At 69.9% G+C, this 56,637-nt stretch carries 52 protein-coding genes and 6 pseudogenes (1 of these 58 only partly in view); 23 read left to right on the top strand and 35 right to left on the bottom strand.

All coding sequences use genetic code 11. The annotated features are described in order from the left end of the window. A pseudogene (locus tag AC067U_RS35275) lies at positions 1-138 on the bottom strand (oxygenase MpaB family protein) (its annotated part extends 60 nt beyond the left edge of the window); the annotation flags it as partial. 291 nt (positions 139-429) lie between these two features. On the opposite strand from AC067U_RS35275, the gene AC067U_RS35270 reads away from it, so the two are divergent. Both AC067U_RS35270 and AC067U_RS35265 read left to right on the top strand, forming a co-directional pair. Beyond that, entirely contained in the window at positions 430-993 is a 564-nt protein-coding gene (locus AC067U_RS35270) for an Imm21 family immunity protein (RefSeq protein WP_478833936.1), read from the top strand. A gap of 352 nt (positions 994-1,345) precedes the next feature. Further along, positions 1,346-1,672: a hypothetical protein gene (locus AC067U_RS35265; protein WP_478833935.1), complete on the top strand. Its 327-nt coding sequence runs from the start codon at positions 1,346-1,348 to the stop codon at positions 1,670-1,672. A gap of 510 nt (positions 1,673-2,182) precedes the next feature. On the opposite strand, the gene AC067U_RS35260 is transcribed toward AC067U_RS35265, so the two are convergent. Further along, complete coding sequence (locus AC067U_RS35260) at positions 2,183-2,737, bottom strand: TetR/AcrR family transcriptional regulator (protein WP_478833934.1); 555 nt, start codon at positions 2,735-2,737, stop codon at positions 2,183-2,185. Between the two features lie 76 nt (positions 2,738-2,813). Here AC067U_RS35260 and AC067U_RS35255 point away from each other — a divergent pair, with 76 nt between their 5' ends. After that, the gene (locus AC067U_RS35255) at positions 2,814-3,716 is read left to right on the top strand and encodes an SCO6745 family protein (protein WP_478833933.1); all 903 of its coding nucleotides are present in this window, start codon (positions 2,814-2,816) and stop codon (positions 3,714-3,716) included. Positions 3,717-4,447: 731 nt separating this feature from the next. Here the strand turns inward: AC067U_RS35255 and AC067U_RS35250 are convergent. Next, positions 4,448-5,185: a dienelactone hydrolase family protein gene (locus AC067U_RS35250; protein ID WP_478833932.1), complete on the bottom strand. Its 738-nt coding sequence runs from the start codon at positions 5,183-5,185 to the stop codon at positions 4,448-4,450. A gap of 157 nt (positions 5,186-5,342) precedes the next feature. Continuing rightward, positions 5,343-5,621, bottom strand: a complete 279-nt coding sequence (locus tag AC067U_RS35245) for a DUF6959 family protein (protein ID WP_478833931.1) — start codon at positions 5,619-5,621, stop codon at positions 5,343-5,345. A 487-nt stretch (positions 5,622-6,108) separates the two neighbouring features. Between AC067U_RS35245 and AC067U_RS35240 the strand changes: the two genes are divergently transcribed. The 3 genes from AC067U_RS35240 to AC067U_RS35230 all read left to right on the top strand — a co-directional run bounded on the left by AC067U_RS35240 (position 6,109) and on the right by AC067U_RS35230 (position 8,958). Continuing rightward, on the top strand, positions 6,109-6,534 hold the full coding sequence (locus AC067U_RS35240; RefSeq protein ID WP_478833930.1) for a phage tail protein: 426 nt from the start codon (positions 6,109-6,111) through the stop codon (positions 6,532-6,534). Positions 6,535-6,874: 340 nt separating this feature from the next. Then, the gene (locus tag AC067U_RS35235; RefSeq protein ID WP_478833929.1) at positions 6,875-7,141 is read left to right on the top strand and encodes a hypothetical protein; all 267 of its coding nucleotides are present in this window, start codon (positions 6,875-6,877) and stop codon (positions 7,139-7,141) included. 1,403 nt (positions 7,142-8,544) lie between these two features. Beyond that, a complete protein-coding gene (locus AC067U_RS35230) occupies positions 8,545-8,958 on the top strand; it encodes an RICIN domain-containing protein (RefSeq protein ID WP_478833928.1) in 414 nt (137 codons plus the stop codon). A 258-nt stretch (positions 8,959-9,216) separates the two neighbouring features. Here the strand turns inward: AC067U_RS35230 and AC067U_RS35225 are convergent, their stop codons facing one another. The 3 genes from AC067U_RS35225 to AC067U_RS35215 form a co-directional block, all read right to left on the bottom strand. Next, entirely contained in the window at positions 9,217-9,405 is a 189-nt protein-coding gene (locus AC067U_RS35225) for a hypothetical protein (RefSeq protein ID WP_478833927.1), read from the bottom strand. 527 nt (positions 9,406-9,932) lie between these two features. Beyond that, positions 9,933-10,577 (bottom strand): hypothetical protein, encoded by a 645-nt coding sequence (locus AC067U_RS35220; RefSeq protein WP_478833926.1) that lies wholly within the window; start codon positions 10,575-10,577, stop codon positions 9,933-9,935. Between the two features lie 176 nt (positions 10,578-10,753). Beyond that, on the bottom strand, positions 10,754-11,503 hold the full coding sequence (locus AC067U_RS35215) for a hypothetical protein (protein ID WP_478833925.1): 750 nt from the start codon (positions 11,501-11,503) through the stop codon (positions 10,754-10,756). A gap of 966 nt (positions 11,504-12,469) precedes the next feature. On the opposite strand from AC067U_RS35215, the gene AC067U_RS35210 reads away from it, so the two are divergent. The 3 genes and pseudogenes from AC067U_RS35210 to AC067U_RS35200 all read left to right on the top strand — a co-directional run bounded on the left by AC067U_RS35210 (position 12,470) and on the right by AC067U_RS35200 (position 15,978). After that, a complete protein-coding gene (locus AC067U_RS35210) occupies positions 12,470-13,759 on the top strand; it encodes a M23 family metallopeptidase (RefSeq protein ID WP_478833924.1) in 1,290 nt (429 codons plus the stop codon). 227 nt (positions 13,760-13,986) lie between these two features. Beyond that, the gene (locus AC067U_RS35205; RefSeq protein ID WP_478833923.1) at positions 13,987-14,148 is read left to right on the top strand and encodes a hypothetical protein; all 162 of its coding nucleotides are present in this window, start codon (positions 13,987-13,989) and stop codon (positions 14,146-14,148) included. Positions 14,149-14,521: 373 nt separating this feature from the next. Beyond that, positions 14,522-15,978 (top strand): annotated as a pseudogene (locus tag AC067U_RS35200) (NF041680 family putative transposase). 69 nt (positions 15,979-16,047) lie between these two features. Here the strand turns inward: AC067U_RS35200 and AC067U_RS35195 are convergent. Further along, a pseudogene (locus AC067U_RS35195) lies at positions 16,048-16,830 on the bottom strand (transposase family protein). A gap of 94 nt (positions 16,831-16,924) precedes the next feature. Between AC067U_RS35195 and AC067U_RS35190 the strand changes: the two are divergent. Together AC067U_RS35190 and AC067U_RS35185 are read left to right on the top strand one after the other, a co-directional pair. Continuing rightward, positions 16,925-17,332 (top strand): ribonuclease FAU-1 family protein, encoded by a 408-nt coding sequence (locus AC067U_RS35190; protein WP_478833922.1) that lies wholly within the window; start codon positions 16,925-16,927, stop codon positions 17,330-17,332. A gap of 323 nt (positions 17,333-17,655) precedes the next feature. Next, a complete protein-coding gene (locus AC067U_RS35185; RefSeq protein WP_478833921.1) occupies positions 17,656-18,156 on the top strand; it encodes a hypothetical protein in 501 nt (166 codons plus the stop codon). Positions 18,157-18,280: 124 nt separating this feature from the next. Here the strand turns inward: AC067U_RS35185 and AC067U_RS35180 are convergent, their stop codons facing one another. The 3 genes from AC067U_RS35180 to AC067U_RS35170 all read right to left on the bottom strand — a co-directional run bounded on the left by AC067U_RS35180 (position 18,281) and on the right by AC067U_RS35170 (position 20,314). Continuing rightward, the gene (locus tag AC067U_RS35180; protein WP_478833920.1) at positions 18,281-19,051 is read right to left on the bottom strand and encodes a hypothetical protein; all 771 of its coding nucleotides are present in this window, start codon (positions 19,049-19,051) and stop codon (positions 18,281-18,283) included. Between the two features lie 191 nt (positions 19,052-19,242). Beyond that, positions 19,243-19,641: a hypothetical protein gene (locus AC067U_RS35175; protein ID WP_478833919.1), complete on the bottom strand. Its 399-nt coding sequence runs from the start codon at positions 19,639-19,641 to the stop codon at positions 19,243-19,245. A gap of 535 nt (positions 19,642-20,176) precedes the next feature. Then, positions 20,177-20,314 (bottom strand): hypothetical protein, encoded by a 138-nt coding sequence (locus AC067U_RS35170; protein ID WP_478833918.1) that lies wholly within the window; start codon positions 20,312-20,314, stop codon positions 20,177-20,179. Positions 20,315-20,403: 89 nt separating this feature from the next. Here AC067U_RS35170 and AC067U_RS35165 point away from each other — a divergent pair, with 89 nt between their 5' ends. Continuing rightward, entirely contained in the window at positions 20,404-20,979 is a 576-nt protein-coding gene (locus AC067U_RS35165) for an NADAR family protein (protein WP_478833917.1), read from the top strand. Between the two features lie 40 nt (positions 20,980-21,019). Here AC067U_RS35165 and AC067U_RS35160 read toward each other — a convergent pair. The 3 genes and pseudogenes from AC067U_RS35160 to AC067U_RS35150 form a co-directional block, all read right to left on the bottom strand. Next, a pseudogene (locus tag AC067U_RS35160) lies at positions 21,020-21,409 on the bottom strand (IS630 family transposase); the annotation flags it as partial. Then, positions 21,410-21,616: a hypothetical protein gene (locus tag AC067U_RS35155; RefSeq protein ID WP_478833916.1), complete on the bottom strand. Its 207-nt coding sequence runs from the start codon at positions 21,614-21,616 to the stop codon at positions 21,410-21,412. A 39-nt stretch (positions 21,617-21,655) separates the two neighbouring features. Then, a pseudogene (locus AC067U_RS35150) lies at positions 21,656-21,805 on the bottom strand (oxygenase MpaB family protein); the annotation flags it as partial. Positions 21,806-22,317: 512 nt separating this feature from the next. Here AC067U_RS35150 and AC067U_RS35145 point away from each other — a divergent pair. From AC067U_RS35145 to AC067U_RS35135, 3 genes are all read left to right on the top strand, one after another. Then, positions 22,318-24,822 carry a SpoIIE family protein phosphatase gene (locus tag AC067U_RS35145; protein WP_478833915.1) on the top strand — a complete coding sequence of 835 codons (2,505 nt, stop codon included), beginning with the start codon at positions 22,318-22,320 and terminating at the stop codon, positions 24,820-24,822. A gap of 286 nt (positions 24,823-25,108) precedes the next feature. Next, a complete protein-coding gene (locus tag AC067U_RS35140) occupies positions 25,109-25,783 on the top strand; it encodes a hypothetical protein (RefSeq protein WP_478833914.1) in 675 nt (224 codons plus the stop codon). A 574-nt stretch (positions 25,784-26,357) separates the two neighbouring features. Beyond that, positions 26,358-28,469 (top strand): SpoIIE family protein phosphatase, encoded by a 2,112-nt coding sequence (locus AC067U_RS35135; protein ID WP_478833913.1) that lies wholly within the window; start codon positions 26,358-26,360, stop codon positions 28,467-28,469. Positions 28,470-28,674: 205 nt separating this feature from the next. Here AC067U_RS35135 and AC067U_RS35130 read toward each other — a convergent pair whose 3' ends face one another. Continuing rightward, complete coding sequence (locus AC067U_RS35130; RefSeq protein ID WP_478833912.1) at positions 28,675-29,154, bottom strand: hypothetical protein; 480 nt, start codon at positions 29,152-29,154, stop codon at positions 28,675-28,677. 271 nt (positions 29,155-29,425) lie between these two features. Beyond that, positions 29,426-29,581: a hypothetical protein gene (locus tag AC067U_RS35125; RefSeq protein ID WP_478833911.1), complete on the bottom strand. Its 156-nt coding sequence runs from the start codon at positions 29,579-29,581 to the stop codon at positions 29,426-29,428. Between the two features lie 700 nt (positions 29,582-30,281). Between AC067U_RS35125 and AC067U_RS35120 the strand changes: the two are divergent. Further along, a pseudogene (locus AC067U_RS35120) lies at positions 30,282-30,551 on the top strand (oxidoreductase); the annotation flags it as partial. 758 nt (positions 30,552-31,309) lie between these two features. Here the strand turns inward: AC067U_RS35120 and AC067U_RS35115 are convergent. Both AC067U_RS35115 and AC067U_RS35110 read right to left on the bottom strand, forming a co-directional pair. Beyond that, positions 31,310-31,882, bottom strand: coding sequence for a hypothetical protein (locus AC067U_RS35115; protein ID WP_478833910.1), 573 nt, complete (start codon positions 31,880-31,882; stop codon positions 31,310-31,312). 436 nt (positions 31,883-32,318) lie between these two features. Further along, positions 32,319-35,174: an AfsR/SARP family transcriptional regulator gene (locus AC067U_RS35110; RefSeq protein ID WP_478833909.1), complete on the bottom strand. Its 2,856-nt coding sequence runs from the start codon at positions 35,172-35,174 to the stop codon at positions 32,319-32,321. Between the two features lie 149 nt (positions 35,175-35,323). Here AC067U_RS35110 and AC067U_RS35105 point away from each other — a divergent pair, with 149 nt between their 5' ends. The 4 genes from AC067U_RS35105 to AC067U_RS35090 all read left to right on the top strand — a co-directional run bounded on the left by AC067U_RS35105 (position 35,324) and on the right by AC067U_RS35090 (position 38,803). Further along, positions 35,324-35,968: a L,D-transpeptidase family protein gene (locus AC067U_RS35105; protein ID WP_478833908.1), complete on the top strand. Its 645-nt coding sequence runs from the start codon at positions 35,324-35,326 to the stop codon at positions 35,966-35,968. An 88-nt stretch (positions 35,969-36,056) separates the two neighbouring features. Further along, entirely contained in the window at positions 36,057-36,665 is a 609-nt protein-coding gene (locus AC067U_RS35100; protein WP_478833907.1) for a hypothetical protein, read from the top strand. 793 nt (positions 36,666-37,458) lie between these two features. After that, positions 37,459-37,833, top strand: a complete 375-nt coding sequence (locus tag AC067U_RS35095) for a DUF1330 domain-containing protein (RefSeq protein WP_478833906.1) — start codon at positions 37,459-37,461, stop codon at positions 37,831-37,833. A 661-nt stretch (positions 37,834-38,494) separates the two neighbouring features. Then, positions 38,495-38,803, top strand: a complete 309-nt coding sequence (locus AC067U_RS35090; protein WP_478833905.1) for a hypothetical protein — start codon at positions 38,495-38,497, stop codon at positions 38,801-38,803. 492 nt (positions 38,804-39,295) lie between these two features. On the opposite strand, the gene AC067U_RS35085 is transcribed toward AC067U_RS35090, so the two are convergent. Then, the gene (locus AC067U_RS35085; protein ID WP_478833904.1) at positions 39,296-39,448 is read right to left on the bottom strand and encodes a hypothetical protein; all 153 of its coding nucleotides are present in this window, start codon (positions 39,446-39,448) and stop codon (positions 39,296-39,298) included. 131 nt (positions 39,449-39,579) lie between these two features. Continuing rightward, entirely contained in the window at positions 39,580-39,825 is a 246-nt protein-coding gene (locus tag AC067U_RS35080) for a hypothetical protein (RefSeq protein ID WP_478833903.1), read from the bottom strand. Positions 39,826-40,065: 240 nt separating this feature from the next. Here AC067U_RS35080 and istA point away from each other — a divergent pair, with 240 nt between their 5' ends. Then, positions 40,066-41,661 (top strand): IS21 family transposase, encoded by a 1,596-nt coding sequence (gene istA / locus AC067U_RS35075; RefSeq protein ID WP_478833991.1) that lies wholly within the window; start codon positions 40,066-40,068, stop codon positions 41,659-41,661. Continuing rightward, positions 41,658-42,422 (top strand): IS21-like element helper ATPase IstB, encoded by a 765-nt coding sequence (gene istB / locus AC067U_RS35070; RefSeq protein ID WP_478833902.1) that lies wholly within the window; start codon positions 41,658-41,660, stop codon positions 42,420-42,422. The genes istA and istB overlap by 4 nt, the downstream gene beginning before the upstream one ends. Here istB and AC067U_RS35065 read toward each other — a convergent pair. Both AC067U_RS35065 and AC067U_RS35060 read right to left on the bottom strand, forming a co-directional pair. After that, positions 42,419-42,925 carry a hypothetical protein gene (locus AC067U_RS35065; RefSeq protein ID WP_478833990.1) on the bottom strand — a complete coding sequence of 169 codons (507 nt, stop codon included), beginning with the start codon at positions 42,923-42,925 and terminating at the stop codon, positions 42,419-42,421. The two genes, istB and AC067U_RS35065, sit on opposite strands and share 4 nt — an antisense overlap. Before the next feature lie 84 nt (positions 42,926-43,009). Beyond that, a complete protein-coding gene (locus AC067U_RS35060) occupies positions 43,010-43,234 on the bottom strand; it encodes a DEAD/DEAH box helicase family protein (protein ID WP_478833901.1) in 225 nt (74 codons plus the stop codon). Between the two features lie 374 nt (positions 43,235-43,608). Here AC067U_RS35060 and AC067U_RS35055 point away from each other — a divergent pair, with 374 nt between their 5' ends. Further along, entirely contained in the window at positions 43,609-44,340 is a 732-nt protein-coding gene (locus AC067U_RS35055; protein ID WP_478833900.1) for a hypothetical protein, read from the top strand. Positions 44,341-44,403: 63 nt separating this feature from the next. On the opposite strand, the gene AC067U_RS35050 is transcribed toward AC067U_RS35055, so the two are convergent. From AC067U_RS35050 to AC067U_RS34990, 13 genes are all read right to left on the bottom strand, one after another. Next, entirely contained in the window at positions 44,404-45,105 is a 702-nt protein-coding gene (locus AC067U_RS35050) for a hypothetical protein (RefSeq protein ID WP_478833899.1), read from the bottom strand. Beyond that, positions 45,102-45,464, bottom strand: coding sequence for a TniQ family protein (locus tag AC067U_RS35045; protein ID WP_478833898.1), 363 nt, complete (start codon positions 45,462-45,464; stop codon positions 45,102-45,104). Before AC067U_RS35045 ends, AC067U_RS35050 begins: the two co-directional genes overlap by 4 nt. Before the next feature lies 1 nt (position 45,465). Then, positions 45,466-46,011, bottom strand: coding sequence for an ATP/GTP-binding protein (locus tag AC067U_RS35040; RefSeq protein WP_478833897.1), 546 nt, complete (start codon positions 46,009-46,011; stop codon positions 45,466-45,468). Next, positions 45,965-46,258, bottom strand: coding sequence for an AAA family ATPase (locus AC067U_RS35035; protein ID WP_478833896.1), 294 nt, complete (start codon positions 46,256-46,258; stop codon positions 45,965-45,967). Before AC067U_RS35035 ends, AC067U_RS35040 begins: the two co-directional genes overlap by 47 nt. Before the next feature lie 115 nt (positions 46,259-46,373). After that, positions 46,374-47,354: a transposase gene (locus AC067U_RS35030; protein WP_478833895.1), complete on the bottom strand. Its 981-nt coding sequence runs from the start codon at positions 47,352-47,354 to the stop codon at positions 46,374-46,376. Positions 47,355-47,364: 10 nt separating this feature from the next. Continuing rightward, entirely contained in the window at positions 47,365-48,480 is a 1,116-nt protein-coding gene (locus tag AC067U_RS35025) for a hypothetical protein (protein WP_478833894.1), read from the bottom strand. Then, positions 48,477-49,127, bottom strand: coding sequence for a TnsA-like heteromeric transposase endonuclease subunit (locus tag AC067U_RS35020; RefSeq protein WP_478833989.1), 651 nt, complete (start codon positions 49,125-49,127; stop codon positions 48,477-48,479). The genes AC067U_RS35025 and AC067U_RS35020 overlap by 4 nt, the downstream gene beginning before the upstream one ends. A gap of 515 nt (positions 49,128-49,642) precedes the next feature. Further along, complete coding sequence (locus tag AC067U_RS35015; RefSeq protein ID WP_478833893.1) at positions 49,643-49,840, bottom strand: hypothetical protein; 198 nt, start codon at positions 49,838-49,840, stop codon at positions 49,643-49,645. 1,084 nt (positions 49,841-50,924) lie between these two features. After that, entirely contained in the window at positions 50,925-51,452 is a 528-nt protein-coding gene (locus tag AC067U_RS35010; protein WP_478833892.1) for a hypothetical protein, read from the bottom strand. A gap of 32 nt (positions 51,453-51,484) precedes the next feature. Further along, the gene (locus tag AC067U_RS35005) at positions 51,485-51,985 is read right to left on the bottom strand and encodes a hypothetical protein (RefSeq protein ID WP_478833891.1); all 501 of its coding nucleotides are present in this window, start codon (positions 51,983-51,985) and stop codon (positions 51,485-51,487) included. Further along, the gene (locus AC067U_RS35000) at positions 51,982-52,920 is read right to left on the bottom strand and encodes a DUF6192 family protein (protein WP_478833890.1); all 939 of its coding nucleotides are present in this window, start codon (positions 52,918-52,920) and stop codon (positions 51,982-51,984) included. Before AC067U_RS35000 ends, AC067U_RS35005 begins: the two co-directional genes overlap by 4 nt. A gap of 168 nt (positions 52,921-53,088) precedes the next feature. Next, positions 53,089-55,572 carry a helicase associated domain-containing protein gene (locus tag AC067U_RS34995; protein WP_478833889.1) on the bottom strand — a complete coding sequence of 828 codons (2,484 nt, stop codon included), beginning with the start codon at positions 55,570-55,572 and terminating at the stop codon, positions 53,089-53,091. 297 nt (positions 55,573-55,869) lie between these two features. After that, positions 55,870-56,328: a hypothetical protein gene (locus tag AC067U_RS34990; RefSeq protein WP_478833888.1), complete on the bottom strand. Its 459-nt coding sequence runs from the start codon at positions 56,326-56,328 to the stop codon at positions 55,870-55,872. Positions 56,329-56,637 lie beyond the last annotated feature (309 nt).

The raw sequence follows: 56,637 nt of genomic DNA, 5'->3' as shown, positions 1-56,637 counted from the left end.
CAGGCGGATCGGCTCCGCGGGGGAGAACCACCGGGCTCCCGGGGTGCCGTGGATCCTGGCCCGGTTGGCCGCGCCGTCAGGACCGGCGACACGGCGGAACAGGGCGTCGCCCAGGCGGTCGCGCGTCCGCGATGGCACCAGCAGGTTCAGCAACCGAGGCCGGTTCACAGTTCAAGTATCGCGCCGTCGAGCCGGTCCGGCGAAGTCCCCGTACCTGTACGCGCCAAGCCGGACGCCATGGGCCCGAGCGCTCGGCACAGACCGGCCCGCCCTCCGCGTCGCCAGGCAGATGGCGGCGTCAAGGCCGCGCGCGACACCACGCGGATCGCCCGTCGCAGGCGACTGGGGGCGATGCCCCGCAGGGGCGCGACGGGGATCGAGGCGAGTCCCGAGCCGTTCGCTGTCGCCACCCCGAAGTAACCTTCCCGCATGATCAAAGACGGCAGCGAGGCACGGCAGTGGATCGGTTCCGGGGGAGGGCCGCTCATCCTGGTACCCGAACTGGTCCTGCCGTCCTGGCAGGGATGCGACTTCGAGTCGGCCACCGGCGACGACGACTACGGCAGGGCCTGCGAGGTCGAGGGCTACCTCGGTGTGATCCCCGTCGGGCAGGCGGAGGCCCTGGTCCTCGGGGAACCGTGGTCGACCACCTACGTGCCGGAGCACGGCTGCCTCGTGTGCTGGATCGGCGCCGACTCGGAGGCCGCAGTCCTCGACGGCGTCGCACCGGCGCTTGAGGCCGGGGCGTGGGAGTCGGAGGTGCTCTGGGAGGTTCCGGGGCCCGTGGTCCTCCTGGACTCCGGTCAGCCCGGCGTTCCCGAGCCCGACGCCGGGTTCGACGACCCCGACCGGCTGCGCATCGACGTGGAACCGGGGCGCTATCTGGTCCGCGCCGCCCATGCCCAGCCGTCGCCCGGGACGACCATTCTCCTCGTCGGGCTCACGCGGCTCTCACCGGACCACCCTGGAGCCTTGCTGCCGGCATCCGGGTAAGGAGGAGACGATCCGTTTGCGGCCAGGGGCGGGCGGCCGGTGGTGCGGCCCGAAAACATGCTGTCTGTCCGCCGGCGGCGATCACCGCCCGGGTCTTCCTCCGCCGCGGTCCGGCGAGCGGCCCGTCAACCCCCGCTCACCGGCCTCCCAACGGCCCGCCGGAGCAGCAGGCGCCCGGTACCGGTGCGGGCCGCGGGCCCCGGCCCCCGCGACTCCGTGCTCGGCGCCCGAGAGCTTCGGCCTTGTCCTCGGCCTCGCCCGTCATGCCGGCCGCGGCAAGCGACCGACGGACGTGGTCCTGCTGCTCTTCGATGATGGTCTCCCGGTACCCGGGCAGACGGGGCGGGCGGCCTTGACCGCAGCTGGGGACACCGTCACCGTCCACGGCGACGACGCAGACAGCGATCCGGACCAACGGCTCGACGACCTCGCTGACCACATCTGCGACGCCGGACTGGCCGTGACCCTGGTCCCCGCCGGGGGCCGCCGGATCGACGAAGGCATCGCCCGCCTCGCCCGCGCCGGCGGACATCCCTGGCCCCTGGCCGAACTCGCGTCCGACGAGAACTCCGGCCCGTCACCCTCCACCCCCAAGGGCGCCGCGCTCGCCGCGGCCGCCGCCCGTCATCACCGGGTCGATGTCCCTGGGGGGACGGCGGCGACATGCTCCGCGCGATGAAGCCCAACGCCACGGCCAACCCGATCGCGTCCCTCGTCGAGACCACCCGCAAAGACGCCCCTGACATCGCTGCCTTGACGTCAGCGTCCCAGAGCAATGACCGAGTGGCCACTGCCATACCCGGCCCCGCCGCGAAGCGGGGAAAGACCCGACTTGCTATGTCGCCATCCACCACGGCATCGAGGCGGGGAAGTACGGAATCGGGAACGTCCGGGTGCGCCGTATTCAGCAGAGTCGGGCCCAGGGATGGACGATCCACCGGGCCGTCGTCATGCCTGACTGTCCCAGCCGTCCGCTGGGTGGAGAACGCCATCAAGGAGAGCATCCGGGAGGAAGGCGGCCAGCCGTTCCTGACCGACGACCAGGTTCCCCAGAAGGCCTACACCGAGACCTTCGCCCTGGTGGACCCGCCGGGCTGATGCGGACCTCCGGTGTCGCCTACCAGTTCCGGCACCGGGAGTTCCAGGAGTGGCTGGTGCGTCGCCCCTGGAATTCGCCGTAGGGCGGGGGCTACGGAGCGAAGAGCAGGCCCGTCAGGGAGCGGAAGTACTCCTCGGGCTCCCGGCCGCCTAGTGCCGTGTCGATGTTCCCGGTGAGGAGCAGCGTCGCGAAGCCGTGGGTGAGCGACCAGGCGGCGATGCCCGCCAAGCGGGCGTCGGGGACGTCCGGCAGGCCCGCGACGCCGGCGCGTAGTTCGGCGGAGGCCCGTTCCTTGGCTGCGAGGAGCTCCGGGTCGTCGGTGCGGAGCAGGTCCGGCTGGAACATCACCTGGAAATGGGCGGGGTGTTCCGTCGCGAACCGTACGTAGCGCACGCCGCGTTCACGTAGCTCGGGCGTCCCGGCGAGGGCCGCGGCCAACCGGTCGTACCCTTCCGTGGCGATCGCCGTGAGGAGCCCCGTGCGGTCCTTGAAGTGGTGGGCGGGGGCGGCGTGGGAGACGCCGGCGCGGCGGGCGAGGTCGCGCAGGCTCAGCGCCCCGGGGCCCTCGGCGGCGATCACGTCGAGGGCGGCGGCGAGGACGGACTGCCGCAGGTCACCGTGGTGGTAGGTCTTCCGGCTCGGCATGGCAGCAGCTTAGCCGACGTCTAGTCATTGACAAGTTTCCGGACCGACGTGCAATCTTGTCAGTGACAAGTCGTGGATGAGTGAGTCGATCACGAGGGAGACCGCCGTGGAATCCGGACGCGTACGTCAGATGTGGCACCTGCTCGAACCCCTGCACGCCCTGCTCTACTACGCCTCCGAGGCCTTCGACGAGGCCGCCTCCCTCGGCTACGACACCGCCGAGCGCTGGCCCTCCTACTTCGCCTGGCGCTCCGCCCCGCTGGGCGCGGCCGGCCCGGCCGGGGTCGCCTCGGCCTTCTACAGCTTCAGCCCCGGGATGGTCGCCCGGTACGTCCCCGGCGGGACGCCGTCCGTGCCCCCCGCCGACGTCCTCGCCGCCCGCCTCCGCGCCGTCGACCGCACCTACCGGGCCGTCCTCGGCGAGGACACCGTCAAGGGGCCCGAGCTCGCCGAGGCCGCCGCCCTCGCCCGCCGCGCCGCCGAGGCCGCCGGGACGGCCGGGCGCCCCCTCGCCGCCGCCAACGCCGCCCTGCCCTGGCCCGAGGCCCCGCACCTCGTCCTCTGGCAGGCCGCGACGGTCCTGCGCGAGCACCGCGGCGACGGTCACCTCGCAGCGCTCCTGATCGCCGGGCTCGACCCGGTCGAGGCACTCGTCTCCTTCGCAGCGGTCGGCGCCGCCCCCGAGCCGGTCTTCGAGAGCCGCGGCTGGTCCGCCGCCGAGTGGTCCGCCGCCCGCGCCCGGCTCGTGGCCCGCGGCCTCGTCGAAGCGGGCGGCGCGCCCGTGGAGGTCACCGACGCGGGTCGCGAGCTGCGCGCCGAGGTCGAGCGGCGTACGGACGAACTCGCCGCGGCCCCCTGGGACGCCCTCGGCCCGGACGGCACCGCCCGCCTGGCCGAACTTCTCGGAGGCCCCTGGCTGTCCGCGATCGGCTCCGGTCTGCTCCCCGCCGAGAACACCCTCGGCATCGGCAAGGTGTGACGCCACCCCGTGGCATCCCGAATGCGGGGTCCGCTGCACCGCTATCGCGCTCCTGGTCTGGGGCATTCGCACCTGCCTGCGTTGGTTCTGCAACCCGCTCGGCCCGGCCACCCTCCACCAGGTCCGCGCCCTCACCTCCAAGCCCGCGGCCATCGACGCCTCCCGGCTCCGGCACTCCCGGAAGGGGACCGAGCCCAGGGAGATCGAGCTGCGCGACCGGGGCTCGCTGCGCGGGCAGCTGGGCCGGCTCGGCCAGCGTGTCGGCGACCGCTTCCTTGAATGCCTTCGTGTTCCTCATGGACGCCATCCTTCAGGAAGGCCCACGGGGGCCCGGGCCGGGACCACCGGCGCCGACAGCAAATGGATGAGTGATGTCCGTCGGCCGGACAGCGCCAGCCGTCGGCGGAGGCGTCCTCCGGGGCGGTCCCCGAGCTCCACGGCCACGAAACGGGCAAGGTCACGCATGGCCAGAGAAGACTGGCCGTGTGACCTCGTGAAACCCTTCACCTGCTCAACGAAAGTCCGTCGCCGGCACATCGGCACGTCATAGGGGAACCGCCTCACCCATAGGCGGACGAGGACCTCTCGACCGCCGACAGGCCGATCCGCCGGCCGAACGTCACCGCGACCGCACAACTCCCCGAATACGGGTCTGCTGTGAGGGCTTGAAGGGGGGGAGGCTGTCAGTGCGCGACGCCGAACCGGGCCTGGCACCAGCATGTTTGCCTGGGTCATGCCCCCAGGTCCTCCGTCACGGGCAGGCACTCGGCGAGCAGGTCGACGACGTCGCGCCAGGCTCGCTGCGCGTGCTGGCGGTGGTACCCGACGCCGGGGACCACGGGGTGGTCGACCGGCGGGTGGTGGAAGGCGTGCAAGGCTCCGCCGTAGACCACGAGGCGCCAGTCGACGCCCGCGCCCTGCATCTCGGCGGTGAACGCGTCCCGTTGCGCGGGCGGCATGATCGGGTCTTCCGACCCGACCCCGGCCCACACCGGGCAGCGAATGCGCGCTGCCTCGCCCGGTCGGCCCGTGGTCAGCGCGTTGACCGTCCCGATCGCGCGCAGGTTGACGCCGTCGCGTCCGAGTTCCAGCGCGACGGCGCCCCCGGTGCCGTAGCCGACGGCGGCGATCCGGTCGGGGTCGGTCCGCGGTTCGGCGCGCAATACGTCGAGCGCCGCATGACCGATGCCCCGCATCCGGTCGGGGTCGGCGAGCAGGGGCATGCAACGGGCCAGCATCTCGTCGGGGTCGCCCAAATAGCGCCCGCCGTGAAGGTCGAAGGCCAGCGCTACGTATCCCAGCTCGGCGAGCACATCGGCCCGGCGGCGCTCGACGTCGCTGAGCCCCATGCCCTCTGGTCCGAGCAGCACCGCGGGCCGGCGGTCGACACCGGCCGGGAGCGCGAGGTGCCCGATCATCGTCAAACCGTCGGCCGGGTACTCGACCGTACGCGTCGTAATCTTCGTCATGAGACTGGACTGTAGTGATCGTCGAGCCCGGTCCGGCCGGTGTTCTGCCGCTGGCAGAACAGCACGGGTGTCCCTCTGAAAATACGGGATGGGTCCGGCGCTCAGGGCTTCGAGCTCATCCCGTTGCCCCTTTGGCGCGTATCCCGGTCACACCCCCTTACGCGCGTGGTCCGTAGGGTCGCTCAATGCCGTGAGCCTCCAACGCCCTTTCGTAGCGGGCCAGCAGTTCGTCGAAATCGGCCAGGAGGATGGTGGCAGCCTCGTGGGCGTCATCGGCGTCGCCCTGGGCACAAGCCTCCACGATCTCAGCAACGTCGCCGCGGAGGATCGACAGCGAGTCACCATGGATCAGCACCCCCGGGACGCGACGTGGGGGCAGACGGACAACCGCGTCGTTGCCCGGATCCGTGAACAGCTCAGCCTCAATGCGTTCCATCGAGCGCTCCAACAGCAGACGCCGTACTGCACCAAGCCGTAGTCATCACGGAAGCGCGGTCACAGCCGTTTCCAAGAATCGCCATCAGGGGCGCGGTCACGGTGGCGCCCTGGTCGCCGAGCCGAACACGACCACCGAGTAGTCGGCGCTCTGCACAGCCGGCGGTGATCACGGTCGAGGTTCTCGTGCTCGTCGATCCTGATCGCAAACTGCGACGAGCGGGTGACCCCGGCCGACAACGCGGCGCAACGCTTACTGAACTCCCCACTCCGTTGAACGCCGGAGTGCGTGACGATCTTCGACGGGGGCGAGGGCTGGCCTGTCGGCCTGTCTCGGGCTGGCTGTCCTGGCCGTCGGTGACCGCGTGCACCGCTTGGTGGTCGACGAGCGGGAGTGACTGGTGGATACCGCGGCTGGCTGCGGTGGTACCGATGTGGAGTTCACCCTGCCCCGTAGCGGGCGTCTGCAGAACAGAAAGGCGTGAGTCATGGAAGGAGACAACCTTGCCGCGAGCCGGTTCTCGGTTGAGCTCGGCAAATTCACGGTGGAGTCGGTGAAGGCCGTCTCCGGCTTGAACCACGGCTTCGAGGCCGGTGAGATCAAGCAGGTCGGCAAGAACGGTCAGTCGATCGTCAGGAAGCGGGCCGACGCTGCTACGAGCGGGGACGTCACCATCGTCCGTGGGCTGGAGAAGAGCCAGGTGTTCACCGACTGGGTGCGCAACACCATGGCCGGGCAGAGGCCGGACGACGTCAGGCCGGACATGACGGTCACCATGTTCGACAGCAAGGGGAACCAGGTTCGCCGCTTCACGCTGAACAACGCCTTCGCCACGAGCGCCACCGCCGATTCGGCCGGTGGTTCGGCGGGGGAGTCGGTCACGATCGCCTACGAGTCCATGACGGTCGAATAGCCGGTCGGCCGAGTCGGGCGTACAGGGTCTGCCAGCCGCCGCGGGGTGCCGTACGCCGGCCCGGGCGAGGGGTGCGTGTGCCATCGCCACGACTGCGGCGGCCTGGTCCCGGTCGACGGGTGCGCCGAGCACGGCCGGGCTGCCGGTGCGGTGCTGGAGTGGCATCCCGGCGGCGGTATCCGTTGCACGGCCCTACAGTGCAGCCGTGCAGAGGCCGAACGCGCCGGCACTGTGCCGGCCCGGCCGGACCCGCCGGAGCCCCCGATGTGGGGTCGGGGGCTGACGGCTGGTCCGGCGGTGGCGGGGCGTAACCGGAACGCCGCACTCGCGTTGCCAGGAAATGAACAACACCAAGCGCGCACTGGCAGCTCCGGCACGTGCTGGCGTTGCGCTGACCATGTCCGGAACAGCCCACGCCGACATGAACGCCAACGATCGCGACGATCCGGCAATCGTCGGGGCCCCCAAGCAAGGCGGCGGCGTAGCAGCCTCGCTCCCGGATCCCCCAAGTCCCCCTCTTGCCGCGATCCCGGGAATCGGCGGCCTTCTTGGCGGCGGAGCCAAGAGTGGCGGCGGCGGCCTGCTGGGCCTCCCCCTCCCCATCTAGGCTGCGGCGGCCTGGTCCCGGTCCCTCGGCGCCGTCGCTCTCCGCCGCGCCGCCGTCCACGCGCGGCGGCGGTGGGCCACCTTGATCCGCTGCGCAGCGCTGGCTGAGGGGCGGGCGCAGGTCGACCTTTCGGTCCCTTCGGCCTCCCCCACTCCCCCTTCGGCTGGCCGCAGCTCGTCACCTGGTCGCCGAGCCAGACCGGCCCTTGCGCGAAGTGCCACCGGCCGCCCGTCGTGCGGTGTCCGGAGTCCGGGGGAGAAACCCGTGCGGGCCTGCCGCGTTGAAACCGTGAGGGGACGGGTGGGCGTGGAGGGGTGGGTGGGATCTGGCAGGCGGGGTGGGGGTGGAGGCGGTAGCCGCCCTGGGGAGATGGGCGGTCTCGGGCGGCGGCGGCCGCAGTCTCGGCGGTCCGGCGGCGTACCGCGCGGCGGTGGGCGTGGTGGCCGGGTTGTTGGCTGTGGTCCTCGTCGCCTTGCCGGGGCAGGCCAGTCCCGGGGACCGGGCCGGGGTGTCGTGTGCCGGGGGGCGGGTGTTGAACGTGGTCGCGCATCATGACGACGACTTGCTCTTTCTGGCTCCTGATCTCCTCACGGCCCTTGAGAACCCGCTGGTGTGTGTCCGGACGGTGTTCCTGGTCGGGTCCTTCTACGACTTCAAGCACCGGCGGCCCACTCCCGTCGAGCAGTTCCGGTACCTGCGCGAGCGGGAAGCGGGGGTGCGCTCCGCCTACGCGGCCGCGGCCCGGGGGGACCAGACCGGCTGGCAGTCCGCGCCGTATGCCGCCGGCGGGATCACCGCCACCTTGTGGAGGCTGGAAGGAGGCCGGGTGTCGGTGGTGGAGGTACGGATCCCGGACTCGGCCGCCACGGCGGTGCGTGGGCGGCAGCTGTGGTCGTTGTACGCGGACGGTCTGCCCGCGACCGCCCTTCCCGGCGATCAGGCGCAGCCGCCGCAGGACGTCTCCCGAGAGGTGCTGCTGGACTTCCTGCGCAGCGTGGTCGGCGACTTCCATCCGAACGTGGTGAACACCCTGGATCCCACCGCGGACCAGCAGCCCGGCCCGGCAGGCGGGTACAACTTCAACCTCGACCACGTCGCCACCAGCCGCCTCGTCGTCGCCGCGCTCGCTCGCCCGGAACTCGGCCGGACACCCCCGGTGGTGTTCTACCGCGACTACAGCGCCCGCCTTGAACCCCCGAACCTCGACGAGGCCGCCGCCCGCGACAAGTGGCGGTTCTTCGGCCGCTATGCCCTCCACGACATGGACATCTGTCCCCACTCCCACACGCCGTGCGTGCCGGCCGGGGTCTACGCGCCATACCGCAGCCGGCAGTACCGGGCCGACGCCGCCTGGCGCGGCGACCTGCGCCTGCCCTACCCCACGGGACCTGGCAGAGCCACGCATGGACGGCCGGTACCGGATCCTCAATGCCGCCACCGGCCGCTACCTCGCCGCCGACGGCGACCACCTCACCACCAGCACTGCGACCGCCGACCCCAGACGCCAGGAATTCACCCTGAAAGCCGCACCCGGCGGCTGGAGACTCGCTCAGTCCGACGGACGGTGCGTGGATGTCCCCCGCTCCAGCCTGCACCCGACCGCACTGATCATGTTCGGGTGCACCGGCAAGGCGAACCAGTCCTTCATCCTGCGCGGCACCTCGGCCAACGGCTACACCCTCACCCCCGCCCACTCCCGCCTCCCCCTCACCGCCCGTGGCCAGAGGGGAGCACAGGACCGCCCCGACGGCGGGCCGGACCAGCGATGGCAGCTGATCCCCGTCCCGCTGCCCTTGCCCCGCTTTTCCCTCCGGTAGTCACTGTTTGTGATCCACCGACGCCCGGCCGGACGGAGCCCCTGAGGTGAGCCGGGTCCTCGGAACTGAGCGTCGTGGTTGTCCTTCGGGGCCGACTGCCATGCTCAGTCACACAGTGTGTCTGGTGACTGTCCTGTGTCAACGAACCTGATCAGAGGCTCTGGTGCTGAGGGTGCGACGGTGGCACCGGACCCGGCCGGGCCGACCGGGCTCATGGGCGGCGGGTCATGAGCCCGGGGGCGTCGGTGCTGCGGGTGGTTAGGCCAGGACTTGCAAGACGAAGGTGATGATGGCCTCTGCAGTCTCCCGCAGGAAGCTGAGCCCGCCGTTCACGGTGCTGTCAGCCTGTTGAGAAGGGGCGGCGTGGGCCGGCATGGCGGCGGTGGTCAGGAGGATGACGGTGGTGGCGGCCGCGGTGGTGGCGGCGCGCTTGATCTTCTTGTTCATGCTCAGGGCAACGAGGCTGCGCGGTGTCGCGCTTCTTCGGGTGACCGAGGCTCACCGTAACGGGTGGTGCTGTTCTGCTCTTCGGCCCTGCTCCCGACGGCCGGCAAGGGCGTTGCATCGATCAGTGTTCGATGGCACAGGACAGTGACACAGTGCGGTGACGGAAGGGCTGGTCACGCCGTGGGCGGCGCGGCACAGTTCGGCCATGTCCACAGCGCCCGGCCGGTTGCCGGGCCGGGTGCCGGGTGCCGGGTGCCGGGTGCGGGCCGTGCCGGGCGGTGCGGTGCGGGCGCGTGGGTGCTCGGCCGGGCCTTCGCCCCCGAATACCGGGCACACCCGCAGTCCGGTTACTACACGGAGAGCAGTCGAACCCGGGGCCGCTGGACTGGCCTGTGCCCGTGTAGGCCGTACCGCGGGCCAGCACGGTCAAGAGCCCGGCTTGCCGGAGTGGGGCCGACGCGATGCAGACGGGGTTCACCCCGCCGCCGTGGCCGCTATGCCCGGCCGGGGCCCGTGTCGGCGAGGTGTCAGGACGGTCTGCCGAGTCCCCCGGTCTCCTGGGCCACGGTCCACACCAGCTGCTGGAAGCCTGGCACCGGGGCGGAGCGCGGACCTGCCGGGGCGGACGGCCCGGCCGGCAGGTACGCGAGGTGGCAGCGCCCGCAGGTGAACGCCGCCTCCCACACCGCGAACAGCGCGGGGAAGACTGCTGTCTGTGCTCGGAACCGTTTCTTGGCCGCCCGCCGCGCCAGCGCACGCCGGAGCACTGTGGCCACGGCACCGGCCAAGGAGGGCAGGCCCAACACACCCCAGAAGACCATCGCGCTGCGCCCTGCGCCGGGCTCGCCGCTTGCCAGCACCGGCAGCGTCATCAGGGCCACGACCACCGGCACGGCGAAGAGTAGGGCCAGCGCGCACCCGCCCCGCTGCCGGTCCAGGACCGGCTGGGGCGGCGGCGCCAGCTGCTGGGCCAGCAGAGTGCTCGAGACCCCCGAGGTGTGAACGGTCGAGCGTCCGAAGACGGCTACCGACCCCACGCCCGGCGCAAAGCCGGTCCCTGACGAGTAGCCGGTCGACACACCCGCGTAGGTCCCGGTCTGTTCCTCGTACACGGCGCGCACGCTGCGCACCTGGTCGATCGCCCCGCACTGCGGACAGCTCGTGCCACTCATGGTTCCCGTTCCCTCGCCGCTTCCAGCAACCGTGATCATCACACGTTCGACGTCGTCGGCTCCGCGCGGTGAGCATGGCGATCACAGTTGTAGCGCAGACGCGCAGCCTGAGCGCGGGCGGGCCCTCGCACCGGATGACGGGTACCCGAGGGTCATGGGGGAGCAGCAGGCCTGCCTCAGATGTCGATCGCGTCGATGGTGAAGCCGCCACGTTTTTCGGCGCGTTCGAGGTAGGTGATCCACTTGATCCAGTCGCCGGTACTGATGCCTACCGGGCCGCGACCGCCTCGGAAATCGTCCGCCTCTGCCCCCTCGCGCTTCCCGACGGAGGCGATGACGGCCATCACTTCGTCGTCGGAGTGCAAGCGGTAGGCGGCCAGCGCCTCAGTGATCTCCTCTGGGGTGACGACATACTCGCCGTAGTCCTCCAACTTGTGAAGGGCAATGCCGGAGACCACCTCCGGCCGCCAGACGCGATGCGCGTCGCAGGCCTCGTCGTACGCCGCTTTGGCCGCTGCGAGCGCTTCGGGGTCCGTGGCCTTCAGGGCTTCGTGTTCCGCACCCCAGTACAGGAAGCTCGGCTGCGCCGGATACCGGGGCCGCTCGTAATCGGTCATGAGCATGTTCAGCTCATCCATCGCGACCAGGCGGTACCACATCTCCCCCACCTGGAGATGGAAGTGCGAGAGGTCAGCTGCCTTCAACGCCTCCAGGGCACGGTGGACCTTCCGCTGCGCGGCTGCGTATCCCGGAATGGTGTCGAGTCGGTGCTGATGTATGTTGCCGGTCCGGCTGTAGGGATCGAACGGCGGACCGGGAGGAAGGGCGTCGCGTTCGTCACACGCCCGCCTGAACGCGAGGTTCGCCTCCTCGTGGACGGCCATTTCTTCGGGCGTCATCGGCTGGACGGTCGTCATGCTGGGCACGCGCTCTCCTCGGTGAATGGTGAGACCGGCAGCCGGTCGCGGCGCGTCAGACCGGCGACGAATCAATGAGGATCAGGCCGATTCGCCATCGAAACCCGGTTCGCAACCCCATTGGAGAATGATCACCTGTCGTGAACGAGCGGGGCAAGACAGTAAAGGGGACGACGCGAAGCGGCTGTGCTTCCCGGCCGGGCTACCGCGCGGGTTATCTCTCGGACTGACCACCGGGGTGGATGGCGGCGCCGGAAGCTGTTGTGGCTCTGGCCGGCCGTGGTGCCCAGGCCCGTCTGTCCTTCCTGGCCCATGCGTCGGCGATGGCGTAGGGCGGCGTCCTGGAAGCGCTCCGGTTCCCTTTCACAGCCATGAACGGCAGGCTTCCGCACGAGAACCGCACGGCTGGCGCCAATATCGGGGTCGTGCCAGGATTGAGGGAATCGATCGGGCCTTCAAAGCGCGGCGGTGCTACATGCCCCCGGGGGCGCTGCTCCCCCATGTGCAATCGCCAGGCAGCGAAACCAGACGCTCGGGCTGGCTGGGCGCATGTCCAGCAGGCATGTGCGCAAGCACTTCGGCCTTGCTCACCGTTCACGTTCTCCGGGGGAGTTCCCCACATGCTCAAGTCCGATCGAAGCGAACCTGTGCACTCCGCCCAGAACCGCCCCCAGCAGCTCGCCGATTCGGCGCCCCGCCGTCCTGGTGGGACCGTCGGACCCCAGAGAACGCTTCAGCCGTTCGCTGAAGTCGGCGTCCTGGCGACACCGCAGCCCCCGCCCAACCCGCCGGATGGCAGCCTGTCGCTTCGCGACGAGTGCCGATGTATCGGGACACCTGGCCATGCGAGGTGGAGTGATGAACGTTCAGCGCTCCCGTCCAGACTCGAACGGGATCATCAAGCGGTTGGCGCCGCGAGCAGCGCGCCCGGGACAACGGACGCGGTCGTACCCGGGGCGGCGGCGGACGCGGCCGATGACGCTGTCCGCGACGCTGGTCGCGGTGCTGCTCGTCGCCGGGTGTACCTCAGCAGAAGGAGCGTCCTCGGGCCCTGGTGAGCAGGCCGCGCCTGCCGGCGCACGGGCCGCTGTGACCGTGCCGGACAGCTTCAGCCCCGTGGTCGTTACACCGATCAGCGATCCGACGTTTCCCTGGCTGGGCAGCGACCAGAAGTACCACGTCTCTTACGACTTGCAGTTGACCAACGCCTCGCGGCTGCCGGCCACGCTCACCAAGGTGCAGGTGGTCGACGCCAAACGACCTGACACTGTTGTCGCCACCCTCTCCAGTCGTCAACTGGTCAATCCCGAATGTGAGTACGGAGCCTGCAATCTGCTGCGGACGCTGCCCTCGTCGAACGCGACCGACACCGTCATGCCTCCCGGCCAGTCCCGAGCCCTGATGGTGGACCTGACCTTCGACTCGCTGGACCAGGCGCCCGCCGAGGTCATGCACCGGCTGTTCCTCACCGGGCAGGCCGTGCCCCCGGCCACCAAGCCGAGCCCGGTCAACTACCTCGCCGCGCCCTTCAACATCTCCTCCGGCAAGCCGCGGATCATCGCACCCCCGCTCAAGGGGGACGACTGGGTCGCCCTGAACAGCTGCTGCGGCACCGGCGGGTCGCACCGCATCGCGCTCAACTCTCTGAACGGCAAACTGGCCAACTCCCAGCGCTTCGCCATCGACTGGATGAAACTCACCGACGACGGAAAGTTCTACAGCGGCGACAAGACGAAGAACGAGAGCTACGCCGACTACGGCGAGGCGGTCTACGCGGTCGCCGACGGCACCGTGAGTTCGACGCTCGACACGGTCGAGGCGGGCACCCCCGGCATCCTGCCCGCCAACGACCCCGTTCTCGGTCCGAAGATCACCGTCCAGAACGTGGACGGCAACAACATCATCCAGGACCTCGGCGATGGCGTCTGGGCCATGTACGCCCATCTGATCAAGGGCAGTCTGCTGGTCAAGCCGGGGGACAAAATCAAGAAGGGCCAGAAGATCGCGGATCTGGGCAACACCGGCAACTCCAACGCCCCTCACCTGCACTTCCAGCTGATGGACGACCCGTCACTGCTGCAGGCCGACGCCGTCCCCTACGTCATCGACCGCTTCACCTACCGGGGCCAGATCCCCTTCACGACCTGGCTGACCACCGACAACTACCTCAGCGGCACCTTCCTGCAGGGCAGGCTGCCCGAGCCCCAGTCCCGCACCGATGAGCTGCCCCTCGTCCTGGCCGTCGTCGACTTCCCGGACTCGTGAGTGATGATCTGTGTGTGTCGGTGGGTGTTCGGAGGTGAGGTGAAAGTGGTGTGAGTGTGCGGGGCGGTGGCAGCGGTTGGTCGTCAGCGGGTGATCGGGGCTCTCGCTGCGGCATCCGACAGCGACATGGCCGCCTTGGCCCTGCCCGACCTCATCCCGCACGCCGCGCCGCCCGGCGACTGGAACACCCCAGCCTCCCTGCGTCCTGCCATCCGGGAAGAGAAGCGATGACGAGCCAGCTGCCGCCGCGGGATACCGATCACTACACCCAGCTCGCGGACACCGCGGTCGTCACGACCCGGGCGCTCCTGGCGGCCAGGGAGAACATCGCCGACACGATCGAGGCCAGGGCGATGATGTGCCTCCACTATGACCGGCCGTTGATGTAGTGCCTGGGCTGGTTCTCTGACACTGCCAATGTCCCAGCAGCCAGCGGAGCAGCGAGTCCGTGCCCAACTGGTTGCCGGCCTTGTGGGCACCGCTTTGGACAGCGAGGTCCGCCGCAGGATGACCGCGTGGAGGGCTGACCGGCGCAGGGAGGCCGAGGCCGCCGACCTGGCCGCTGGGGCCGCACGCCCCGTTGGCGCCTGGCCGACAGCCGACCACCAGCAGCCCCGTTCTAACTTGATCTTTAACGTGTGCCGTCGAACGGTACGTCGTACTTGATCACTCGGTTCGGTATCCGCCGTACACGGAAGCGGCCTTCGTCTGAACATGTGCTCCGACCAAGGAACACACACGTCCAGCACGAAGGCCGTGAGGATGAGTCTGCTGCATCGTGATGGCCGGCAGGAGCTGCCGGCGGAACTGTCACGCTTCCGGGGTGAGTTCTATGCCTGTCTCACCGCTCGTTCGGATGCTCTGTTCGAGCTGGCCGACGCGGTCTTGTGCGGTGACGGGCCGGTGAGGTCGCTGGCCGAGCTGTCGCTGGTGGGCGAACACCGCCGCGGGCACGGAGGACTCTACGCCGCTATTTCAAAGGGCCGGGTTGACGCGGACCGGATGCGCCGGGGCCGGGCTCCGTGCCGCTGCCGCGGGCGGTCGACGGGCGGCTGGTCCTGGCCGTCGATGTCACGTGCTGGCTGCGGCCGAACGCCCACACCTCACCAGAGCGGATCCTGTGCCACACCTACGGCCGGGGCAAGGACCAGCACATCCCCGTTCCCGGGTGGCCGTACTCGATCATCTGCGCGCTGGAGCCCGGCCGCAGCTCGTGGACCGCACCGCTGGACGCTCTGCGTCTGGCACCCGGGGACGACACCGCCACTGTCACCGCCCGGCAGTTGCGCGAACTGGTCGAGCGGCTGATCACCGCAGGTCAGTGGCAGGCCGGCGACCCGGACGTCCTCATCATCGCGGACGCCGGATACGACGCACCACGCCTGGCCCACCTCCTACGTGACCTGCCGGTCCAGGTCCTGGCCCGGATGCGTTCGGACCGCGTCCTGCGCAGGCCGGCCCCGCCCCGGCAGCCCGACACCATGGGCCGTCCGCCCCGGCACGGCGGCGAGTTCGTCTTCAGGCAGCCCGACACCTGGGGCACCCCGGACACCGAGACCGTCACCGACACCCGCCTCTACGGAACCGCCCGAGCGCGCTCGTGGGACCGGCTCCACCCCAAGCTCACCCACCGCTCGTCCTGGGCCGCAGCCGACGGCACCCTTCCGATCGTCGAGGGAACCGTGATTCGCCTGGACATCGATCACCTGCCCAGCGGAGCCACCCCGAAGCCGGTCTGGCTGTGGTGGTCGGGCACCGGCGCAGACGCAGCGGACACAGACCGGCTCTGGCAGGCGTATCTGCGTCGTTTCGACATCGAGCACACCTTCCGCCTGTTCAAGCAGACTCTCGGCTGGACCTGCCCGAAGATCCGCACACCTGAGGCCGCGGACCGCTGGACCTGGCTGATCCTCGCCGCCTACACCCAACTGCGACTGGCCCGGCCGCTGGCAGCCGACCGGCGCCGCCCATGGGAGAGGCCCGTCTCCTCAGACAGGCTGACCCCGGCACGTGTCCGACGCGACTTCCGGCACATCCGCCCCAAGCTCGTCTGCCCGGCCCGAGCACCGAAACCCACTCGCCCCGGACCCGGACGACCTCCAGGCCGAAAGAACACCCGGCCCACCCCACGCCACGACGTCCACACGCCGAGCAGAACGGGCCCTGCAGTGTCCAGGAAGGCGAAGTCGACTACCCCACGACCCCGCCGCACAGGTTAAAGATCGAGCTAAAGGGTGTTGCAGAAGGTCCGGGTCGGGCAGGCCTGTGCGGCGTTTGACCTGCTGTTTTCACCCTGCTTGGGCGAGGTTGTGCATGGTGGCGACGGCCTGGACGGCCTGGACGGCGTGGTGGAGGGCGTCTCCTTTCTGGCGGCAGTCGCGGAGGATCTTCCAGTTCTTCATCCGGGCGAAGGTGTGCTCGACGCGGGCGCGGACCCGTCGGTGTTCGGCGTTGTCCTCCTCCTGGCCGCGCAGGAGAGGGCGTCCGGCCCTCCTGCGGTGCGGGACGATCAGGCCGGTGCCGAGGCAGGCCCCGTACGCGATCACCGTCGTCCCGGCCGCCGCGGCCGGCAGGTCCGACTCCCGCCAGACGTGGGCATCGGCCTTGTTCCCGGGCGCCGGCCGGGCCGAGGCGACGACCAGGCGGGTGTCAGCGTCGATGATGACCTGCACGTTTGCCGAGAACCGGTAGGTGCGGGAAGAGGCGCCGACCGTGCGGTCGCGGACAGGGATCAAGGTGCCGTCCACGATCCACAGCGGTCCATGTCGACGACAGGCCGTGGGGCGGGCTCCAGCGCCAGCAGCGGGCGGAGTCGTTGCATGCCCCGGCAGACGGTGGCCGGGAAGATCCCGAAGAGCGGGGCGAGCTGCCGCATGATGAGGTTGGTGCGGTAATAGACGGCCACCAGCAGGACCCGGTCTGCCAGCGGCAGGCACCACGGCCGGCCGCCACCGCCCAGGCCCGTTCCCGCCCCGCTCCCGGACCACCTTCACCAGCTTGCCGAACCGGTCGATCCGCAAGCCCGTGAACGTCTCCACCCACACCGGCTCAGCCCGCAACACCCCACCCATACAGGCAAAATGCCCATGACCGAACCTTCTGCAACACCCTATAGCCCATGACAAGATCGAGGCCCCCATCGGTATGCGGTCGGCTTCGTTGGTCGTGGTCGGCGCTGGCCCCCGCGGCCTGGTTCAGCGTCAACGCCTTCGTCGTCCCCGACGGCGACGGCGGCGCCGACTGCGGAACTGGTACGTCAACTTCGAGCACCCCACCCGCCGCACCAAGGCCGGGTTCGACACCTTCGACCTCACCGTCGACCTGGTCATCGCGCCCGATCTCACCCGCTGGGAGTGGAAGGACGAAGATGAGTACGCCCCCGTGCGCCGTCTCGGGATCGTCTCCGGCACCGAGCACCAGGCCGTCGATGCCGCCCGCGCCGAGGTGCTGACGATGCTCGACGAACGTTCCGGGCTGTTCACGTACGCGGAGCGGTGGGAGCCGGCCTGGCCCACGCCGCGCCTGCCCCGGTCCCGGGCGGCCGCGAACAGGGTTGCACCGGAGGGAGGCTGAACCGTTGCCTGGACGGTGCATGTGGCGGGGGACCGGAGGTGTTGCCGGAAGTGGGAGCCTGGCAAAACGGACACCACTCGTTGTCCATGGTCAGCCCCGGTGGGCAAGCTTCCCCGCGAGGACGACACCCCTTACCCACGCGATAGCCGTGGGTAAGGGGATCCCTCTCCGGCTGTGGCCGGGCGCCGTGCGTCGTTTTCATAGCCCTGATCGCGGTCCACGCCCTGCCGGGCTCCACTGTCCGGTGCCTGCCCCTGACCGCCCTTGACCTGTCCGCCGCCACCCTGACCACCGGCCCCGGCCTGCTGGCGCACGTCGTCCGCTTGGAAAACCTCACCTACCGGCTCGCCGCCGACTGGCTCGCCGAACGACACCGCCGATGGCTGGTCGCGATCAACCCGCACCTGTTCATCTCACAGCAGTCCGGGCGCGACACCACTCACCCCACTGTCAGCGCCCACATGTTCAAGACCAACATCGCCCGCGCCGGACTGACCATGCAGCAGGTCCGCCAGGACCGCACCCTCTTCGAAGCCCGCCAGCCCGACTCGCTCCACCTGATGAGGCTCTTCGGCATCGGCATCGGCGACGGCGCGGCCATGTGCTACATCAGCGGCGCTCACCCCAAGCGCACAGCCAAACTTGCCCCCCGCAGCCCGGGCCTGGCCTGCGCCGAGTCCATGGGCCGGGCGAGCAACCTTCAGACGGGCACCTGGGGTTCAGGCTGCCAGCGAAAAGGGGGCCCGTACCGCTCGGCGCTGTTGGCGACCGCGACCGGAGAGAGCTCCACGCTGCTGCACTTGACGCCCTGCGCCCTGAGATGACGGATCGCCGCTGGGTACCGGCCACGGGCGGCCCCCTGCTCACGCCGGGGGATGCCGTGCGGCAGCACCGTGTTGCGACTCACGGACACTCCGGGTTCCCGACTCTGCTGTTCAGCCCCGGCTCTCAGAGGGTGTAGGCGAGGCCGTGGGTGGCCGCGATGTCCTCCGAGGCATGGCCGGCGTGAATCAGCACCGGGTTGCCGTCCACGTTCTTCACCTTCAGAGTCGTTCGAATCCTGCTACAGCCGCCCAGCTGGTCAGCCGTGAGGTTCAGGGTGTTCGTGGCGCTCTGATGGTGCTTGGCATCAGAGATGTTCCACTTGGCGATCGGCCCCTTGACCGGACCCCCGCAGGGGGTGCCGTCGGGCTGCTGTGGCTGTGCCTCGATCCAGGTTTCCACGGCGGTGCCCTCGTAGGCCTCCGTACCGCCGGCGCAAAGACGCGAGCCGGCGGTGCAGGAAGTGAGTTTGGTGTCCTGCACGATCGTCGTACGCCCATCGCCTGTCGGCGGGGTGTACGTGTAACCGAGGGTGGTATCCGTCGAACCCCGCGCCACGGTGGTGGCGGACGCGCCGGGCAGCGTCCAGCGCACCGCCCCGGGCACGGATCGGATCCCGAGTTCAGCACCGGCGGGGACACGCATGGTGATCTGACGCGTGGGCGTGACGACGCTGGAGTAGGACACCACCGACAGCCGGCACTGGTAGCTGCCGTCCGTCGGAGCCCGGAACAGCCAGCGCACACCCGCCCTCAGCTCGGACTCACCGGGAGGGACCATGTTCGCCGCCCAGTATGCGCCGCTCTCCGTACCCTGCGGCAGCGACTCCCCGTTCGCGTACCGGCAGCGCACCGCGAACGTCACCCCGATGTTCTCGCCCGCCCGCAGGTTCGTCACCGCAACCGCGGAGAAGTTGCGCGACCAGGGCCTACGGTGTCCGAAGGCTCCAGACCCCCACGGGCCACATGCACCCCCGCGTACAGCACACTTGCCGCTATCAGCAGTCCACCCACTACGGCCAGCCATACCCGCGAGCGCCCGGCGGGCCAAACCGGCGTGAAGCGAAGACAGAATGAGCGCGCCGGGCTTCAGTACCCGCGGTCCCACCAGAACAGCGTTACCGCCGCTGCCAGCAGGAGACCAGCCCCCGCCAGGATCCTGGCGGCCCTCGGGAGCTGCCGCGGGTCCGAGAAGGCGGAGAGGAGCAGGAGGGGGACCGAGGGGAAGAAGACGAACATCCCGAACCAGGAGCCGATCAGCGACCACGGCAGCAGCACCGCCGAGATGCTCCCGGTGGCCCATTGGAAGGCGGAAGGCCGGGCGTGGAAAAGCAGCGGTACAGCGGTCAGCCCCGTGGTTGCGACCACCAAGTCGAGTGCGAAGAAGGGGCTCCGGGAGACGATGACCGGCGGTAGAGGGGTGACCACGGCGCACACGGCCAGACCAATCTGCCACGGATGAACAATTTCGCGCACGGTGACCCGCATGGCCGCCCCCAGAACTCGATTCCTTGAACGCGTTCAAACCACCCCAGTCGATGGCAGACCCAGACGTCGGGCTCGGCGACGAACCCGTAGCCTGCTCCGGTTCGCAGCGGACCGGGGTGAGAGAGCTGGGCAGAAAGGCGAGGCACCCCCGAGGATCCAGCGGTCCTGCGGGGCGCTGGCCAGACCCCAGGCGAGGCGCGTCCTGCGTCCAGCGGGGGCGGGTAAACGCCCCGACGGACGCGGCGCACGTCCTCCTCCCAGGCGAGGAGCTCGCCGCCCGAACCTTGGCGGCGGTGGAGGCATCGCTACGGCGGCCCGACGCAGCCGCCGGCCGTCATCCACGGCACAGCCGGCCAGCCGCAGGCGGCCGGCTGTGCCGGCGAAAGCCGCGGCCGAACGAGTCGAGTGGCACTGGCTTGCTTGCGCGCACCTCGGCGAAGGCGCGGGGTTGCTGTGGGCTGTCTGGAGGCCGCATGGTGACGGGGCGGGCCCGTCCTCGGAAGGCGAGGACGGGCCCCTTTGCTGTTCGGTGAGGTCAGCTGGTGGTGAACTTGGTGTCGCTCATGACGGTCCAGGACTGCCACGGCCGGCCGTAGCGCCAGTAGGCGCGGGAGAGGATGCCGTCGGGGCCGATGGCGAAGTGTTCGACGGAGTCCGTGGCGCCGTTGTACACGGCGGCGGGAGCGCTGGTGAACTTCCAGCTGTCCCTGGTGGTCCAGCCTTGCTAGTGCTCTGACCGGGAAGGTTCACCGGGTCGTTGGTGTGGTGAAGGGCTGGGCCTGGCGAAGAAAACTGGTTGCGGGGCTGGGGCATGCCTGGGACGGTGCGGGTTTCCGCAATTCCCGTGAGGTTCCCGTGACGATTTACTTCTATGGCGCCGATGAAGTCCCTTACGGGTGCTTCTCGAACTTCTCCGACCACGGCTTCGACCTCGACGGGCTCTGGTGGCCAACCTCGGAGCACTACTTCCAGGCGCAGAAGTTCAAGGGCACCCGCCACGCGGATCTCATCGGGCGTGCGCGCACGCCGCTGCGGGCAGCGGAGCTGGGCCGTGACTCGTCCAAACCTCTGCGGAGGGACTGGGAGCGGGTCAAGGACGACGTGATGCGCCGTGCGGTGGCAACCAAGTTCCGCGCGCATGTCGATATCCGTGACATTCTGCTGTCCACCGGTGACGAAGAGATCGTCGAAGACACCACCACCGATCACTACTGGGGTCGGGGCAGAACCGGAAACGGCAAGAACATGCTCGGGCGGATTCTGGTGCGCACCCGTAACCAGTTGCGCGCCGAACTCGCCGAAACCCCCGACGGCGACGGCCGCCGCCCGAGGCGGTGATCCGGAAAACGTATGTGGTCTACCGCATGCGCAGGACGGCTCAGGCCACCGACTCGAGGATGGGGCGCCCTCCCCAGCGGATGCCTTTCTCGCTGCGGATGCGGGCGCTTTCTCGGCGTTGTGCGGCGAGTATGTCGGGGTGGGGGCGTTGGCGTTGCGCCAGCGCAGGTAGGCGTGCAGGGCCCGGGGGTTGATGCCCCACAGACGGTCGTCTCCGACCGAGTAGCAGCCGTGGAAGTACCGGACTCCGTGGGTGCGGTGGTAGGTGGCCGGCAACCGGTCGGGACGTCGCTGTTCGGCCCAGCCGGATCCCGCAGTGGGCCGGATGCCGAGCGGGCCGAACTCGTCGAACGCGAAGACCCGGTCCGGGAAGCGGTCCACACAACGCCTCGCGGCCGATGCGGATGATCCGGCCGTGGACTTTCCACAGCTAGGCACCGGTCTCCATCACGCCGTCCAGGCCGTCGCCCACATGCACAATCCTGGCATCCGCCGCGTTCCGGAACCGCGCGCCCGCCTTCTCGACGGTGTCGGTGGCTTTGGTCGGGCGGGTCCGGCGCTTTGTCTCCCGGGTATTGGAGATGCAGGTCTCGTAGGTCGAACGGGCGTCGTGCTGAGGTCTGGGCAGGGGCCACATCAGCCGGCCTCACCCTCGTCCTCGGCCTTTTCGGCCCCGCCGGATCGGCTCTCCGGGAGCGAACCACCTTGGTCCCGGGGTGCCGTGGATCCGCGCGCGGTGCTCCGCGCCGCAGGGCCCGGCGACACGACGGAAGAGGGCGTCGCCCAGGCGGTCACGGGCCCGTGGCGGCACCAGCAGGTTCAGCACGCCCGACCGTTCCACGCTTCAAGTGTCGCGCCGACGGACCGGTCCCGGATCTGCATGAACATGCTGCCGCTCCAGCCCGGTCCGCCGTCGCCGGGGCCGGGGCCCGCCACCCAGCGGCTCGGCGTCGGCCGCGGCGGCGGGTGAGGTCGGCCGTCCGGACGATCTCCCGGACGCGGCCGCCACGCTGACCGGCGCACCGCCCGGGTCCGGGCGGTGCGGCGGGGGAGGGGCCGGTCAGCGACGATGGCGGTGTCGGCCGTGGTGGTGACGTTCACCGCCGACCAGCAGAGCGACAGCGAGCGCGAGGGGGAGCAGGACCAGCACGGTGAGGGTCATGCGCCGCGCATGCCCCATGTCCGGGCACTGATGCCGGCGCCAGCGGGGAATGGCGGGCGATCGGCCGATTCCGGCCGCGGTCGGAGGCGCCGGTCCTCGGCGGGTCGGGCCCGAACTCGACCGCACGCCGGGCACGACCTTCTGCCGACGTACGGCGGCGCGGCGATACTGAAGGTGTGCCGACTGATCGACGGGCAGCGAGGGACGCACTGGCGCCGGGATCGGGTGAGGTGCCCGAGGGCCCGTTCGCGCTGCACAACTCCGCCTCGGCGGTTCTGGACGACCATGGCAGGATCGTCGGCTGGAGCGAGCGCGCCCGGGAGCACCTCGGCTACCCGCCCGATGAGGTGCTGGGCCGCATGGCCTTGGAGTTCTTGTGCGCCCCTCGTGACCATGAGGCGGTCCTGGCCGCCGCGGCCGCGTGCGAGCGCGACAAGGGCTGGTCCGGTGTCATGCCCGTCCTGCACCGCAGCGGGGGACGGGTGGAGCTGGGCCTGTGCGCCCGCGCCGTCATCCGCGACGGCTCGGTGCGCGAGTGGTTCCTCCTCGCCGCCCCGGCGGAGGAGATGCTCCGGTGGGAGACGGACCGGTCGGTCCTGGACGGCCTGTTCCAAAGCTCCCCGATCGGTCTGTCCGTGCACGCCCCCGATCTGAGCATCCTGCGGATCAACCGGGCGCTGGCCCGGTTTACGCAGCTTTCCGCGGCGGAGATCCGGAGCCGACGCATCGGCGACTTCCTCATCGGTCCGGACGTGAAGACCATCGAATCCCGGCTGCGACAGGTGCTGGAGACGGGCGCCCCTCTGATCTTCACCGAGCAGCCATGCCGCCTGAGGAGTGATCCCGGCCACGAGCGAGTGGTGTCGGTATCGGCGTTCCGGATGGAGCACCCCTCCGGTGGGATCCTCGGAGTCACCCAACTGGTGGAAGACGTCACCGACCGCTACCGGGCCCGGCGGCGGCTCGCCCTGCTCAACCGGGCGAGCGCCCGCATCGGGACCACACTGGATCTCGGCCAGACCACCCGGGAGCTGGCCGACGTCGCCGTCCCCGGCCTGGCGGACGCCGCCTCGGTTGATCTGCTGGAGTCGGTCGCACGGGGCGACGAGACCGCCGGGGAGGCGAACGGACCGGTCCGCAGAATGGCCGTCCACTCCGTCGTGGCAGAGGCGCTGCTGGCGATGTACTCCGCCGGGGAGGTCTTCCACTTCGACCCCCGTACCCCGCAGGCCAGGTGCCTCGCCGAACAGCGGCCCATCCTCGAACCGGTGCTCCGGAGCAGCCCCCGCTGGTACTTCCAGGACCCGGAGCGCACCCAGCGCGCCCTCGACCTGGGGGCCCACTCACTGATCGTCGTACCGCTGACGGCCCGCGGTCTGCTCCTCGGCCTGCTCAGCCTGTGGCGGGCCAGGCGGCCCGAGCCGTTCGAGGAGGACGACCTCAGGCTCGCGGAAGAGTTCGCCGCACGGGCCGCCGTGTGCATCGACAACGCCCGCCGCTACACCCAACAGCATCAGGCCGCCTTGACCTTGCAGCGCAGCCTGCTGCCGCAGGAGTTGCCCACGTACAGCGCGGTTGAGGTGGCGCACCTCTACCTGCCGGCCGATCCCGCCACCGGCGTCGGCGGCGACTGGTTCGATGTCATCCCGCTCTCCGGAGCACGCGTCGCCCTCGTCGTCGGCGATGTCGTCGGCCACGGGCTGCACGCCGCGGCCACCATGGGCCGCCTGCGCACGGCCGTGCACACCTTGGCCGGCCTCGACTACGCTCCGGACGAGGTCCTCTCCCACCTGGACGACCTGGTCAACAGGCTGGCAGCTGAGCAGGAGCCGTCCGACGGACGCTCGCGCGGGCAACAGATCGTCGGCGCGACATGTCTGTACGCGGTCTACGACCCCACCTCTCGGCGCTGCACCCTGGCCCGGGCGGGGCACCTGCCCCCCGTGGTCGCGACCGCAGACGGCACGGTGAGCCTGCCCGACCTTCCCGAGGGTCCGCCACTGGGCCTGGGCGGACTCCCGTTCGAGTCGGCCGAGTTGGAACTCGCTGAGGGAAGTTTGCTGGCACTGTACACGGACGGCCTGGTCGAGGCCCGTGGCCTCGACATCGACGAGGGGCTGGAGCGGTTGAGGGCAGTCCTGTCCCGGCCCGGAAGCCCGCTGGCGGAGACCTGCACGGCGGTGCAGGACGCCCTGCTGCCGGATCACCCCCCGGATGACGTCGCACTGCTCCTCGCCCGCACCCGTGTGCTGGCGCCGGAGCAGATCGCCTCCTGGGAACTGCCCGCGGAGCCGACGGCCGCCGGCCGGGCACGGGCCCTGACGGAGGCCACACTGACCGGGTGGGGCCTGGAGGACCTGGCCTTCACCGCCGAGCTGGTCGTCACCGAACTGGTCACCAACGCCTACCGGTACGGCGGCGGCACGCCGCTGACCCTGCGGCTCATCCGCGACCGCAGCCTGATCTGCGAGGTCTCCGACAGCAGCAGCACCGCCCCGCACCTACGACGGGCGCGCATCACCGACGAGGGCGGGCGCGGTCTCTTCTTGGTGGCGCAACTCACCGAACGATGGGGAACCCGCTACACCAGGGACGGCAAGACCGTCTGGACGGAGTTCCCCCTCGCAGCAGCAGCGGAGGGGCACTTCGTGTCCGCAGCGAGCCTTGCCCTCAATCCGTGACACCGGTCGGGCCGAATCCGAGTCGGCTCCTTCGGCCCGGGTGTCCGACCCCGGATCCGCTGCGGATGCCGGCGGATCAACGCGGGAGCTGCTGGTAGCCCTTCAGGAGGACGCCGTGGACGGGTGCGCCGATGGCATCTCCATGCTCGGGCCGGTGATCGCGGGCGCACTGCTCGAAGCTTCTACTGGGGGTCGGGGTTCCTGGTCACCCTGCCCCTCGCGGTGGTCGCGCTGGTCATGGCCCTGCTGTTCGTCCCGCGCGCACGCGAACGAGCCGGCCGAACCGGTGGACAGCCTGGGCGGCATCCTGTCCGTCCTCCTGGTCGCGGGACTGGTGCTGGCGATCGATTTCGCCTCCGTCCCCGACCGGGGCGCACTGGTCGTCGGCCTCGCCCTGATCGCCCTGGCGGCCGGAGCGGCGTTCTTCTGGCGCCAGCGCCGGGCTCCCAACCCGTTGTACGACCTCCACATCGCCGGCCGGCCCACGCTCTGGATCGCCGCCTGCGCGGGAATCATCGTCTACGGCTCCATGATGGGGTCGGCGTTCGTCAGCCAGCAGTACCTGTACCTGTTGTTCATGAGCTTCTCCGTCTATTGGTTGTCCCTGTGGTCATTGACTGCTGTTCGCTACCGCGCTTGGCGCCTTACCCAACGCATGATCCGAGGTCCCCTCTCCACACCCTCTTCGTCGAAGACCGATCCGTCGCCGACGTCAACGATGTCCCATCCGACCGGCGGATACCGACGAACGCTTCGGCTTCCGTTCTCACCGCGCCCGAACGAGCGGAGTTCCTGGACCTCATGGCCGGACTCGGCCCCTACGGCGCGGAGTACGGCAGTCCATGTACTGCTGACTGCTGCACCTACGAGCTCCTCACTGACATCCACGTACGCGAGCAGACCAGCTGAACGGACCCGACGGGACCCGGCCCGCTGCTCGACGCACATCGCACTCGGGTGAGTGCAGTGGTCGGGCGCCTCCCGCTGCCGAGCCCCCGTTCCGCCGGTACCCGGCCGGGGTGTGCTGCGGGGCAGTGGTGGTCGGGGACGGGATGGGACGGGATGGGACGTGACGAAGTGCTCCTGACCGGCCAAGGACAAAACGCGGCCGGCCCCGGCGTCGCCGCCATCCTGCTCGGCGACCGGATCCTCGGGTGCGCATGCCAGGTCCACGGGGGTGCGGACCGGGTCCGGCCGGCGGGGGCGCGGCCGAGTGCGGCACAAGGCCTACCGCCACACCCGATGGCAACGCGCGTTCGATTCACCGCCGAGTGCACGCGCCGAGCCGGCGGCCGCAGGCCTGGCGATGTCCAGCGTCGCCGAACCTCGGGTACGTGGTCCCGCACCTTGACCCGCACGAGCGTGTGCCACCGGGGATCGTCCGCTCCGGTCAGACGTTCGGCGAGACTGCATTCGGCTGCGGCTGCCCTCGGGCCCTTCGAAGCATGGGGCCAGGACACGGGGCGGCTGATCCACATGCCGTCGCCACCGTGCGGGCCTAGCGTTCTGAGTATGGGCGTTAGGTGTTGCGCCGAATGAGCGGGTCCGGTGAGAGGTCGGAGGCAACTGATCCGCTCGATGAGGCCCTGGCGGCGGCCGTGCGCTCCACAGGTGCCAGGTCCGGTGGTGTCTACCTGCTGGATCCGGCTGAAGCCGCGGTGGGTCTGGTCGCGCTGTGCGGTATACCGGTCGAGGCGTTCGCGCCGTGGTGGCGGTCCTCTCTGGCCGCGCGCGGTCCGACCCAGGACGCGATACGCACGGAGCGGCTCGTCTGGGTGAGTTCCCTGGAGGAGTTGGCCCGCTCCTACCCACGCGCCGCGGCGAGCGTTCCATATGACCTTGCGCTGGCTGCCGTCCCGCTCAGAGAAGCCGGGCCCTGTTGGGGTGCGCTACTGCTGCTGTGGCCAGCCGGCCGTTCCCCCCGTCTCAGCCGCCGTGAGCGCGGGCACATCGTGGTCAGCGCCCGACGCGTCGCCCGCGTGCTGGACGCAGCCGCCGTCCCTCCGGCCATTCCGGACCGGCCACGCTTCGTCCGGCCCCACCAGGGAGAGCCGAAACCAGAGTCCGCGCTCGCGGCGGCCGACCTGATGGAACGCCTGCCCCTCGGCGCCCTCGCGCTCGACCCGGGAGGCCGCATCACCTACGCGAACACCGCAGCCGCCGGGCTGCTGGGCAGACCAGCGAAGCAACTGCGGGGAACGCAGCCCTGGCGGTCGCTGCCCTGGCTCGACGGCATCGCGTACATGGACGCGTACCGCACTGCCCTGAGCAGCCGCGAGCCTCTCGCCTTGACCGTCCTGCGCCCACCGGACCAGAGGCTGGACTTCCACCTCCGCACGGACGACACCGGCACCATCATCCTCATCACCCCCCACCACTTGTCCAAGCCCCTCGCAATGCAGCCGGCCTCCACCGGAACTCCGGCGGACAGCCGTATCCATCTGCTGATGGCTCTGGCAGCCGCACTGACCGAAACCGTCGGCGTCCAGGACGTCGTCGACCTTGTGGCCGACCAGGTCCTGCCTGCCTTCGGCGCCCACGGCATGATCATGTCCACCGCTGACGCGGGCCGCATACAGATCCTCGGATACCGCGGCTACCCCGCGGCCGTGATCGAGCAGTACGACGGCCTGTCCGCGGACGCCGATCTGACCCCAGCCGGCCGTGCTCTGGCCACCGGCTCCTCCTCGTTCTTCGCCGACCGTGGTGAACTGGCCCGCCTGTACCCCAGGGCACCGCAGATCAGCGACAAGCACGCATGGGCCTTTCTGCCGCTGCTCAGCTCGGGTCGCCCCATCGGCTGCCTCCTCCTCGCCTACAACCACCCTCACTCCTTCAGGGCCGCCGAGCGATCCATCCTCACGCCTCTCGCCGCACTCATCGCCCAGGCTCTGGACCGCGCACGCCTGTACGACGCCAAGCACAACCTCGCTCTCGCCCTCCAGCAGACCCTCCTGCCCCACGCTCTGCCCAGCGTGACCGGGCTCGATGTCGCCGCCCGGTACCTCCCCGCCAGCCACGGCATGGACATCGGCGGCGACTTCTACGACCTCATCCGCCTGACCGGCACCACCGCCGCCGCGGTCATCGGAGACGTACAGGGCCACGACATGACAGCAGCCGCCCTCATGGGACAGGTCCGGATGGCCGTCCACTCCCACGCCACAGCCGGAGCCACTGCCGACCAGGTCCTCGCCCGCACCGACCGCGACCTTGCCGACCTCAACGCCGGCCGCTTCGTCTCCTGTCTCTACGCTCACCTCGACCTCACCCACCGTCAGGTCACCCTCGCGAGCGCCGGACACCCGCCCCCGCTGCTGCGCCCTCCGGACGACCGCGCCCATGCCGTCGATATCCGTCCAGGCCCTCCTCTCGGCATCGGCCTGGGAACCCCCGCATACCCGCTCACCACTCTGTCTCTGGCTCCGGAGACGCTGCTCGCCCTCTACACCGACGGCCTCGTGGAAGCCCCGGGCACCGACATCACCCAGACCATCGCTGACCTCGCGGACCGCCTCGACGAGTCGAGCACCCTTCCCCTGCACCAACTCGCGGACAGCCTCGTCCACCATCCGTGCCGCGGCGACCACCACCCCGACGACGTCGCCCTCCTCCTGCTTCAGCTCAACCGGATTGCCGAAACGTGATTAGACTTCGGTAACGGACGCTCAAGGCGTCGGACCCCACGGTCTGGCTGCGGATGCCGTGTGGCTGCATGGAGGCCGCTCCCATCACCGTGCGCCGGGACCAGCTCGCCGAGGCGACGGACCGGTGAAGAGGACGGGCCTGCCCCGGCCTCTCGGCCGGGGCCCGCCCTGTCCCCTCTCACGCCCGTCCTCGTACGTCTGTCCGTCAGGTCAGGGTGCGAACGTTCGGCGGGCAGCCGGTGGCATCGAAGAGGGAGCACTCCGACCACCCGATGAGGTTGCCGTCGCCGTCGCCGTCGGGGTCCGGGTCGAGGCCGCGGGGGTGGTTGCCGCTGCCGTCGCCGGGTTCCGTGTCGGATCCGCCGCCGGGCGGGTCGAAGATGCGGCCGTCCGGGTCATGGCCGGTGTCCTCGCCCTCGAAGCCGACGGCGCAGCCTCCGTTCCGGCGGCACTCGGCGGTGTCGGCGGCGGAGCCACCGCCGTCCCCCCATGACTCGGAGGGATCGATCAGGCGGCCGTTGCCGTCGGCGACGAGGTTCACCGCCGAGGGTGCCGCGGACGTGACCGCCGCGGACGCCGGCAGCGCGGTGGCCCCGGAGACGACGGCGACCGAGGTGAGGGCCATCGCCCAGCGGGCGATCCGCCGCCTGGTACGGGTGGTCGAGGGGAGGAGGTCGTAGGCCATGGGTGCTCCTTCGTCTGCGTCCAGCAGTAGGGTCGCCGGATCCGTCCCCCCCCAGTAGGGGCGACGCGACGGCCCCCGGTCATGCCACAGGAACTCGTGACTTGACTTGACGGGACGGAGCAGCCCTGCAAGCCCCGGGAACCAGCGGACGGCGAAAGGCCCCCTACCCGCTGGGCCAGGGGCGGGCCGGGTTCGCGATGCCTGCCAGGACGGAGTGGCCTGCGGTTCAGGCCCGGATTTCGTGGACCAGCATGCGCAGGTGGATGCTGTGCTACTCGGGTGGCAGAGCGTCCATCGCGGCGGTGGCGTGCGCGACACCCCCGGCCCGATCGCCGGAGCGGGCGAGCATCAGTCCCCGGTGGAGTTCGAGGTGGGTGGCGAAGCGAGGCAGGCCCGCGGGGAGCCCGGCGAGGGCCTGGTTCTGCACTTCGGTGGCGCCCCCTCTCGTAGCCGAGGCGGGCGAGCAGAAGAGACCGGAACACGTTGAGCCGCCACCACGGCACCGCGTAGTCCGAGGTCCGCTCGTACGAGCCGGCCGGATCGAAGGCCCTGCGGCCCTGGGCATCGAGGGTGAGGACGGTTGTGCGGTCGCCGCGGAGAGCGCGGCGTGGTCTTTGCCGTAGATGGCGTTGAGCAGCCCGAGGGAGGGCCGGGCGTTGGCGGCGAGGGCCTGGTCGGCGAGGACGTCGCGGCGCCGAGGAGTGCGCCCTCGTACCCGAGGCGATGGCGGCCCCGCTCCGTACCCACACCCGTGCAGCGGGGTCCCCGGACTCGTCGGCGACGCTCGCGGCCATCCGGTACCAGCGCACGACGGCGGCCCGAAGTGGTCGTCTGGGATGCGGAGGCGGTCCAGTTGTCGTTCGGGGCGTTGCAGCGCCGGGCCGCCGCCCGGGCCCGAGACGACCCGGCCCCGGCCGCCCGGTGGCCGGTCCCACTCCGTTGCGTTTGACGTCTTGCCACTGGACGGCGAGAGCTACTGCAACGCCCCTTCGCGGAGCGGCGCGCAGCCTTGAACGGATGAAATGATGATCGCAATGTCATGCTGTTGCGAGGGGGACCATGCCGCAGCGCGCCTTCGCGAGTTCCGCCGTATTCGTCCCGGTCGCCGTCCTGGGAGCCGTGCTGTCTCGGTCGGCGGCGAGCCCGGCCGGGCCGCCGTGGACCTCCTCGGCCCGGGCGGACAACACCTCGTGTTCGGCTGATCCAGCGTGGGCCTGCACGAAGGAGGCCCGCTGACGTTCACCGAGGAGGAGCTCGCGGCGCTCGGGATCACCTCCGAGGCCGTGCTCGGCCCGGCGATGCTCGGAAGGGCCGGTGGTGACAACCCCGTGCGGGTACTGGAGCCACGCGCCCTGGCCGAGGCGGCGACGGGCCGCCCCGTACCGGCCGTCCAGAGGTGAGTCCGGATGCGTTCCAGTGCGTCGCGATTCCGCTCTATCAGGCGCGCCTGGTAGGCGGCGTCGAGTCCGTACCAGAGGTCCGTCACACGGTACTTCGCCCGGCAGTCCAGGTCGGCCAGGGCGACGGCGACGTCGTCCCGCACGCCGGGGTCGTCGTTGGCCTGCCAGGGATCGGCGTGGTGGTAGCCGGACCGCTGCATACAGGAGCTCCAGTCCGCGAACGCCGCCTGCAACCGGGGGTCTGCCAGCGCATGGTCCTCGGCCCCCTTCCGGAGCCACAGCACCAGGGCCATGGTGTCCAGCGCGGCTCCGCCCGTGAGGGCGCGCTGCGCCTCACCGGAGCAGATGTCCGTCCATACAGCCAGTTCGGCGGCGCGGGGCGCCCGGGCGGCTGCGACTGCTCTACGGGCGGCCGGTCCGCCGCCCGCTGCTCGTCCGCCGGGCTGCGGTACCCCCAGCGCACAACCTCGGCGCGGTCGATGATCCCGTACCGTCCGGCGTTGATGTCGGCCGTCGACAACTGCCGGCCGGGATCCACGACAGGCCGGTCGAATCCGTGTTTCCGCATGCATCCGGCCCCCGCCGTCTGCAATGCCAAGTTGGCCGTCCGCCGCTCCCCCAGGTCTGCCCAGTACACTCCAATGGCAGCTTGATGTCCACGGCTGACCGGACGGCAGCCAATTCCCCGATGGGTGGAATTCCGGAAGCCTTGCGTTTCGTGGTGCCTTGGCTTCGGAGGGGGACGGACTGCGGGCTCAAGGGATGACGGGTGCCAGGGGGCTGCGGGTGGGGAGGAGGGAGTTGATGCCTTCGGCGGCGGGGGTGTCGAGGAAGTAGAGGTTCATGATCTGGCCGGCGTCCCTCGTCCAGAAGCGGTGGCTGTCCTGCTCGAGGTCGTCCAGCAGGTAGGTGACCACGAGTCCGTCGGCCCAGTCGTCGTGCACCTCCGCGGTCCATCGCCGTCGACGGCCGTTGACGGTGTAGGAGATCCATGCCTCTCCGGAGGCGAGGCCGACGTGGTCCTCCACGTCGGTGAAAGCATCCGGGCGTCCGGTGATGCGGCACAGCTCGCGGGCGATCCTCACGTACGCCCCGGGTCCGTGGACGCATTCGGTGTCGAAGTTCCAGGCCCGGTCGCAGAACCAGCGTCCCCAGGGTTCGCGTTCCACTTCCGCGCCGAGCACGGAGAGCAGGAGTTCGTACGGCCTGCGCTCGAAGAGGTCCCTGGGGAGGGAGTACAGCAGGTCGTCGACGGTCCGGTCGGGTGCGAGGGGCAGGCCTAGTTCCGCCAGCCGGGATATCTGGGTTTCGAGTTCAACGAGTTCCACGGCAGCAGATGGTAGTGGTCGCAGCTGACAGCGGGCTTTACCACACCTTCGGTCCAGGTGCCTGCGGGTTCCAAGAGGACTTCAGGCGGCGAAGCATTTCGTCGCTGAGGCGGGCCTGGGGTTCGGCCGGCGCAGCGAACGAGGAGCCGACGCCGTCCTCATCGCCGGCGACGGCGCACGCCTGACCCCCATCCGCTACGAGGGCTGGCTCGGCGACCGCGCCTGATGACGTGGGTGAGGGCCCGCCGGCGGGCGTTCGGCCGCATGCCGGGCAAACACGAAGCGACGGCTCTGCTTCGGCATCGGTGCGCCAGTTGCCGACGACGGCATCCCGGGGTTGCTCCCCCCGGGATCGGCGGCGGGCAACTCGCCCGGGACTTCAGGTGTCCCGGGCGGGCAGGGCGTGGTTCCTGGCCGGCGCCGGCGCCGCGGCGCGTCATGCGGAGTTCACCTTGGCCGCGACCCGGTCGATGTCGGCGTCATAAGTGCCCAGCTCCCTGAGGATCGTCATCGACTGCTGCCAGTACTCGCGTGCCGCGTCCTCGTTGCCCATGACGCGGTAGACGTCGCCGAGGTGTTCCAGGTTCTCGGCGAGGTTGAACCTGTGGCCGTTCTCCTCGTTCAGAGCGAGGCTGGAGCGGTAGCACCTGATGGCCTCTTCGTAATCGCCCAGGTGCTGGCACGCGAAGCCGAGGCTGTCCCAGGTGTTGGCCTCACCTCGCCGGTCCCCGAGTCTCTGCTGGATGCCGAGGGCTTCCCGGCAGTGGGCCGCCGCCGATTCGTACTGGCTCAGCTGGGCGTAGTCCCAGCCGACCGCGTTGAGCGCCCTGGCCTGACCGGCGAGGTGGCCTGCAGCCCGGTAGAGCTGCAGGGCGAGGAGGTCATGGTGCAGGGCCTGGCGCTGGTCGTCCAGCCGCTCGCAGGTCCAGCCGAGTACGAGGCGGGTCATGGCCTCGCCCTCGCGGTCCTCCAAGGCGTGGTAGAACTCCAGAGCACGCGCGAGATGATCGTCCGCGTCGTCATGGCTGCCGATCTCGTTGCAGGCACAGCCGAGTTCCCGGTGGGCCCGGGCCTGTTCGGAGAGGTCGCCGAGAGTTGTCGCCGCATCGAGTGCGGCCGTCTGGGTGGCGATCATGTCGTGCCATTTGCCCCGTCGGCCGTAGTACGTGCTCAGCGTCCAGGCCAGCTGACACGTGTGGCGGAGCAGTCCGGCCCTGCGCGTCTGCTCGACCATCGCCGCGAGCACCGCGTGCTCGGTCTCGAACCACCGCAGTGCCTCACGGTCGTCCGCGTGTCGCACGGGTGTCGCCCCGGGAACCTCGGCGGCCAGGGTGATCGGGTCGCGGTGCGGCCACAGCAGCCGGTCGCAGGCGTGCGCCGTGCGAAGGTAGTGGTCGGCACCGCGCAGGAGGGCCTGGGGTGTTTCGGGTTCACCGGCGGACAGTTCGACGGCGTAGTCGCGTAGCAGGTCGTGGAGCGTGTAGCGGCCGGGAGTCTGTTCCGACACCAGGTGAGCACGGACGAGTTCGGCAAGCAGGGACCGTGTCTCCCGCGTGCCGAGCCCCGCCACGGCGGCCGCGGCGGGGGTGGCGATGTCCGGCCCGGGGTGCGTCCCGAGCAGCCGGAAGAGCCGACGCGGGCCGGCGTCGAGTGCCGCGTACGACCAGGAGAAGACGGCCCGCAGGTCGGCAGACCTGTCTCCGCCGTCGAAGGCGTCGAGGCCCTCCCTGGCGACGTCCAGTTCCGACGCCAGGGTCTGGAGTGGGAAGGAGGGGTTGGCTGCGGCGCGGGCGGCCAGAATGCTGAGTGCCAGCGGCAGACCGGCGCAGCGGTCCAGGATGCGGGCCGTGTCCCGGGGGGCGGCGCCGACTCGCTCGGGTCCCAGCCGACGCGTGAGCAATCGCCGGGCCTCGTCGGGTGCCAGGGCACCAAGGGCGAGCGGCCGGGCGCCGTGTGAGCACGTCAGTCCGGTGAGCTGCCGGCGGCTGGTGACGAGCACCGTGCAGGAGGGGCCGCCCGGCAGCAGGGGCAGTACCTGGTCGGTGTCGTGGGCGTTGTCGAGCAGGATCAGCATCCTGCGGCCCGACGTCAGGGTGCGGTATAGACCGGCCTGTGCGTCGGCGTCGGCCGGGATGGCGCCCGGCTCTGTGCCGAGTGCTTCGAGAAGGGCGCGGAGCACCTCGTCCGGGGGAGTGGGGCGGCCGGTCGCATCGAAGCCGCGGAGGTTGGCATAGAGGTGCCCGTCGGGAAACCCGTCCAGGTTGTCGTGGGCCCACCGAAGGGCCAGACAGGTCTTGCCGACTCCTCCAGTGCCGGTGATCGCCGCGATGCCGAGGGTGGCTTCCGCGTCACCGTCGGCGTTCACCAGGTCGTCCAGAGCGCGGAGTTCATGGGAGCGGCCCACGAAGATCGGGGGCGGAGCCGGCAGTTGGCGGGCCACGGGAACGGGCGGCTGCACGGCGGCGAGCACGGGTGGCGGGTCGGGGAAAGGCGGCTGCGCGGGCGTGTCCTGGCCCTGCGCGGGGGCCGGATCGAACGAGGCCGGCGGCACGGCGAGGGACGGGGACGCTCTGAGTATCTCCTCGTGGAGATTCCGCAGGGACGGGTGCGGACCGGTGCCGAGTTCCTCGGCCAGTCTGTCGTGGATCCCCTGGTAGGCGCCGAGCGCGCTGGAGGGGCGGCCGCTTCGGTACAGGGCGAGCATGTACTGGCCGGCGAGGCGCTCGTCCAACGGGTGCTCGGCCGTCAGCGCGATGAGCCCCGCGATCAGTTCGGTGTGGCGACCGAGGCTCAACTGAAGGTCGTTGTAGTCAAGTTGGGCCGTGACCCGCTCCTGGGACAGGACACTGCGGAGATCGCTCAGCCAGGGGGTGTCGAGCGTGCCGAACGCCGGTCCCCGCCACAGTCCGAGCGCGCCGTGGAACAGGGCCGCGGCGGTGATCTTGTCGGTGGTGGCGCGCGCCCGCGTGACCAGGTCCCGGAACCGGTGGAGATCCACGGCTGCCGGATCCACGGTCAGGAGGTACCCGCCCGCCTCCCGGTCGAGGCTCACGTCCTGGGCTCCGTCGAGGACGCGGCGTAGTCGGGAGAGGTAGCTGTACAGGCCGCCGCGGGGATCACCCGGAGGGCTGTGCCCCCAGACCCGGTACGTGAGTTCGTCGACCGGCACGTGGCGGTTGGCCTCGGCGATCAGAACCGCGAGGACGCACCGCTGGCGGGCGGGACCGAGGTCGACCGGCTTGCCCGACGTACGTGCCTCGACGGAGCCGAGCACGCCTAATTCAGTGTCCATCCTTTTCTCCTCCCCCGGCCGCACATGCTATCCAGCGCGCGGCGTGACCAGCGGGCCAAGGATTCGCCAAGGTTCGCGCAGGATCAGCCATCCAGGATCGAACCGCTCCCCGAACACGGGGGATCTTCGAAACCTGGAGGAGCAGAACGATGAACCGACTCACGAGCGCGGCCCTGGCGGGCGTCCTGCTGGCAGGCGGCGCCATGGCCGTCGCACAGCCCACCCAGGCGATGCCGGTCCCGGTCGGCGGGGTGGTATCCGACGCACCCGCCGCGGCGGAGGCAGCCGCGGGCAAGACCAGCAAGTACTACTTCCTCTTCGACAAGAACTGGTCCGACCCCAGCAACTCGCGGCTCTATTACATGAAGAGCCGTCCGGGCAAGGACCTGAAGATCGACGAGTTCCGAGCCGGCTCCGGCAACGGCAGCACGAGCGAATGCGCCAAGAACGCGGGGTGGCTGCCGACTGGGACGTACGACGTGGGTCAGCAGACGACGAGGAAGGCGGGCGGCCCCAAGGGCATCAACGGGTACGCCATCCCCGTCTCGAACAAGGAGTGCAAGCCGAAGGGCAAGGAGCGCAAGGTCGTGCGCGACGCGCTGTTCATCCACAGCGAGATGCTCCCGAACGGCAAGCAGGGCAAGAAGACGAAGGGCGACAACCCGTACCGCTGGGACGGACCCGGCGACTACCGCTCCCTGGGCTGCATCAAGCTCGACCCCAAGGACATCCGGCAACTGTTCCGCCTGGCCGACAAGCACGGCTGGCCGAAGCAGCTGAAGGTCGTCGACTGAGCGCCGCCACCCCGGACAGGGCGCCGTCGCCCTGTCGGGCCCCTCACGCCCACCCGGCAACCCGGACATCCGGAAGGAACCACAGCGCATGAAGCCCACCAGGCTCCTGGCCTCCGTCGCCCTCGCATCGTCGCTCACGGTCGGCGCGGCCCTGCCCGCCATGGCCGGCCCCGCCGCGCCGCGGACCGCCGCGACCGTGGCGGAGGAAGGCACCGCCGCCGAGGCCGCGGCCGTCCCATCGGCCCGGTCGTCGGCGAAGAAGATCGCCAAAAACAACGGCATCACACTGCTCAACCACCACGTCAGCGGGGTGAAGGACCCCCGCTCGACGGCGAAGGCCAACATCAAGGACACCGCGCGCGGCAAGAAGGCCTACACCAGCAGGTACGCCCACCCTCGGGGCGCCCAGGTCGCGCTGGACGCGAAGATGCTTCACGCCATGCAGCAGCTGAACGCGAAGGAGCGGTTCACGTTCCGCGTCACGGCGATCGCCGGCAGCAAGCACTCGCCCACCTCCGCCCACTACAAGGGCCGGGCGTTCGACGTCGACATCGTCAACGGTTCGTACGTCTCCACCCGGGGCCCCGGTCTCACCAAGGCGAAGCGTCTGATGAAGGCGTGCAAGTCGTACGGCGCGAAGCTCGTGCTGGGGCCGGGCGACAGCGGGCACAGCACCCACGTCCACTGCCAGTGGTGACGCGGGAACGGGCCCACGCCTGACGGACAGTCCGACCGCCGCCGGAGCCACCGGCGGCGGTTCGGTTCGTATGGCCTGCGAGGTCGTCATCGCTCGGGGTGCCGCCCGGCGTCGGCGTCGGCGCCGGCGCCGACTCCGGCGAACGGGCGGCCGACGGCCGGACGCGGCCGTATCCCCAGCCCGGCCGGCGTGGTGCCGGCCGAGCTGGCCAGCCCTCGCCCGAGGTTCCGCCGCGGCGCGCGAGCTGGGGCGCGTGGCCGGCTTCCGGGGCCGGTGCTACGGGTGGGGGCTCGAGTATGCGGGAGAGAGGCACCGCCACCCCGGGGGTGAGCCGTGCGGGCCGGGCATGGGCGGAGGAAACGGTGATGCGTCCGGGGGCCGTGAGCAGGGCGGCAAGGAGCAGAGGCAGGGACCAGCGACGCACGGGGGACTGTTGCCGCCTTCAGGCCGCCGGGCTACAAGGGGAATGCACCGTGAGGCCGAGGTACCGGGCAGTCGATCGCGGCCCGGGGCCCAGGACCACGCCGCCAGAAGCAGGTGAGCGTACGCAGCCGTCGCGCCGGAGCTCTGGTACGCCGAGGCCTCCAGCCTTACCGGCTCGTTTGCCATGGCGGGTACGGCGCGCCCGCGGCGGGGCCGGACACCGCGCCCCGGGCACGCCTGGCGTTCGAAGAGGCGCCGACCGCCGGTGATCACGCCGGGGGATGGGGTGGCCATTACCTCTGGGGTTATCGCTCGCCCGGCCGCCCCCGACTACGTTCGAGGTCATCCCCCGAACGGTAGGAGCCCTGTGGTGCCCGCCTACGGCTTTGCTCATCTCCGCAGCCGCCGGAATCACTCCGACGTCATCGAGTATCTGGCGTCCATCCAAGAAACCCTCGCCCCCTACGCCGGCCGCTTCATCATCCACGGTCCGCCGGCGGAAGTCGTGGAGGGGACGTGGCCTGGCAGCATGGTGCTGATCGAGTTCCCCAGCCTGGCCGAAGCCCGTGCCTGGTACGACTCTCCGGCATACCGAGCCATCCTGCGCTTGCGTACCGACCACATCGAGGGCGACTTGCTGCTGATCGAGGGTGTCGGGCCGGACTACGACCCGGTCGAGCAAGCTCTCAAACTGCATGCAGAAGGCGGAGCGGACCGGCCGACCACACGGGCGGCACGCACGTGACCGGGGGACGTGCACTGGTCCCGGCCGTTCGGCCCTCGGTGGACCGGCGGGCGGTGCACCGCCCACGGCGTCGTTCCCGCTGGCCCTCCTCGACCCGGTCGTTCCAGGCAGGACCGGGCGCTGGCGGAGGTGGGGCGGATCGATCGGGTCGGCCAGGCGGAGTTGGCGCGCTGTCGCCGCCGGCAACCCGACTTCCCGGCCCCGGCAGGCGGTAAAGGCATACACGAGAAGTTCGACCGGTCCGCGGTCATGGCCTGGCTCCTGGCCCACGGCAAGATCGAGATTTCCTCGGGCGTGCCGTCGGCCTCGCTGGTGGCGGCCCTCGGTGGGGGTGCTACGGCACCGGTTTTGACTCGATGGCCCGCGGTTGGTCCTGACGGGCGATGCGGTGGGGGAGGACCGGTGGTCGGAGTGGCCCACCGAAACGGACGCCTGTCACGTGGATCGGGGCATGGACAGGCAAGTGCACGGCTCCCCGGCTGCACTTCGAAATGCGCACCGGGCCGGCCTTCGGAACCGACGTCGACCCGGTCGAGTACCTGCGTCACCATGGCGTACGCGTGGGCTGACGCCTCCGCCGCCGGACGACGCGGCTCCGGGACGCCGGCCTTCGCCTGCTCGCCCGCCCGTCACAGCCGGGGCACGCCCCGGAAGCGGCCCCATGGCTGTTCAGCAGGTGCAGGGCACGGTGTTCGGCGCCGACCTGGTAGACGCCCGCACCCAGCAGGCCCTGCTCATGCGCCCGGCGCAGCTCCGCATCGAGTTCGGCATACCAGTCGCACCCGGAGAACCAGCCGGGGATGAGCTGAGGGTGCCGGTTGGCCAGGTGCCGGGCGAGACCGAGCTCCGGCCGGGCACCGCCGCCATCCCGCCCGGGAACCGCATCCGGCCGCGCCGCATCCCACTGGGTACGGAGCAGGCGCGAGCCCTCCGCACAGGAATCCAGGACCACGTTCATGCACGCACCTAACCGCCACCGGCTCCCGTACCCCCGAGCGGGCGGAATGTCGTACCGGCTTCGGCCGTGCGGCAGACACCCGGCCCTCGTACAGGCCGACACGGAACCCGCTCGGCTCGATGTGTGCCTGCGCGCCGAGCACGGATGGCGGGGCCGGTACGTGCCGGCGGACCGGTGGGCCGGCGACATCGCCCTGGAGCACTGGGAGTCGGGCATGCGGTTCGACCGGCTCGCCTACCTGGAGGTCATCGAGCACTTCGCCGACCCGGACCGGCTGCTGAAGCCTCCTGAACAGCGCCGTCCTGGGCGTGGTGGAGACCACCGGGCGTGGCATGCCGGAGTGGCGGTGCGCCGGGGTGCTGCCTGCGGAGGTGGTGGAGGGGCGCCTCGCCCCTGGGTGCGGGGGCCGCCTTCGCCTGTCGGGCCGGTGGGCCGGTTCACGGGGAGCACAGGGCAGCGTACGCGCCGGTAGTGGCGCGATTTGCCACTGGGGCGAAATGTGTCTCAGTTGGTGATGGCGGCCCCGCCGAATGGTGCCGGGCCCCAGTGGTGGAGCGGCGACCGCGAGGACTGGACTCCCCCGTACGCGCTGACGTGCATGCCGACGAGCTGGCCGCCGAACACACCCGTGGCGTCGTACGGGCGGACGTCAAACACCTCACCGTCCGCGGGATCAGCCAGCTCGACGGCGCCCTCCTCATAGCCGCCTTCCCCGAGACGTCCGGCAGTTTTATATCTAGGACTCGAGTGTGACTTCGTAGTTCCACGTCACGTCGGGCGTGTGGTGGCTACTGGGCGGTGGACTGTCCGATCGCACGGAGGACATCGGCGAGCCAGACCAGGTGGTGGCCCACGGCCCGGTCCGGGTCGGCGAGGAGGTCCTCAAGGTGCTGCCACGACTCGGAGAGCTGCCCGATGGTGATCGTTCTCGGTTCGTTGGGGATGTCGTAGAGTGCGCCGCCCGGAACAGACCAGAAGTAATCGTGCTTGTGAACGGTCAGCGATTTCCCCAACTTCTGAGGCTTCGTGGTCACGGAATGGGCCAGGGTCGTGGTCACGAGTCCCCAAGGGGAAGTTGACCACGGCGGAAGCCTCGAATGCCCCAGATCGAGTGGTTTGACCTGCGAGTGATCGTTCGATCCGAATCGTTCAGGTTCCCCTTGGGCATCCCCGAGCCGGGTTGAGGGTCCTGACCGTCTCGGAGTCGTCACCGTCCCTCGACCGACGGGCCGAGAGGTCGACGGACACTCTGGATGGCAAGGAGAACGTTCACCGTGGTCGACATCGTCGAGATCTACGTCCACTGGTACGCGGGCCGGTCGAAGAACCAGCTCGCGGCCTCGTTGGGGGTGGACCGCAAGACCATCAGGAAGTATCTGGCGCCGGCGGAGGCGTCCGGGATGGCTCCGGGTGGGCCGCCCATGAGCGAGGCGGACTGGGGAAAGCTGATCAAGAGCTGGTTCCCGGAGCTGGCCCGGCGTCGGCTGAACCAGGTCACGTGGGCGGAGATCGAGCCGCACCGCGACCTGGTCAAGGGACTGCTGGAGACGACCACGGTGACCACGATCCATCAACGCCTCAGAGATGAGGGGAAGTTGGCGGTGTCGTTGTCGACGTTCCGCCGGTGGGTGACCGAGAACCTCCCGGACGAGTCGGCCCGGTCGAAGGTGACGGTGCTGCGGGACGACGTCGAGCCGGGCTCGGAGGCCCAGATCGACTACGGCTTCCTGGGTCAGTGGATCAACCCGTCGACCGGCAAGCGGCACCGGATCTGGGCGTTCGTGATGGTGCTGCCCTGCTCGCGGCACATGTTCGTCCGACCGGTGGTGCACATGGACCAGCACGCCTGGACCCAGGCCCACGTCGAAGCGTTCCGGTTCTTCGGCGGTGTCCCGCGGCGGTTGGTGCCGGACAACCTGCGCACGGCGGTGGATCGGCCGGACCTCTACGATCCGAAGATCAACAAGTCGTATGCCGAGCTCGCGACCTACTACGGCGCCCTGGTCGACCCGGCCCGGGCGGCGAAGCCGAAGGACAAGCCGCGGGTCGAGCGGCCGATGCCGTATGTCCGCGACTCGTTCTGGAGCGGGCGCCAGTTCACCTCGGTCGAGCAGATGCAGGCCGAGGCCCTGACCTGGTCGGCAGGGACCGCCGGCCGCAGGCAGTGCCGCCCGCTGGGCGGCGCGAGTCCGCTGTCGGTGTTCGAGGCGGTGGAGGCCAAGGCCCTGCTGCCGTTGCCGGACAAGCCGTTCGTGCTGGCCCGCTGGTCCACCGCCGCAGTCGGCCCTGACATCCACATCAAGGTCGGTCGCAGCCTCTACTCAGTGCCATGGAAGCTGATCGGCCGCCGGGTCGACGTCCGCTCCACCGCCACACTGGTCCAGGTCTTCCACGAGGGCGAGCTGGTCAAGACCCACGCCGCCCTCGACCAGGGCAAGCGCACCGACAAGAACGACTACCCGCCGGAGAAGATCGCCTTCCAGATGAAGACGCCGATCTGGTGCCGCAGCCAGTCCTCCGAGGTCGGCGACGCCTGCCGCGAGGTGATCGACCAACTGCTGGAGGTCAACGCGCTCTACCGGCTCCGCGCGGCCCAGGGGATCCTCGGGCTGCGGAAGAAGTACGGCGATCAGCGGCTGGAGGCGGCCTGCGCCAAGGCCATCGCGGTCGGTGACCCCTCCTACCGCACCATCAAGGGCATCCTCATCGCGGGCACCGAGACCGACCCCGAGCCGGAGACCGGCGACGCCGGTGCCGCGGCCTTCCTCCACGGCCCCGAGGGCCTGTTCGCGGCGAGCATCCCCTCCCAGATCTCCGGCGAGCCCGAGGGCACCCCGGGCCGCGATGACGCCGAGGAGGCCGCTCGATGAGCGTGATGGACACCGCCCTGCGCGAGTCACTGAAGGCCCTGCGGCTGTCCGGGATGCTGGAGACCCTCGACGCACGGCTGATCCAGGCCCACGGCGGTGAACTCGGCCACCTGGACTTCCTCCAGGTCCTCTGTCAGGACGAGATCACCCGCCGCGAGACCGTCGCCTTCCAACGGCGCCTACAGAAGGCGAAGTTCGAACAGCAGGTCACCCTGGAGGAGTTCGACTTCGCCGCTTCACCGAAGCTGCCCGCGGCCCAGATCCGTGACCTGGCCGCCCTGCGCTGGCTCCATGCAGGCGAGTCGGTGATCTTGTTCGGGCCAGTGGGCGTCGGCAAGACACACGTCGCCCAGGCCCTGGGCCACCTTGCCGTCCGCCAGGGCGCGAACGTCCGCTTCACGAAGACCAGCCGGGTCCTGGCCGAGCTGGCCGGCGGCCACGCGGACCGCACCTGGGACAAGCGGATGCGCGAGCTGATCCGCCCGGACGTCCTGATCCTGGACGACTTCGCCATGCGGCAGCTGACCGCGGCCCAGGCCGACGACCTCTACGAACTGGTCTCCGAGCGGCAGGGGCGCTCGCTGATCATCACCAGCAACCGGGCGCCCAGCGATTGGTATCCGCTCTTTCCCAATCCCGTCGTCGCCGAGTCACTGCTGGACCGGGTGATCAACACCAGCCACCAGGTGATCATGAACGGCCCCAGTTACCGGCCGAACAAGCGTCCCAAGAACCCCGGCCCCAAGCCTCCGACCACCTAGCGATCCGACTCGGAAACGTTCCACTCCCGGGGCAGGTCCTCGCCGCAGAAGACGCAGACGAAGTCCTCTTCCCGCACGATGTTGCGCTCCTGGCAGGAGCGGCAGCGGCGGAAGACCACCTCGTGCGTGAAGCCGGACGGGTGGTGGATCCCGATCCGGTCCAGGGTTTTGGCCACGGCCGGCCACGAGATGACGTCCGGGCAGTAGCCGGTCGACTGGTTGCTGACCTCCTCGACCGCCCACCGCCCGGACTCCTCACGGAAGCCCATCTCACCGGCGCTCAGGACCTCTTCGCCGCCGGCGCACACCACGTGCTCACTGCGGCGCGGAGCCAGTCGCAGCACCCCGCCGGCATCGACGACGAACGTGAACGGCTCGGCCAGCTCATCCGGGGTCAGCGCGGAAGCCCACTCGACGAAGTCCGCCGACGATCGCATGCTCCGACCCTCACCACCCGCCCGGACGAGCTCCTTCAACTCAACCGGACCCACATACCGATACATCCGCCCCCACGTCGTCACGCTCACCAACCTAGCCCCTCACACAGCCAGGACCTGGGGAATTACGTGACCACAGCCCTTGGGGAATTACGTGACCGTCCACAGGAGCACCAGGACCCGGCCGCCGCGGGCAAGCCTCAGCGCCGCCGCCGCGGCAATAAACGTCTTTCCGGTTCCGCACGCAGACACGACTGTTGCCCGCAGGCCGGCCTTGGGAATTCGCTTTCTGGGCGGAATGTCGAGCCCTCGGACGATTGCCTCTACCGCTTCTTCCTGATGCGGAAACAGCCTGATTTCACGAGCCTTCTGCATTCGGCTTACTCCATCGAGTAGAGAGGTGTCGCCGGTCAGTGAACCTGAGCAGTGGTCATGCTTGTGACCTGGTGTTGTGCACTTCGGTTGATCGGCTTGGTGGTGCCGGTGGCTCATTGAATCTGCGCGGGGTCGGGGATCGTCAGCCGTCTGGCCTGGGTGTTTCTTGGCTGGGGATGTGGGTACGCAGGTTGTTTGGTTGCTGCGCAGATTCACTGGTCCTTGGTCTGTGGCCAGGGGGTGTCGCTGCGCTTGGGTGGGGCCTGGGGTGAGTTGGGTCGGTTCTCAGTGGAAACCAGGTGTGTCTCATCCGTTCCCTGACGTGGATCGTCAGGCACCATGGCGCCTCGGGAGAAGCGTTGAAGGTGGCAGCTGTGGGATCTCGTCGATTCTGGTTGCGGGTGGGCGTCGTCGCCCTGTTGCTGGCTGCAGTTGCTGTAGCCCTCGCTGTGCCTGGTGTTGGCAAGTGGATCATGGCTGCAGTCCTCGCGGGTCTCGCCTCAGCTCTCGGCGGGATCGTGGCCCGTGGTGCTGATAAGGCCATCATGCATGGTCGAGATGCCGTACTGGTCCCTACACCGCCAGCTCCACTCACTGTGCGGACTGAACAGGAGATGATCCTGGTAGGACATGTTGGCCCTCTTCCCGAGGATCTGACAGCGGTGCGTTCCGTGGACTTGGTGAGCATCCACAGGTGCGTCGTGCGCGTGTTTGTCGAAGCTGCCGTTGATCGTGCTGTGATCCTCACCAAGCTCGACGTGCAGGTGCAGTCACGCTGTACCCCACCCCCGATCGGCTACGTGTTCCTGCTGAAGGATGAACTGAACAATTCGTATTTCGAGATCCCCAAGGAGCGTACTTTCGAGGTGGATCTCGGCGGTCCAACGCCTGTGGTGAGGCCGGCCGAGGGTGTGCCGGACTTCCCGTACGCGGTCTCGCATCTGGAACCCGAGCGTTTCATCCTGAGGGCTTCTTCCAGTACGCCAGGAGATTTCAGTTGGCGCGTCGGTGTCCATTGGATTTGTAAGGGCGAGTCAGGGGTCGTCGTCGCTGAGCAGGAAGGACAGCCCTTCCGACTGGTGAGCCTTGGGCCGTCTGAGCCGTGATCGATAGCCATCTGGCCTTGGTGGGTGGGCCTGGGGTCGGATCGGTGTGGCGGTTTCTGGGCGTCATCTGCCTTGTTGTCCGAGGCTTGTGGTCTGTGATGGGGGCGGTTGGTAGCCGAGTTTGGTGAGTTCGGTGGGGCCTGGGTCGTAGGGGTTGTGCCGGTAGGGCGACCGCCCGCGGGGGTGGGTGTGGCGGCTGGGAACGTAGCGGATGCGGTTGCTGAACTGGTCCGGGTACAGGGCCGGGTTTTCGAGCCAGGGCCGGCCCAGGAGGGCGGCGACGGCACTGTGGAGGGGATGGGCGCGGCCGGGGCGTTCGCGGACGTGGAGGGTACGCGGGTGGCGGTCGAAGAACTGGGCGAGGGCGATGGTCTCGGGGTAGGTGATCGCTTCCCGGGCGAGGGCGTACCAGAGGCGGGCGCGTTTGTTGTTGCCGATGCGCCGGGCGCGTGCGGGCCAGATGCGTTCCTCTGGCGGTGCGGCGCGCCGCCAGTTCTCGGTGAGGTCCATGGCCAGTGCGAGGGCGTGGTCGGCCGCTGCGCCCCGGCGTCGGAGGAACCGGACGTGGATGCGTTGGGCGGCGAGAATTTCGGGGGTACGCGTGAGGTCGGCGTGCTCGATGGGCAGTGGGATGCCGGCGAGGGTGTGGCGGCCGAGCATCCAGGTGTGGTGGCGGCGGCAGACGAGGCGGGTGTCGGGCAGGTACTGGGGGACGGGGTGGGGCTGGCCGGTGCGGGCGATCGTGCAGCGGGGGCAGCCGGTCACGGCGTGCGCAGAGGCAAGCCGGAGGCAGGCGCGGGCGGACCGGGGTCGGGCTTGTCGCGGTAGCGGTTCCATTCGGGGAGCGCATGGGCGAGGTGCTCGTCCGGGATGCCGGCGAACGCGGCGATCAGGCTCCGGCTGGTGGCGTTGAGATACAGCTCGATGCTGGTGTAGGGGCCGTGGGGCTTGGCGCATTCGGCATTGGCGAGGGGCGGGGGGATCCCGAGGGCGTCGAGGAGTTCTGCGGTGCTCAGGTGATGCCGGCGTGCCAGGCGCTGGATGTAGGAGGTGGTGGTCTCCCACTGCAGGGGGGCCACATGCCAGATGCCGGGGCGCGGGGGAGTGCGCGGAGGGCGGGGCACGTCAGGTCCGTGCCTGTGGGCGTGTGGCTTGTTCGGCGAGTTCGTCGAGGTCGATGTCGTCGAGGAGTGCCTTGGTGATCTTTTCGGTGCCGTCGAGGATGGCGGCGATGGAGGCTTCGCGGATGAGGGCGGAGAGGCTTCCGATGCGGCCTCCGGTGCGCTGGTGGAGGTAGGGGGCGTGCCGGGTGAGGGCGTCGGGGCGGTGTGCTTGGAGGCGTAGGGCTTGGTCCATGCCGCGGACCAGGCCTTCCCAGGCGGTGCGCTGTGCGGTGCTGCCGTGCGCCAGGGGCGGGTTGCGCACCATCTTGAACCGTCCGGCGAGCTGCGCGCCGCGGCTTCCCGTCAGGAGCGGGGAGGCCTCGATGGCGACGCCGGCGTAGACGAAGGTCGCGGGGATGCGCTCGCTGAGGTGCTTCATCTGGTCGGAGGTCTCAGCACCGATACGGGTGCGGGTGTTGAGCAGATGGACATCGTCGACGAGGACGAGCTGGGTCGACAGATCACGCAGGGCACCGCAGACGATGTCGGTGATCCGCGCTTGATTCATCGTCTTGCCGACGGGGCAGGTCGAGGAACCGGGCCAGTTCGGATACGAGCATTTTCGGGGTCGCGGCCGGGGGGACGGACAGGAAGACCACGGGCAGTCGCTCGTCGAAGCTGTTGTGGCGGGCCCGGTCGGCGAGGTGGAAGGACCGGCCGAGCTGCTGCAGGGTGGTGGTCTTCCCGGTGGTGGGCGGCCCGGAGATCAGCAGTCCTCGCCGGGCCGTGCCGTTGTGCCGCCGGTTGAGGATCATGAGCCGGCAGGGTGAGGGAGATGGCAGGGTGGTCCGGTGTCGACGAACCGCGTCCATTCGCGCCAGGTCGTCGGTGACGCGTACGGGTCGTCGTCTGCCTCCTGGTCGGCGGCCGTCACCACTGCTGCGCCTCCTGGTGGGCGTCGAAGATGCTCCAGGCCCCGGCCGATGCTGCTGTGCCGGTGGAACCCGAGGCAGAGGGTGTGTTCTCGCCGGCAGGCGGAAGGTGCTCGCCGGGGCCTTTCGGCGGGTCGGTGTCCGCAGTTCGTCGCCGTGCGCGCTTGGCTCCTGCCTGCCGGCCCGGGACGTCGGCGAGGCCGGCGGCGGGGCTGCTGGCCTTGCTGGAGTGGGCGGCGCTTGTTTGTCCTGTGTGGGCGCGGCGGAGGAGCTCGTCCAGGCGCCGTGCGAGGTGTTCTTCGTGTTCGGCCCGGTCCGTACGCCGTGTGGCCACGGTGCGGATGTGCCGCCAGGTGGTGTCGGTGAAGGGCCTCGAGACCAGGCTCCGGTGGATCCACTCGGCCTGTGCCCAGCCCTCTGGGAGCCTGACCCAGCACTGCCACGGCTCGTAGGGGTTGTGGTGGACCTCCCATTTGCCGTCCGCGGCCAGGGAGCGGTGCCGGTGTCCGTTGAGCGCGGGGCCGTCGTAGGTGCGGTACTCGAAGCGGATGCCTTCGTCTGTGATCGTGCACCTGCGGGAGGGCAGCAGCTCGATCCAGTCTGCTCCGGTCGGGGGGATGGGTACGTGTCCGGCGATGCCGGTGAGTGCGGCCCACATCTCGTTGGGGGTGAGTGTCAGGTGGGGCATGAGGGGGTGCCGCAGCCGATCGTGGCGCCGTTCCTGCCATCCGCAGACGATCCACTCGTCCAGCAGGTCCTGCAGCTGAGGCATCGTCCAGCATGCCTCGTCCTCCACGTTGCTGCCGCGCGTGGCGAGGTGGTTTCCGGTGTAGCCGGCGACGTACTGCGCGAACAGCGTGCCGATCGCCCCGAAGCCGCGCTCCACATGCCCCTTGGCGTGCCCGGACGCGGGGGGACACGGCTGGACGGTGATTCCCAGGTGCTCGGCGGCGGCGAGGAAGCAGCGGGAGACGAACACTTTGCCCTGGTCAGATGACCACGGTCGACGGCCGGATTACCGGCCTGGCCGCGGCCCCCTGCATGCGGGCGTCGATGGTGGCGAGCCGGGTGTAGGGGATGACGGAAGCGGCCATGGACAGGTAGGCGGGCCAGTGGGGCCGCATCGGCTGCGGCACCAGGGTCTGGGCCAGGAGCACGGCCGCGTCCACTGCCTTGGTGCCCTTGGGGCGCAGGACGGCGGCGGTGATGCTGCGGGTGGCCACGTCCACCGCCATGGTCAGCTCCGGCCGCCGGGCCTTTCCGTCCTCGCACACGACCATCACGTCCAGCAGGGTGCTGTCCATCATCACCAGCTCCCCGGGCAGTGTCGCGGCCGTCGGAGTGAACACCGGCACCGGCCGGGACGCGCGCCGGCGCTGCCCGGCGGCACTCAGCGCGAGCTGTTCCTGCTCGGCAACGGCCCGTACCAGCCGGTTGAACGTGGCCACCGGCGGCACCAGCACCGCCCCGGGCCCGTGGGCGTCTTCCAGCAGCCACCCCACCTGGCGCCGCAGCCGGCTCAACGTCCCCGTCGAACGCCCCTGCTGCTCCTCCAGCGCCTGCTTGATCGCGGCGACCACGCGTGGATCGGCCCGCCCGAACACAGATCGCTCCCGTTTCCCCCGGCCGTCGACCAGACCCCATACTCCCTGCGCGCGGTAGCGGGCTCGCATCCTGCGCACGGTGGCCACGCTGACCTGCTCTCCGGATGCGGTCAGCTCGGCGGCCTTGGCCGCCTCCCGCTGGGCGAGCCGGTACACGGCCGGGTCGTACCCGGGCTGAGGCAGCTGCTCCCGGCCGGGGCCCAGGTAGCCGGTCTCGACTTCCAGGACGTGCCGTTCCCAGGCCAGGGCTTTGTCCCGGACCGCGGCGTCAAGCCCGTCCAAGGGGCCGTGGGCCGGTACTCGCCGCTGCCCTGGCAAGGAGCGGTCCAGGATGGTGAAGTCCTGTGCGGCGAGCACGTGAGTGAGCAGGACTACCTGCACGTTTGCGCCTTCTTCGGCGACCAGCCGGCAGCGGGGTCCCTCCAGACCGGCCAGGACGTGGGTCTGTCCGTCGAACCGGATCCGGTCCCCGACTTCGACGACGCCCCACGGCCTCTTCACCGCCGCAGCTCTTCGCGGCGACGCCCGGCCGGCACGGCGACCAGGGGAGTCTCCTCGCTCAGGGGGCGGTCCCAGGCCATGCTGAGCAGGCCGTGCCACAGCCCGTGGTAGACCGCGGGCAGCGTTGCGATCGGATCCCCGAGCCGCAGCGCGCCCTCGAGCAGCGCGACGGGCGAGGCGAATGTCTCGCGCAGCCGGGTCGCAGGGATACCCACCGAACACCGGGGATGCCGGTAGACCGACAGCCAGCGCCCGTTGGCCAGAACCACCGGATCCGCGGCATCCGCGAACCCGTGCTCCCAGCCCGCGTCCTGTGCACACGAGCCGGCTACCCGCGCGCGGCCGGCAAGTCGTGCGGACGGTCCGCTGCTGCCAGGGCAGTCCACCAGACGGATGCCCCCGTCCGCCAAGGCCACGGCCAGGTCGGGGGCGTGTGTGACGGTCCGCCCGCCTTCCTCCCACACGAACTCCACCGGACGGCTCACCATGCCTGTCACCTGCGGATCCTGATCGAGCATCATGACCGCGTCCCGCATGGCCGCGCTCCCGTACCCCACCAGACGGCTCGTGGTCGCAGACCACCACCATCCCGGAGCCAGCCGCCGCCCCCGCCGCAGCGGGAAACCACGCACCATCGGGCATTCCATGAGGCACAGCTCCCCGATGGCTGTCCGCCACGGCCTGTGGAGCATGACCCCGTCCGGCCCGACGAACCGCACGTCCACATGGCGCGGATGCACCCCGCCCCCCCTCCACCGAACCCAATGGCCGCACGCAAACGGCCCTTTCACCATTGAAGAACGGCTCGGCCAGCCTGCGCAGTGCGCAGATGCACCGAGCCGCACAATGCGGTGAAACCCCTCTGACCAGCCCGAACCCATCTCCCGACTCTGCTACGGCCTCGCCCACGGGCCTGCGGGACCCCCAGCCGGCGACCACGAGCGCAGCATCCCCGACCACGCCGGAGAGGCGGTTCCCCGTGGGTCCGTGGCGGTCAGAATGCGGCCCACGTGCCCAGCGAAGGCGAGCCAACCGGCCCGGCCGCCGTTCAGTTCGGCGTGCCCGGCCACGGTCAGCTGGGGTAGTACTTGCGCGGCGCTCCAGGTGGGCCGCTGTTAAGCGGAGCGGCTCGCCTGGAGGGGGCGTGCCCGGTTGGTGCGGGTCAGCGTGGCGGCAGCCAGGTACTGGCGTAGAGCACGAGTGCCCCGCCTGCCGCTGTTGCGGCGCCTCGGAGGAGATGCACGCCGGCTTCGTTGCGCATGTGCCGGGCCAGGCGCGCCCAGCGCGGCGCGTCCGATGCCGGGTCTGGCGCGGAGGGTTCCTCGCTGGGGCCGATGACCGTACGCTCAGTCTGGGACATGAGGTTCTCCTTCGTCGGGGACCGTCCTCTGCTGACGGCTCCCTGCGCTACCAGGGGGCCGTCGCCCGTTTGCGGGGACAGCCACGCCGCCGTCCACGTTCTGAGATGAACCGGTGCCTCAGAGGCGGACGCCATCAAAGAAAACACCTCGAAACATGCTCTGACCAGCGGAAACGGCAGGTTGTTCAAACAGGTTTGCCCGAGACGCAGAGGTATCCCTGTGGGGCGCACCTAGTGCTGTGCGTATCTGTTCGAGCCTGAGCATGCAGGTGCCAGGCATTCAGAGTTCATGTGTGTCATGCGCCTGAACGTGTCGGGGTGACGTCGGTGTGGGCCGTGATGTGTCTATCCGTGGCGCCAGGGCGTGTGAGTTCAGGTAATCGGGAGAAATCACGAGTGCTTCCCTGACAGTGTGTGTCGATGGCTCAGTTGCTGCGCATGCCGGGCACAGATGTGCTTCCACCAGGCCCTCGCCGGAACCTGGTCCTCGAACTGCGTGTACATCTCAGGGAAGCCAACCGTCCTACCCTCGCGACCATTACCGCGGCCATTGCTGGGCTGGACGGGGTCAAGCCCGTGAGTCGGGAGACGGTCCGCCGGCTGCTGGTTGGCCAGACGCTCGGAAACTGGAACACCCTGGACTCCCTCCTGCGCGCCCTGTGTCAGCTGGGGAACCAGGATCCGGACCGGCCGCGCTGGTCCGAAAGCGAGGACCGCTGGGGCGCCATTCCCACCTGCAGGGAACACCTTCGCCTTGTCTGGGACCGCGCGGTCGAAGAGGACGCGACGGAGGAGTTTCCGGAATCGCCCCCTTCGCAGCCCCCTCCTGCCCGGCATCCCACTCCGATTCCGTCACCGGCCCGGGACGACCCGTGGGCACCGAGTCAGCCCTCCAGCGGTGGCTGGGGACGTACTCCGAAACCCCCACCCACGTCCGGTGGGTACAGCGACGAGCCTCCCTTCTGACGAAGCCACCACTGCGAGGCTCGTGAGAAGGCACGCCGCACCCCTGACCGACTCATGTCCCTACGGAGCCGCGACGTGGCCCTGCCGCTCGGTGCGCGACCTGCCGGGCCGCCTTCCCTCACCTCCGGGCGGGAGGCAGGCGGGAGCGGCGGCCCCTGACGCCGGTGAGGGTGTTGATGCCGGTGGTTGCCGTGGTCAGTGATTGGGTGGCGGCCGCGATGCAGGCGTTGACTGCTGCGGGGCTGGCACCGGTGCGGGTGAGCCGGTCGGCGTCGATGAGGCCGGCTGCGGCCAGGGCCAGGTCGCTGGCGGCGTGGGACAGGGGGCTGGGGTTTTCGTCGAGGGTGGCTTCGATGGCGCTGCGGACCAGGCGGAGGCTGAGCAGGCGCAGACGGGTTTCGTCGGCCTTGGAGGTGAGGGCGGAGCAGTAGCCGGCCAGGAGCTGGGTGAGACCGAGTGGGGGCTCTTGTGCGGGGTCGGCACGCTGGGCGGCGTCGAGTTCGGTCTTGGCGAGCAGGACACCGAGGAGCAGGGCGGTGTCGGTGCGTTTGGGGCCGTCGGGCCGCTGCCGTGCATCGAGCTTGGGGGCCGCACCGAGGTCGGCCAGCGCGCTGTAGAGGGTGCGCGCGCTGGCCGGACGTCGCATGGCCGGGCGCCCCATCGAAACACTCCTGGACGTCAGGTGCCTGCGGTGGTGCGCCGCCGCCGTTTCGGCTTGGCCGGCCGGACCGGGGCGGGCATGGTGAGGGTGGCTTTCTGCATCCGGTCGTAGGTGCGGGTCATGTGGGCGATCTCGTCCTGGAACATGGCCAGGACCTCGTAGTTGTTCACTTCCTCGCCGAGGGGGTTGATGGCCCCGGACAGCAGGCGGCGCAGTTCGGTGTTGATGCGCCTCATCCGCAAGGAGGCGTACTCGGAGATCTTCGCAGGATCGATCGTGATCATGTAGCCGCTGCGGTAGGACAGGAACGCCTTCCCCTTCTCCATGGTGATGTGGTCGCGGACGTAGCCCTTGGCCCGCTCGAACTGCCCGTCAGTGGCGTGGATGGCCCCGGTGATCTCCTCGCGGGGCAGCAGCACATCCTCACCTTTCTCCTCGCACAGCCTCCAGGCGAGTTCGGCCAGGTGCTGGGTGGGGACCGGGGCGGCCCGCGGGGCGCCGGTGGCTGTGCGGGTCATAGCTGGTCATCCCCTTCCGACAGGATGCGCGCCAGTTCCTCGTCCATGGTCTTGTCGCCGGTCGACAGCGCGGAGTCGCACCAGTCGAGTGCGGCCCGGATCCGCCGGTGGTTGTCCAGCACGGCCCGTACCTCACGCTCGGTGAACTCCGCCACGTGCAGCCTGGGAATCATCCGCTGGAGATCGACCAGGAACGCGGTGCCGCTGCCGATCAGCTCCAGCACTTCACTGGAAGCCCGCTGGTAGTCCACTGCCGGCTCGCGCCGGCGTATCTGCCGTACTTCCCGGGCCTCGTCGTCGGCCTCGTCCTGCTCGTGGGCGGCGGCGAACCTGGCAGCGGCAGCCTGCTGACGCTGCTCGTGGTGCGCCCGGTACAGGATGCGCTGGTTCGACGGGCTGGACATCAGCCGCTGCGCGACGTCGGGACGGCGGATCATCTCCTCGACCGCCTTGGTGGCGCTTTCGTCTTCCCGCATCAGCGTCCGGACCCGGTCCAGCTTCTCTTCCTTCGTCAGCGGTCGGTGGGGAAGTCGTCCTGCCCTGCTGAGCGCGAGGTCTTCCGTCCAGCGCTCCCTGCCCTCTGGTGGATGACGGATGACCTCGAACCGGTCGGGCAGCGCGTCGAGCGCCGCGTGCACCGTCCACGGCACGCCCGGGACCCTCTTGTCCGGCGGCCAGGCCATGGCGACGTGCCGGCACTTCACCAGAGTGTTGACGTTGCTGCCGATCTCGTCCGCGAAACGGTCGAGCACCAGGAAGACACCCTGGTTTATCCCACGCCCCTTGGGCTTGATCATCTTCAGTGTCAGGTCGCCCAGCCGGAACTGGATCGAGGTGTCTTCCTCGAGCATGTCGCGGCCCTGCTTGACGTAGCGGGCCCACTGCCGGTCGGTGAACTGTTTCGGGAACGGACTGATGAGTCTTGTCCGGGTCATGGCGCCTCCCGAGAGGCCCCTCAAGGGGTTTCGGTCTCGCGACGTACACAGCTGCATCCCTCGTGCCCCACCACCAAGATTACGCCTACATATATCCGAACTCTCCCTGGTGCAGTCGGTGAAAGAGGGTGGCTGAAGGGCTCTTTGACGGCGGGTCTCCGGACCGGGCTACGCCCATCGCATGTCGATCGCGGACAGTTGTGCGATGCGTTCGGGCGAGAGCGTGGCGGCCCTGCTGCGTTGGTTGGCGATCCACGACCCCAGCCTCAGCTCCCGTTCTTCCTGGTCTTTGCTGCCCTCGCCGATGATGATCCGCTCGATGTGTCCCCGGGGTACCCGAAGGTGCCCCTCTCGTTCGTGGAACTGGCGGGCGGCGGCGTGGTTCAGCGCCCATATGTCGCTCTGTGTGCGGCGTGGCTTCGGCTTGTCGTCCTCGGCCGCCGGTTCGATCCCGAGGACCTGCTCGCACATCCATTGCTGCCCGCCGGTGAGCCGGTCCCATCCCAGTCGCTGTGCGCTGACCCACCGTCCGAGGTCCTCGCCCTGGTGGACGATCTGGCCCGGCGCGGTCGGCAGTACCCCGCAGGCTCCCAGGTGCTGACGGGTGAGGTGGAAGGCGCGCTGCCATTCCACGGGCCACTGGGGGCACCAGGACGGGTCGATGTCTTCCAGCTGCTCGCGCCGCCGGGTGGCCAGGGTCCCGGCGCGGGCGTCGGCTCGCGCGTTCTTTAGCCAGATGCCGACCTTGTGGCCCCGGTAGACGGCGTCCAGCGGCGCCAGGAGGTGCCCGTTCTCCTTGGCCCACCCACGCGCCGCGGTGAGCCCTTCTTCCCAGGCGACGTCATGGTGCGACCAGATCATGCCGAGTGTCTCCAGCTGCTGGACGCGTTCGGCGCTGAGGTGGCCGCGGGCGTTGAGGTGGCGGGCGTCGGCGATCCACTGTCCGAGCGGGAAGTCGGCGAGCGAAGCCGGCCACCTCTCGCGCAGACCCTCGCTCTGCTCCTGGCCCTGGCCCTCGGTTTCCTGCTCCCGGCTGTCGGGCACGCGGTAGGTGAAGGGGATCCTCAGGTCGCCGTATGTGCGGGAGTAGATGGCGGCCGCCTCCGCACCGCGCCGCCAGTGCTCCTTCTCGGGGTTGAGGACGCGCAGGCTGATGAACGCCGCCAGCGCGGCCGCATCACGCGGGGTGCTGAACTTCAGCAGCGCCCGTGCCGGCATCGAGACAGGGAAGCCGTCTTCGCCCTCCCTCTCTGCGTCCTGGCTTCCTGTGCGGCTCTGGACGCCCTTGGAGCGGCTGGCCGCCTGTGGCACGGCCAGTGCCTCCACCATGCGGGTGTCGTGCGCCCTGAGGGCTTCCAGGAGCTTGGCCAGGCCGCCGTAGGCCTTGCTGGTGAGCATGTTGTCCGGGGTTTCCCCGGGTCCGAGCAGGATCGGCACCACCAGCGAGGCCGTCTTGCCCTCGCCTGGCTGGATGCGCAGGGCACGGCCGACGGCCTGGACCAGGTCGGGCATGGAGCCGCGGACATCGGCGAAGTACACACTGTCGCAGGTGCGGATGTCGACGCCCTCACCCAGGACCTTCGCCGACCCCAGGAAACGCCTGGCCGCGTCCGCGCCGCCGCCGGCGAACTCCTCCAGCACACGGCGCCGGTGGGCCGGTGGATGATCGCCACAGAGCCAGTCGGCCCAGACCGTGCTCGGGTACAGCTCCGGCTCGTTTGCATGCAGTTGTGCGGCGACGTCGGGCAGGCCGGTTGCGAAGGCCTCGGCCTCCCTGACCAGGTGATGGAAGATCAGCGTCCGGCCGAAGGACTCCTGGGCCGACGCCTTCACCAGGGCCGTCTGGAGAGCCGCGAGACGCGCCCCGCGCACCGCATCCGACCGGCCTTCGCCGCCAAGGAGCTGCGTGGCCTGGAGCTGGGTGTCGGTGATGTCCACGCACACCACCTGGTACGGCGCGCAGATGCCCCGGTTGATCGCCTCGGACAGGGTCAGGGTGTAGCACCTGCTCCCGAACGGTCCGTCCGGATCGTCCTCCATCGACGCGGCCAGCTCACCCGGCACCCCCGCCTCGGTGTCCTCGTCGAGCTGCCACAGCCGGGGGGTGGCCGTCATGTACAGCCGCCGCAGCGACGGGATCCTCGCATTGTCGTGCACGACCGCCCAGGGCTTGCCGAGCCGCCCCGAGGTCCGGTGCGCCTCGTCCACGACGACCAGGTCCCAGCCGGGAAGACCGGCCGCGTGGGCACGCTCCAGCGTGCCCAGGCCGAGCGAGGCGTACGTGGCGAACACTGTCACCTTGCCGAACGGCCGAACCCAGCCGACCAGCTCCTCCACCGCAGTGGTGTTCGGGAAGACCGCCTGATCCCCGCGCAGCGACGACACCCCGATCATCGGCCCCTTGCGGCCTCCCTCACGCCACTCGGCCTGGGTCTGCGTGAGCAGGTCCAGCGAGGGCACCAGCACCAGCACCCGGCCAGCCCCCAGCTCCTCCGCGCTGCACACGGCCACCCGGGTCTTGCCCGAGCCGGTCGCCATGACCACCTGCGTGCGCAGTCCCCGCCCGGACACCAACGATCGCGCCGGCAGTTCGAGTGCGCGCAGCACCGCATCGACGGCCTCGCGCTGATGGGGACGGAGAGTCTTCGGCACGTTCCGCTCCTTTGGCTCTGCGTGACGCGGCCGCCCGGGGCCTCCGGACATGGACGTCAACCGGTGGGGGAGCCTGAGGCAAGTTTAGATCTAGGCTTCATTTTGAAGCATACTGGAGGGACGACCCTGCGCCCCCGATACTGTGCCGTGCCGGCCAGGCGCCACGTACATCTCAACGACGCCTCCAGACGACCTCCGAACCGCATCACACCCTTGCGACGATGCGCCCTCCGGCGAGAGCCCTCACAGAGACCCCGTCCGGGCAGACGGCCTCCACAGCCATTGGCGTGGGTGGGTTCAAAAAGGCGGGGTGAGGGACTGCTGCGAGGATTCGGGACTGGCGCCCAGCTTCGCCAGGCGGGCGCGGATCGCACTGGGTTGGCGTGAGAAGAGCAGGGCGAGGGATTCCGCGTCGTGGCCCGAGGCATGGAGCTCGAGGAGCCGCTGGTCGTCTGTCTCGGTCCACTTCTGGTAGGCGTTGCCGTGCTGTGTACGGACCTGCGCCACGGTGTAGGCGCGGGTTTCCGGTCGCGGAGCAGCCCGCTGAGCACCGTCTGTGAGCCTGGCTTCTTTCAGCGAATCGAGAGGGAATGAACCCACCTCGGTGCCCTGCAGCCACAAAGTGACGGTGCCGCCCTCAAACGTCATCACATCCGCCTGGACATCGACGACTCTGCGCATCACATCCGGATCGTTTGGATCCGGCATGAAGTCGTTCAACCGCAAACGCACCTGAGGTCCAGTCATGTCAGTCATGAGAGCAGCGTGCCCGCTACCCGGTCAGCTGAACAAACCCATCAGCACCCCCGCACCGCTGCCGGCTGCTTTGGTGGTTGGAGCGAAGCGGAGACCACCAGGCGTGGCTTGCCACGCCCCGAGCCGCAACGCGGCTCGGCTCCATCCAGGCCCGCAACGCGGGCCTGTTCTTTGGTGGTTGGAGCGAAGCGGAGACCACCAGGCGTGGCTTGCCACGCCCCGAGCCGCAACGCGGCTCGGCTCCTTGCCCGGCGCAACGCGCCGGGCTTCACTCCCTGGCGCGCAGCGCCAGGGGACCCGCTCCGCGGG

The organism is Streptomyces sp. NPDC043853, assembly GCF_056436025.1.
This window is presented reverse-complemented; position numbering and strand designations above follow the sequence as displayed.

Bases quoted from the DNA above. Each gene is read 5' to 3' on its own strand.
- AC067U_RS35225 (WP_478833927.1), bottom strand. From the start codon at position 9,405: ATGAACAAGAAGATCAAGCGCGCCGCCACCACCGCGGCCGCCACCACC.
- AC067U_RS35210 (WP_478833924.1), top strand. From the start codon at position 12,470: ATGACGCTGTCCGCGACGCTGGTCGCGGTGCTGCTCGTCGCCGGGTGT.
- istB (WP_478833902.1), top strand. From the start codon at position 41,658: ATGAGCGTGATGGACACCGCCCTGCGCGAGTCACTGAAGGCCCTGCGG.
- AC067U_RS35250 (WP_478833932.1), bottom strand. From the start codon at position 5,185: ATGACGAAGATTACGACGCGTACGGTCGAGTACCCGGCCGACGGTTTG.
- AC067U_RS35155 (WP_478833916.1), bottom strand. From the start codon at position 21,616: ATGTGGCCCCTGCCCAGACCTCAGCACGACGCCCGTTCGACCTACGAG.
- AC067U_RS35245 (WP_478833931.1), bottom strand. From the start codon at position 5,621: ATGGAACGCATTGAGGCTGAGCTGTTCACGGATCCGGGCAACGACGCG.
- AC067U_RS35105 (WP_478833908.1), top strand. From the start codon at position 35,324: ATGAACCGACTCACGAGCGCGGCCCTGGCGGGCGTCCTGCTGGCAGGC.
- AC067U_RS35040 (WP_478833897.1), bottom strand. From the start codon at position 46,011: ATGAATCAAGCGCGGATCACCGACATCGTCTGCGGTGCCCTGCGTGAT.
- AC067U_RS35015 (WP_478833893.1), bottom strand. From the start codon at position 49,840: ATGTCCCAGACTGAGCGTACGGTCATCGGCCCCAGCGAGGAACCCTCC.
- AC067U_RS35230 (WP_478833928.1), top strand. From the start codon at position 8,545: ATGGACGGCCGGTACCGGATCCTCAATGCCGCCACCGGCCGCTACCTC.
- AC067U_RS34990 (WP_478833888.1), bottom strand. From the start codon at position 56,328: ATGACTGACATGACTGGACCTCAGGTGCGTTTGCGGTTGAACGACTTC.
- AC067U_RS35240 (WP_478833930.1), top strand. From the start codon at position 6,109: ATGGAAGGAGACAACCTTGCCGCGAGCCGGTTCTCGGTTGAGCTCGGC.
- AC067U_RS35020 (WP_478833989.1), bottom strand. From the start codon at position 49,127: ATGGAATGCCCGATGGTGCGTGGTTTCCCGCTGCGGCGGGGGCGGCGG.
- AC067U_RS35060 (WP_478833901.1), bottom strand. From the start codon at position 43,234: ATGCAGAAGGCTCGTGAAATCAGGCTGTTTCCGCATCAGGAAGAAGCG.
- AC067U_RS35110 (WP_478833909.1), bottom strand. From the start codon at position 35,174: ATGGACACTGAATTAGGCGTGCTCGGCTCCGTCGAGGCACGTACGTCG.
- AC067U_RS35235 (WP_478833929.1), top strand. From the start codon at position 6,875: ATGAACAACACCAAGCGCGCACTGGCAGCTCCGGCACGTGCTGGCGTT.
- AC067U_RS35130 (WP_478833912.1), bottom strand. From the start codon at position 29,154: ATGGCCTACGACCTCCTCCCCTCGACCACCCGTACCAGGCGGCGGATC.
- AC067U_RS35035 (WP_478833896.1), bottom strand. From the start codon at position 46,258: ATGATCCTCAACCGGCGGCACAACGGCACGGCCCGGCGAGGACTGCTG.
- AC067U_RS35005 (WP_478833891.1), bottom strand. From the start codon at position 51,985: ATGACCCGCACAGCCACCGGCGCCCCGCGGGCCGCCCCGGTCCCCACC.
- AC067U_RS35220 (WP_478833926.1), bottom strand. From the start codon at position 10,577: ATGAGTGGCACGAGCTGTCCGCAGTGCGGGGCGATCGACCAGGTGCGC.
- AC067U_RS35090 (WP_478833905.1), top strand. From the start codon at position 38,495: ATGGCTGTTCAGCAGGTGCAGGGCACGGTGTTCGGCGCCGACCTGGTA.
- AC067U_RS35000 (WP_478833890.1), bottom strand. From the start codon at position 52,920: ATGACCCGGACAAGACTCATCAGTCCGTTCCCGAAACAGTTCACCGAC.
- AC067U_RS35175 (WP_478833919.1), bottom strand. From the start codon at position 19,641: ATGCGGGTCACCGTGCGCGAAATTGTTCATCCGTGGCAGATTGGTCTG.
- AC067U_RS35205 (WP_478833923.1), top strand. From the start codon at position 13,987: ATGACGAGCCAGCTGCCGCCGCGGGATACCGATCACTACACCCAGCTC.
- AC067U_RS35135 (WP_478833913.1), top strand. From the start codon at position 26,358: ATGAGCGGGTCCGGTGAGAGGTCGGAGGCAACTGATCCGCTCGATGAG.
- AC067U_RS35255 (WP_478833933.1), top strand. From the start codon at position 2,814: ATGAGTGAGTCGATCACGAGGGAGACCGCCGTGGAATCCGGACGCGTA.
- AC067U_RS35260 (WP_478833934.1), bottom strand. From the start codon at position 2,737: ATGCCGAGCCGGAAGACCTACCACCACGGTGACCTGCGGCAGTCCGTC.
- AC067U_RS35270 (WP_478833936.1), top strand. From the start codon at position 430: ATGATCAAAGACGGCAGCGAGGCACGGCAGTGGATCGGTTCCGGGGGA.
- AC067U_RS35010 (WP_478833892.1), bottom strand. From the start codon at position 51,452: ATGCGACGTCCGGCCAGCGCGCGCACCCTCTACAGCGCGCTGGCCGAC.
- AC067U_RS35065 (WP_478833990.1), bottom strand. From the start codon at position 42,925: ATGTATCGGTATGTGGGTCCGGTTGAGTTGAAGGAGCTCGTCCGGGCG.
- AC067U_RS35100 (WP_478833907.1), top strand. From the start codon at position 36,057: ATGAAGCCCACCAGGCTCCTGGCCTCCGTCGCCCTCGCATCGTCGCTC.